The following is a 57,671-nucleotide window of genomic DNA, read 5'->3' on the forward strand; positions in this document are numbered from 1 at the left end:
AGCCCAAATCTGGAAAATACGCTCCATTGTGGGAGCGTGGCTTGCCCGCGATGGCCGAAGGCCTCGATCTCAGCGTTTCACGGCAACAGGCTTGTTCAACTCCGCCCGCTTGCTCAGCAAATCAAACACCGCCGGATACGCCGGCCGCTCGATATACCGCCCGGCACCACGCTCGGCGCGCAAATCACCATCGGCCCACACCACCCGGCCCTGGCTAACGGTGTGGCTCGGTACGCCGCGCACGGTCTTGCCTTCGAAGATGTTGAAGTCCACTTGCTGATGGTGAGTCTGCGCTGAAATCGTCCGCGTACCTTCCGGATCCCACAGCACCAGGTCTGCGTCCGCACCGACGCGAATCGCGCCTTTGCGCGGGTAGAGGTTGAAGATTTTCGCGGTGTTGGTGGAGGTAAGCGCTACGAAGTGCTGCATCGACAAACGCCCAGTGTTCACCCCTTCATCCCAGAGCACTGCCATGCGGTCTTCGATACCGGCCGTGCCATTTGGGATCTTGCTGAAGTCGTCACGGCCAGCCGCTTTTTGTTCGGCACAGAAGCAGCAATGGTCGGTGGCGGTGGTGTGCAGGTTGCCCGATTGCAAGCCGTGCCAAAGCGCCTCTTGATGGCCGCGCGGACGGAAGGGTGGGCTCATCACGTAACCGGCGGCGGTCTGCCAGTCCGGGTGTTGGTAGACGCTGTCGTCCAGCAGTAAATGCCCGGCCAGGACTTCGCCGTAGACTTGTTGGCCCTTACTGCGGGCGTAGGTTATTTCGTCGAGGGCTTCCTTGGTCGAGACGTGCACCAGGTACAGCGGCGTGCCTAACGTTTCGGCGATGCGGATCGCTCGACTGGCCGCTTCACCTTCCACCTGCGAAGGGCGCGATAACGGATGCGCTTCCGGGCCGGTCATGCCCTGGGCCATCAACTTGCGTTGCAGGTGATAGACCAGCTCACCGTTTTCCGCATGCACGGTCGGCACCGCGCCCAACTCCAGGCAGCGCTCGAAACTCGCTACCAGGGTGTCGTCGGCGGCCATGATCGCGTTCTTGTAGGCCATGAAATGCTTGAAGCTGTTGACCCCGTGCTGGCTGACCAGCTCGGCCATTTCCTCGCGCACCTGTTCGCTCCACCAGGTGATCGCGACATGGAAACCGTAATCCGACGCCGACTTCTCGGCCCAACCGCGCCACTGATGAAACGCTTCCATCAAGGATTGCTGCGGGTTGGGAATCACAAAGTCGATGATCGACGTCGTGCCACCGGCAAGTCCCGCCGCGGTGCCGCTGAAGAAGTCTTCGCTGGCCACCGTACCCATGAAGGGCAGTTGCATGTGCGTGTGCGGATCGATGCCGCCGGGCATCAGGTATTGGCCACTGCCGTCGAGCACTTCGGCACCCGCCGGAACATCAAGATTTTCACCGATGGCTTTGATCACGCCGTCGGCGCAATAGACGTCGGCGCGATAACTCTCATCATGGGTAATAACGGTGGCGCCACGGATCAACAGAGACATTCCGAGTTCCTCGCAGGCAATGACCGACTTGTGCCGGTTCTAAATGTTTTATAGGAAGCCTGCGCAAACAGGTGTATTCCTGTCAGCGCTGTCAGGAATAAACGCTAGTCTGAGTTTGAGGATTGAGCAAGAATATTTTTTATATGCTTATAACTGTTATAAGTAATTGATAATTAAAGATTAATTATAAGAATCACCAAAATGGGGAGGCCTCTCACCATTTTGACGCACTTGACAGGTTGTAAAAATAGACGAGATTTCTTATGTGAAATCAGCCGCTTGAGAATGGTCTATGGTTGATGCGCGACATTGAAAAAAAAGTGGTATGCACCAGATTGAGTCCTGACTGTTCGGACAACTTGCCTGGCATTCGGCCTGAGTGAACAGGCAAGTAACCGATGACTCATCGGCTAAATCAATAAAACTGATAAACATCAGTTGGTTATGAAGCGTTTATGGAACTGCCCGATGCGCAAACGGGGTAACCGGCACGTTAATTGATCCCGTCAGCCCCTGATGAGCAACAATAATCAAAAGAACAGTGGAGCGGCCATGCAACAGATCAGATCGCAAGTGACCGAGCGCGACGGCTTGTTTGAGCTCGAAGCCGGCAGTGACGTCCTCGACAGCCCCCGTTACAACCACGACATGGCACCGACCAAGGTGCACGAACGAACCTGGAACAAATGGCACATCACCGCGTTATGGGTGGGCATGGCGATTTGCGTGCCGACCTACACCCTCGGCGGTGTGCTCACTGCGCATTTCGGCCTCAGCGTCGGCGAAGCGCTGCTGGCTATTCTGTTCGCCAACATCATCGTCCTGATCCCCCTGACCCTGAACGCCTTTCCTGGCACCAAGTACGGCATTCCGTTTCCGGTGTTGTTGCGCTCGTCCTTTGGCATCCTCGGTTCGAACATTCCGTGCCTGATCCGGGCGCTGGTGGCGTGTGGCTGGTTCGGCATTCAGACGATGTTCGGCGGGCTGGCCATTCACCTGTTTCTCGGCTCGGTGTTCGACGGTTGGAAATCCCTCGGCGGTACCGGTGAAGTGATCGGCTTCATGGTGTTCTGGGCCTTGAACCTGTGGGTGGTGATTCGCGGCGCGGACTCGATCAAATGGCTGGAAACCCTCTCGGCACCGTTGTTGGTGCTGGTGGGCGTGGGGCTGCTGGTGTGGGCGATGCCGAACGTGTCGATGACCGAGTTGATGGCGATCCCGGCCAAGCGTCCGGAAGGGGCCAGCGTGGCCAGTTACTTTGCCGCCGGGCTGACCGCCATGGTCGGGTTCTGGGCCACCTTGTCCCTGAACATTCCGGATTTCAGCCGCTTTGCGAAAAGCCAGAAGGACCAGATCGTCGGGCAGATTATCGGCTTGCCCCTGACCATGTTTCTGTTCGCCTCCCTCGGCGTGGTGATGACCGCCGCCTCGGTAAAACTGGTGGGCGTCACCGTCTCCGATCCGGTCACCCTGATCGGGCATATCCAGAGCCCGGTCTGGGTGGCACTGGCCATGGCGCTGATCATCATCGCCACGCTGTCGACCAACACCGCGGCCAACATCGTTTCGCCGACCAATGATTTCCAGAACGTTGCACCTAAATTCATCAACCGCACCAAAGCGGTGATGCTCACCGGCCTGGTCGGTTTGGCGCTGATGGCCCATGAGCTGTTGAAGAAGCTCGGTTTGATCGTCTCGGATTTAAGCCTGGAGACGGTGTATTCCAACTGGTTGCTGGGCTATTCGAGCCTGTTGGGCCCGATCGCCGGAATCATGGTGGTGGACTATTTCCTGATCAAGAAACAGCAACTGGACCTGGCTGGCCTCTATCGCGATGACGTTTACCCGGCGTGGAACTGGTTCGGGTTTATCGCGTTTGGCGTGCCAGTGGCGCTGACGCTGCTGTCGCTCGGCAGCGATGCATTCAGCTGGTTCTACGACTATGGCTGGTTCACCGGCTCGGTGCTGGGTGGGCTGATTTATTACGGGTTGTGCTCGATGCGCCCCAGCCCATCAATCGCAAAATCCACGGTTTGATCGTTCCCACGCTCTGCGTGGGAATGCAGCCCGGGACGCTCCGCGTCCCTGAAGCGGACGCAGAGCGTCCATGGATGAATTCCCACGCAGAGCGTGGGAACTATCAGAAGAAAAACTGAGGAGATCATCATGAACGCTGCCGTAGACGTTCTGCAGTCCACCCATCAGCACATCAACCGCGACCGCTTGTGGCAGTCGCTCATGGACCTGGCCAAGCTCGGCGCCACCGTCAAGGGCGGCGTCTGTCGCCTGGCCCTGACCGACCTCGACCGTCAGGCCCGGGACATTTTCGTCAACTGGTGCGAGGACGCCGGTTGCACCGTCAGCATCGACGCCGTTGGCAACATCTTCGCCCGTCGTCCGGGCCGCAACCCGAACCTGCCACCCGTGATGACCGGCAGCCACATCGACACCCAACCCACCGGCGGCAAGTTCGACGGCTGCTTTGGCGTACTGGCCGGGGTCGAAGTGCTGCGCACCCTCAATGACCTGGGCGTGGAAACCGAAGCGCCACTGGAAGTCGTGGTCTGGACCAATGAGGAAGGCTCACGCTTCGCGCCGTGCATGATGGGCTCCGGCGTATTCGCAGAAAAATTCACCCTCGAAGAAACCCTGGCCAAGGTCGATGCCGAGGGCGTCACCGTCGGTGAAGCCTTGAACGCCATTGGCTATGCTGGCGAGCGCAAGGTCAGCGGGCATGCCGTCGGTGCCTATTTCGAGGCCCATATCGAACAAGGCCCGATCCTTGAAGACGAACACAAAACCATCGGCGTGGTGATGGGCGCCCTCGGCCAGAAATGGTTCGACCTGAAACTGCGCGGCGTCGAAGCCCACGCCGGCCCGACGCCGATGCACCTGCGCAAGGACGCCCTGGTCGGCGCCGCGGTGATCGTCGGTGCAGTCAACCGCGCCGCCCTCGGTCATCAACCTCACGCCTGCGGCACTGTCGGCTGCCTGCAAGCCTATCCCGGCTCACGCAACGTCATCCCCGGCGAAGTTCGCATGACCCTGGACTTCCGGCATCTGGAACCGGCGCGACTGGACTCGATGATCGCCGAGGTCCGCGAAGTCATCGAAACCACCTGCGAGGAACACGGCCTGACCTTCGAACTCACACCCACGGCGGACTTCCCGCCGCTGTACTTCGACAAAGGCTGCGTCGAAGCGGTACGCGGCGCCGCCCAAGGGTTGGGCCTGTCACACATGGACATCGTCAGCGGAGCCGGGCACGACGCAATCTTCCTCGCTGAGCTCGGCCCGGCCGGGATGATTTTCGTACCGTGCGAAGGCGGGATCAGCCACAACGAAATCGAAAATGCCGCGCCGGATGACCTGGCGGCCGGGTGTGCGGTGTTGTTGCGGGCGATGCTGGCGGCGTCGGCGGCGATTGCCAGCGGAGCATCGGCAGCCTGAAACGCAAAAATCGTAGCCTTCGGCAATGACTGCGCCGCCGAAGGTTACGACCTCTGGACATTGAACCAGGCGAGGCGATTTATCGACGCGCTTGCAACACGCTGAACATCAACATTCCCGCCAGCATGGCAATCGCAAACACCCACGCCTGCCAATGCCCCGTCGGCAACAGCACCAGTGCCGGCCCGGGGCAGATCCCCGCAATGCCCCAACCGACCCCGAACAGCAAACTACCACCGATCAAGCGCCGATCCAGTTCACGACTGACCGGCAACTGCATCGGCCCTCCCAGCAACGCCTTGGATTGTTTCATGGCCCAATGAAACGGCACCCAGGCCACGGCAATCGCCCCGATCATCACCAGCGCCAGGGAGGGATCCCACAGACCGGTGATATCGAGGAACGCCAGTACTTTGGCCGGATTGGCCATGCCGGCCAACAGCAGGCCGATGCCGAACAAGAGGCCTGCGAGGAAAGCCGTGAGTTTTTTCATGTTCAAAACCCCAGCAGATGGCGCAGCACAAACACGGTCACAAAGCCCGCGAACATGAAGCACAACGTCGCGACGATGGAGCGCGGGGACAACCGCGAGATACCGCACACCCCGTGGCCACTGGTGCAACCGGAGCCATAACGGGTGCCGATCCCGACGCACAACCCGGCGATGATCAGCCCCACGGTGCCGGTCTTGAATTCAATGGCCGGCCATACCTCAAACAGCGCCCACAACAGGGGCGCCGCCAGAAGCCCGAGGATGAATAAGGCTTTTTCGCCCCGTCCCGAATCACCTGGCGATAGGAGACTGCCGAGTAATCCGCTGATCCCGGCGACCCGTCCGTTGGCCACGACCATCACGCTCGCCGCCAAGCCGATCAACGCTCCGCCTGCCAACGCGGACCAGGGCGTGAAATGTAACGTATCCAGGATCATGGAAACTCTCCAGGCAGATAAGGGACAGCATTAAATCAATCGTTTACGCGAGTTTAGGGCAGCCGCAGTGAGAGGGGCGCTACGACCAAAAGATCAAAGTTTTTTGTCGAGGCACTGATTGAGGATGTGCAGTGACTCAGTGCAGCAATGTTGCGCGCCAAAGCGAAGGGACTTGCAATATTGAAGGTATACGGTGAACGCCAACTAATGCCATTGACGCGTTATTTCCTGCCACTGATCGTCTGACAGCCATTTATCTGCCAACGGAAAGAAAATATTTTCCTCCGAGTCCATATGATCGAAGTATTTTTTGATGAAGTCATCGACAGTGTCAGCAATTACTCTCGTTTCCAGAGTTGTGTCCTCCAATGTCTTCAACTGTCCGGCAATGCGCCCAAATGCCTGGTGATCTCGCTCGATATCCTTGACCCGTTGGTGGATCGGTGCCTCAGTCGTTAGCAAGGCCAGCCGAATCAGTTCTTCATTTTCGTGGTGGTGTCGCTCTGCATCACCATGCAAGGCTTCCAGCATCTTGAACAACAGCTTGCAGTCATCAGCAGCATCGGATTCATGCTTCATTTTTCTCAGCAACTCTTTGATCCGAGTGATTTTTATAGCCACCTCATGATGATAGGCCTGAAGTTCTTTCAACAAGACGTTCATATCAAATCCTCGTTACGACACCCAATCATCACAGAGAAATATCTTTAACCAGCAACCTCCAAGGATACCAAGGCTATTAAATCACCATATTTATCAATGATTTAGTAATCGAGCTCGGCAGAACTGTTTACCCTTTTCAGTATAGGCGAGCACAAAGATCTCACCTCCGGAAATTTGCCGTCCTCGTTACAGGGGGCGCGTTCGCAAGTTCCCGCAGGTGAGCCATTTGCACTATCCCACCCCCTCGCGGTCGTAATCTTCACAGGGCGGCGCATGAAGGCGCCGCCGTACGCGTGGAGATCCAATGAGCCAGGACGTCCTGACCACCGAAACCAATCGCCGTCAGTTGCAGCAGATCATCGCCGGCCTGTCCGATGGGGTGATTCTGCTGGAACTCGACCAGACCCTTCTCTGGGCCAATGACGCCGCGTTGGCCATGCACGGCGTCGGGCAACTCAGCGAGCTGGGGGCGAATGCCAACGAGTACGCCAAGCGCTTCGCCTTGCGTTATCGCAATAATCATCCGGTTCAGACCGACAACTATCCGATCAGCCGCGTCGCCCGAGGCGAGTCCTTCAGCGATGTATTGGTTGAAGTGACGCCCGCCGACGACGAAGAGCGCACCTGGGTTCACAGCGTGCGCAGCATGGTGTTGGCCGACAGCGCTGGCAAACCGGAGTCGCTGGTGCTGATCATGAACGATGTCACGGAGTGGGCCAGCGCCGAACAGCGTTTCGAAAAAACCTTCAATGCCAACCCTGCCCCGGCGGTGATCTGTCGCCTCAGCGATTTGCGCTATATCAAAGTCAACCCGGGCTTTCTGGAGATGACCGGCTATACCCGTGATCAGGTGATCGGCCGTTCGACCTATGAACTGGACGTGCTGGAGGGCGCCGAAAACAGAGACCTGGCCAAGCAGCGGTTGCGCGAAGGGGTGACCATTCCTCAAATGCAGGCGCAGCTGCAGTTAGCCGAAGGTGGCAGCAAACAGGTGATCGTCGCCGGCCAGCCCCTTGAGCTGAATGATGAAGCCTGCATGCTGTTTTCCTTCGTCGACATCGAGCCTCGGCATAAGGCCGAAGTCGCCCTGCGCCAGAGCGAGGAACGTTTTGCCAAGGCTTTTCGACTGACCCCAGTGCCGATCCTGGTGTGCAACGCCGTCGATCAGGTGGTGATGGACGTCAATGAAGCCTTCCTCGATACGCTCGCGTACACCAGTGAAGAAGTGCTTGGCAAATCGGTCACGCAGATCGATTTTATCGATGACAAAGGCGCCCGCGCGCAACTGTTTACCGCGCTGGAAAAAAACGGAAGCGTGGATCGTGTCGATGTCCGGGTACGCAAGAAAGGCGCCGGGCTGATCGATTGCGCAGTCTCGGCCGACACCGTGAACATTCAGGACAGGCCCTGCTACCTGCTGGTGTTCATGGACATCACCGAACGTAAACGCACAGAGCTGGAGTTGGTGTCGGCGATCGAAGAGGTCATGAAGGACGCTTCCTGGTTCAGCCGCACGCTCATCGAGAAACTCGCTAACGTAAAAAACGTCAACTCGCCGCTGTTGCCTAGTGTGTCTTTCACCGACCTGACTGCCCGCGAGCGTGATGTGCTCGGCCTGATTTGCGAAGGCCTGGCCGACAAGGAAATCGCCGCACGGCTCAAACTTGCGCCGAACACCGTGCGCAATCATGTCTCGACGGTGTATTCCAAACTCGACGTTCACAGTCGCAGCGAGGCGATTGTCTGGGCTCGCGAACGCGGTTTGTTCTCCAGCGAGTGGCGGCCAAAGGCCCAGCGTTAGGTGCAAATGCACTACTCGAGGGGGTGCAAATTCATGTTCTGGACGGGCGCGGCAGTTCTTAGTCTGTGAGGGTGCGATACCGATCTGCGGGTATCGCCTCCCTATCAAAACAGCGACAGGAACTGCCGGATGATTCATGTGGCGCAATTGCGTATGCAACTGGAGCGGAGCTTTTCCCCGTTGGCCTGTGAGTGCAATGTCACGGGTGATCATTCATTGACGGTGAAGCTCTATCATCCCGTATCGGGTGAGGTGGACCTGGTGGTCAGTGGGTTGAACGTGGCCAACCTCAGAACGCCGGAGGCGGTGGCAGCATTGATCGACGAGCTGCGTTATGAACTTGAGAGCAGCACGTTGCATTGTCGCCAGATGTCCTAGGAACTGTCAGGTTTTGCCGGCGGTCGTATGAGGAATACGAAAGTATTTTTTCTGTGACCGGTCCGCTGATAAGCGGTGAGAATGTTGGGTCGCGGAAGATCTCGATCACTTACCGCGGGTCAATCTATGAAAAGTCTTGGGAAACGCACTTTTACAACACTGTCGTTCGCACTCTGCATGGCGATTCTCGGGGGGTGTGCCAGTCCTCCGCCGCCACCTCCCGCGGCACCGCCTCCACCCCCTGTGCGCACCTGCCAAACCACTGAAGACACTGATGTGCAAGGCGATGTGAGGGCTGAGGGGCAGGTGACCCGGGAAACGACGCTCACTCGTTGCGTCACTCAGTAAGCACGTATTTGCTCACGTTGAACCGCCAGCGGCGCTGTGCCGCTGGCGAGTATTTGCGCGTTTTGCTCAAACTTCCTCGATCCTGACCCAACGCGACTCTTGTGCGGCCAAACGGATCGCTGTCGCCAGGCGTTCGACTTCCCACGCCTGCTCGAAATCCGTTCCACCCTGAGACAAGCCTGCCAGCGCCAACACCAGATCATGGACTTCCAGCGTCTTGAGCTCGTTGTATCCAAGCTGATGCCCTGCCGCCGGACTGAACGCGGCATAACCCGGCAGATTGGGACCTGCCAGCAAGCGCTGGAAACCGTCCTGACCGGCACGGAACAGACGCAGTTCATTCAGGCGTTCCTGATCGAACACCAACGTTCCTCGGGTGCCGCTGATTTCAAAACTCAGATGATTCTTGTAGCCGTGCTTGAGCCAACTGCTGCTGAACGTGCCCCGGGCGCCATTGGCAAACCGCAACAAGGCATGGACCTGATCATCGACGGCGATGCTGCGTTGCTCCGGACTGCCAGCCGTGGCGGGACGTTGCCGGTGTACGGTCTGGGTGTCGGCGCTCACTGCTTCGACATCGCCCACCAGATAACGGGCCATGGCCAGCAAGTGACTGCCCAGATCCGCCAATGCTCCACCGGCATGATTGGCATCGCAACGCCACGACCAGGGGGATGCAGGATCGGCCATGAAATCTTCGCTGAATTCACCCTGGAAACTAATGATCCGACCCAGGTCGCCGTTTTCAATCAGCTCCCGGGCCAGCCCGATCATCGGGTTGTGCTGATAGTTGTAACCCACCCGCGTCACCACGCCCGCCGTTTTGGCCGCCAGGCGCATGGCGTCGGCCTGTTCCAGGTTCACGGCCAACGGCTTCTCGCAATACACCGGTTTGCCGGCGGCGAGGGCGGCCATGGCCATGGGGTAGTGCAGATGATTGGGCGTGGTGATGGCGATCAGATTGACCTTGGGGTCATCGATCAGTTGCTGCCAGTCGCTATGAGCCGTGCCGAAACCCCAGGCATCGGCGCAGTGGCGGGCACGCTGAGGATCGGCGTCGGCCAGGGCGGCGAGTTTGAGTTTGAGGGGCAGTTCGAAAACCGCACTGACGTTGCGAAACGCCAAGGCATGGGCGCGGCCCATGAAACCTGTGCCGATGAGTCCGATACCGAGTTCGTGCATAGCCGGGGTCCTTTTGGATTTTATTTTCAGGAGGGGCTATTTATGGAATAAATATTCCTTATTTGCAAATGGTGGAATTAATATTCTTTCGCGCGATTATTCCCACGTTGTGCGTGGGAATGCCTTAATGGACGTTCTGTGTGCGTTTTGGGACGCGGAGCGTCCCGGGCTGCATTCCCACGCGGAGCGTGGGAACGATCATAAGCGCAAAAAAGAAGGCAGCCCGAAGGCTGCCTTTTGTTCATCCGCTACATCGGATCAGGACAAGAACCCACCATCCACATTCAACGAAACCCCGGTGGTGTAACTCGATGCATCACTGGCCAGATACAACACCGCTCCCGCCATCTCACTCGGATCCGCTACACGCTTGAGCGGAATCTGTTGCAGCGCGGTGTTCAAAATGGCCTCGTTCTTCACCAGTGCCGAAGCAAACTTGGTGTCGGTCAGGCCCGGCAGCAGGGCATTGCAGCGGATGCCGAACTGCGCGCATTCCTTGGCGAACACTTTGGTCATGTTGATGACCGCCGCTTTGGTCACCGAGTAGATGCCCTGGAAGATCCCTGGCGAGATGCCGTTGATCGACGCGACGTTGATGATGCTGCCGCCGCCGTTTTCGCGCATCAGCTTGCCGGCTTCCACCGACATGAAGAAGTAGCCGCGGATGTTCACATCGACGGTTTTCTGGAAAGCGCTGAGGTCGGTGTCCAGTACGTTGCAGAACTGCGGGTTGGTCGCCGCGTTGTTGACCAGGATGTCCAGGCGCCCGAACTGTTCGCGGATGCCGGCGAAGACCTGGCTGATCTGTTCCATTTCACCGATGTGGCACGCCACCGCAGTGGCTTTGCCGCCGGCGGCGATGATCGCGTCGGCTACGTGCTGGCAGCCGTCGAGTTTGCGGCTCGAGACGATGACGTGGGCGCCTTGCTGGGCCAGCAGTTTGGCGATGGCTTCACCGATGCCACGGCTGGCGCCGGATACAAATGCGATTTTGCCGTCGAGGTCGAACAACTGAGTCTTGGACATGGTTTTTCCTTGTTATTGGGGCCAGTGGCGTGATCAGAGGCTGGATTTCGAAATGACTTGCAGGCTCATCTGCTCCAGCAGTTTGTTCATGTGAATGAACTGCGCGAAGCGTTTGTCCTGGGTCTGGCCATGGAAGAAGCGGTAGTAGATCTGCTGCACGATGCCGGCCAGGCGGAACAGGCCGTAGGTGTAGTAGAAGTCGAAGTTGTCGATCTGGATGCCAGCGCGCTCGGCGTAGTAATCGACGAACTCACGGCGGGTCAGCATGCCCGGGGCGTGGCTTGGCTGGCGGCGCATCAATTGCACCGGGGCCGGGTCGTCGGCTTCGATCCAGTAGGCGAGAGTGTTGCCCAGGTCCATCAGCGGATCGCCGAGGGTGGTCAGTTCCCAGTCGAGCACGCCGATGATGTCCATCGGGTTGTTCGGGTCGAGGATCACGTTGTCGAAGCGGTAGTCGTTGTGGACGATACTGGAGGTCGGGTGATCGGCCGGCATCTTGTCGTTGAGCCAGGCTTTGACCGCTTCCCACTTCGGCGCGTCCGGGGTCAGGGCTTTCTCGTAGCGATCGCTCCAGCCTTTGATCTGCCGCGCGACATAACCTTCGGGTTTGCCGAGGTCACCCAAGCCATAGGCGTTGTAATCGACCCGGTGCAGTTCAACGAACTTGTCGATGAAACTCTTGCACAGCGTTTCGGTTTTCGCCGAATCCAGACCCAGTTCCGGCGGCAGTTCGGAGCGCAGGATGATCCCCTTGACCCGTTCCATCACATAGAACTCGGCGCCGATCACCGATTCGTCGGTGCAGTGCACGTAGGCTTTCGGGCAATACGGAAAACCGTCCCGGAGCTGATTGAGGATGCGAAACTCGCGGCCCATGTCGTGGGCGGACTTGGCTTTGTGGCCAAAGGGCGGGCGACGCAGGACGAACTCCTGTTCGGGGTATTCCAGCAAGTAGGTGAGGTTCGACGCACCGCCTGGAAACTGGCTGATCTGCGGCAAACCACTCAGGCCCGGAATGTGGGCCTTGAGGTATGGATCGATCAGGCTGGCATCGAGTTCTTCGCCGGTGCGGATACGGGTGGACTGGTCAGTAAGCGCCATGCTTATCCCTTCTGCTTATTCTGGAGGCCTGAGACTATTGGCTAATCTAATGCGCACACCCGACACCCACAACCACGAACGGCCCTTATAGGTGAGCGTGTTGCCGGACAATCATTGTTTTTGATACATCTGTTTGAATAGTGAATCAGATCATGCTCATCGACGATGGCAGGGCAATCGGGGTCAAAACCGGGTTGCCGGAGAAGAACGCCACCAGATTGCGACCTGCCAGCTCCACGGTGCCTTGAGTGGCTTCCGGGGACAAACCGGCGACATGCGGGGTGAGGATCACATTGGCCAACGCCTTGAAGGCATTGGGGACTTGGGGTTCTGTGTCGAAGACATCCAGCGCAGCGCCGGCAATCCTGCGCTGCTCAAGCGAGCTGATCAGGTCGGCGGTGACGATCACGCTGGCTCGGGCGATGTTGACGATGAACCCCTGGGGGCCCAAAGCGTCGAGTACTTGCCGGTTGATCAGGTGCTTGGTGCCTAGCCCGCCAGGGGTGGCGACGATCAAAAAGTCTGATTCCCGTGCCAGTTCGGTGGGCGTCGAGCGGAAGCTGTACGGCACGTCGCTGCGATGCTGGCGGTTGTGGTAACTGATCGTCATGTCGAAGCCGTGGGCGGCGCGTTTGGCGATGGCCATGCCGACCGCACCGAGCCCCAGGATGCCCAGGTGCTTGCCGGCCAGGGAAGGGCGCATGATTTTCGGCCACTCACCCCGGCGCACGGCGGCATCGCAACGGGGAATGTCACGCACCAGCGACAGCAGCATCGCCATGGCATGGTCGGCGACTGAAGAGGCGTTGACTCCGGCGCCATTGGTGACCGTAATGCCCCGGTTGGCGGCGGCTTGCAGGTCGACATGTTCATAACCGGCACCGATCACGCAGATGATCTTGAGATTGGGCAGGGCGGCGATTTCGTCGGCATACAAGCCCAATGGACCACGGGTCAGCACCGCATCGATCCGGGCGCCATGGCGCGTGATGGCGTCGGCGCGCTCGGCAGGTGTGGGAGCCAGAATCAGGTGAAAACCCTGATGTTCGAGAATCGGCAGGTACTCATTGATGGTTTCAACCAGTACCAGAACGGTTGCGGGCATGCTGGGCTCCTGTGGGCATCGGTAGTTCGGAGGCTCGAACGTCGCTTCGGATGGCTGATGGCGCAACGGTCTGGCATTAACCAAAGATAGCAGGCTTGTGGCCTGCGACCTCAGTGTAGGAGCGTTCCTTGGCGCTCACACATCCACGGTGTTCAATACCTTGGCGAAGGCACCGTTTCGGCATGTTGCGCTCCCTGGCCTGACGAATGAGTTGCTGGATGTTCGCCAGTACCCGTTCACCGTCGTAGGGTTTTTCCGCGCCATGGTACAGACCGACCTGCATATCGATGATCAATAGCGCTGATGAAACGACAAGACCCCGGTCCATTGCTGGCGGGGCCTTGGGTTCACCCGGCGTCGCGGGCGTGTCAACGGCCGTACCCGGGGTGGGAAATATCCGGGCTGCCAGCAATCAGCTGACGTACTGGGCTATTCCATTGCCAAACGACCAGTTCTCTTTCTTTACCTCCACCAGATTGATGAATACATCTTCCAGGCGCACCGCCAGTTCCGCGTTAAGGCTCTCGGCGATGGTTTTGTAGAGGAGTTTTTTCTGCTCGATCGTGCGGCCTTCGCTCAGGGTGATCTGAATCACCACCAGATTGTCGGTTCGATTGATGCCCAGGTAGCCGGGATCAAAGATGAAATGCTGTTCGTCGTGCTCGGCCAGAATCTGGAAGTTATCGTTCTCGGGCACGGCGATGGCGCTGTGCAGGGCGGCGTAGATCAATTGCCCGACACGTTTGGCGTGAGTAGGGTCTTGATGCTTCTTGATGTCGACGCGAACGAGTGGCATGAGAGGGCTCCGCAGGTAAGGGCTGACGGCCAGCAGTCGGAATCGAAATTACAGGACGACAATCCTTTATTGGATAGATTTTTTTAGAACAGCTATTCAATAAAGGGATGCCAAGCATCTGATCCGTTCAACCACTCCTCAGCTAAGTCTTTGCTTCTGCTGATTAATCCCGGACAATCGCGCCCCTGTTTCGGCCAGGGCGCTGCCTGTCGGATTTTTCCGACTCGTCCTGACCGGGTAGCAACTGACCGGAATGCGGAGATCCCACCGGATGAATGATCAGGCCAATAGCGTCGACGAACGCTATGTATCGACGGCACCAGCGACGCTTGAGAGCTGGAATCGCCATGACACCACCTGGATGCTGGGCCTGTTTGGCACAGCCATCGGGGCCGGCACGCTGTTTTTGCCGATCAACGCGGGTCTGGGCGGCTTCTGGCCGTTGCTGGTCCTGGCGGTGTTGGCGTTCCCCATGACGTTTTACGCACACCGTGGCCTGACCCGCTTCGTGTTGTCTGGACGCGAAGGCGCGGACATCACTGAAGTCGTGGAAGAGCACTTCGGGATCAAGGCTGGTGCGCTGATCACCTTGCTGTATTTCTTTGCGATCTTCCCGATCCTGCTGATTTATAGCGTGGCCCTGACCAATACCGTGGGCAGTTTCCTCGAGCATCAATTGCACATCATGCCGCCACCGCGCGCCGTGCTGTCGCTGGTGCTGATCCTCGGCCTGTTGGCGGTGGTGCGTTGCGGCGAGCAGGTGATCGTCAAGGCGATGAGCCTGATGGTTTATCCGTTCATTGTTGCGCTGCTGTTCCTCGCGGTGTTCCTGATTCCACACTGGAACGGCGGCATTCTCGCCACCGCATCGACACTGCCGGAACCCTCGGCACTGTTGCATACGCTGTGGCTGGCGATTCCGGTGATGGTGTTCTCGTTCAACCATTCGCCGATCATCTCGGCGTTCGCGGTGGACCAGAAGCGTCGTTACGGCGATCACGCCGAAGAGCGCAGCTCGCAGATCCTGTCCCGGGCCCACCTCTTGATGGTGGTGATGGTGTTGTTCTTCGTGTTCAGTTGCGTGCTGACCCTGTCGCCGGCGCAACTGGCGGAAGCCAAGGCGCAGAACCTGTCGATCCTGTCGTACCTGGCCAACCACTTCAGCAACCCGACCATCGCCTTCGCGGCGCCGTTGATTGCGTTCGTGGCCATTTCCAAGTCGTTCCTTGGCCACTACATCGGCGCCAGCGAAGGCCTTAAAGGTCTGATCGTGAAGAGTGGCAAGCGCCCGGCACCGAAGACCCTCGATCGCATGACTGCCGCCTTCATGCTGGTGGTCTGCTGGATCGTTGCCACGCTGAACCCGAGCATTCTGGGGATGATCGAAACCCTCGGTGGTCCGATCATCGCCGCGATCCTGTTCCTGATGCCGATGTACGCAATCCGCAAGGTTCCGGCCATGGCGCGTTATCGCGGTCAGGCTTCCAACGTCTTCGTGACGGCGGTGGGCCTGGTGGCGATTTCGGCGTTGATCTATTCGCTGACAGCTTGAATTTGAGCGACCACTGACGTTTCTATGGGGCTGTGAGTCCGCTATCGCGAGCAGGCTCACTCCCACAGGTTCTGCACCCGTTCCTGTGGGAGCGAGCCTGCTCGCGATGGGGGGCGCCTCGTTCTTCAGGTAAGCCAGGCAGTGGGCCCCATATTTCTTCAGGCATAAAAAAACGCCGCTCATCTCACGATGGGCGGCGTTTTTTATTGCGTTGCAGCGTTAGGCTTGAACGACCGGGATGTTGGCGTTCGCAGCAGCTTCACGGAACTCGGCGATCTGGTCGAAGGACAGGTAGCGGTAGACATCGGCCGCCATGCTGTCGATCTTGCCAGCGTATTCCATGTACTCCTCGACGGTCGGCAGGCGACCCAGGATGGAAGCAACAGACGCCAGCTCGGCCGAAGCCAGGTAGACGTTCGCGCCGTCACCCAGACGGTTCGGGAAGTTACGGGTCGACGTCGACACAACAGTGGAGTTCGGTTCTACACGTGCCTGGTTACCCATGCACAGCGAGCAGCCCGGCATTTCCATGCGTGCGCCGGCCTTGCCGTAGATGCCGTAGTAGCCTTCTTCGGTCAGCTGGTGAGCGTCCATTTTGGTCGGCGGCGATAGCCACAGACGGGTTGGCAGCTGGCCTTTGACCTGTTCCAGCAACTTGCCGGCAGCGCGGAAGTGGCCGATGTTGGTCATGCACGAACCGATGAACACTTCGTCGATTTTCTCGCCAGCAACGCTGGACAGCAGACGGGCGTCGTCCGGATCGTTTGGCGCGCAGAGCACAGGCTCCTTGATGTCGGCCAAGTCGATTTCGATGATTTCAGCGTATTCGGCGTCAGCATCGGCAACCATCAACTCAGGGTTGGCGATCCAGGCTTCCATCGCTTGAGCACGACGTTCCAGGGTGCGCGCATCGCCGTAGCCTTCGCCGATCATCCAGCGCAGCAGGGTGACGTTGGAGCTCAGGTACTCGGTGATCGACTCTTTCGACAGCTTGATGGTGCAACCGGCAGCCGAACGTTCGGCCGAGGCGTCGGACAGCTCGAACGCTTGCTCGATGCTCAGGTTGTCCAGGCCTTCGATTTCCAGGATGCGGCCGGAGAAGGCGTTCTTCTTGCCTTTCTTCTCGACGGTCAGCAGGCCAGCCTGAATCGCGAAGTAAGGAATGGCGTGAACCAGGTCACGCAGGGTGACGCCCGGTTGCATTTTGCCTTTGAAGCGCACCAGGATCGATTCCGGCATGTCCAGCGGCATAACGCCAGTGGCTGCGGCAAACGCGACCAGACCGGAACCGGCCGGGAACGAAATGCCCATCGGGAAACGGGTGTGCGAGTCACCACCGGTACCGACGGTGTCCGGCAGCAGCATACGGTTCAGCCAGCTGTGGATGATGCCGTCGCCCGGACGCAGGGAAACGCCGCCGCGGGTCATGATGAAGTCTGGCAGGGTGTGGTGGGTGGTCACGTCGATCGGCTTAGGGTAAGCCGCGGTGTGGCAGAAGGACTGCATCACCAGATCGGTCGAGAAGCCCAGGCACGCCAGGTCTTTCAGTTCGTCACGGGTCATCGGACCGGTGGTGTCCTGGGAGCCGACGGTGGTCATCTTCGGTTCGCAGTAGGTGCCAGGACGAACGCCTTTGCCTTCTGGCAGGCCGCACGCCTTGCCGACCATTTTCTGTGCCAGGGTGAAGCCTTTGCCGGTGTCGACAGGTGCTTCAGGCAGCTTGAACAGGTCGGTAGGGCCCAGGCCCAATTCGGCACGGGCCTTATCGGTCAGGCCGCGACCGATGATCAGCGGAATCCGGCCGCCAGCGCGAACTTCGTCCAACAGCACCGGAGTCTTCATTTCGAAGGTGGTCAGGACTTCGTCAGTGCCGTGCTTGCAGACTTTGCCAGCATGCGGGTACAGGTCGATCACGTCGCCCATGTGCATGTTGGTAACGTCGAATTCGATTGGCAGTGCGCCCGCGTCTTCCATGGTGTTGTAGAAGATCGGAGCGATTTTGCTGCCGAAGCAGAAACCACCGGCACGCTTGTTCGGTACGAAAGGAACGTCGTCGCCGAAGAACCACAGCACCGAGTTGGTGGCGGATTTACGCGAAGAACCGGTACCGACCACGTCACCGACGTAGGCGATCGGGAAGCCGGCGTTGCGCATTTCTTCGATCTGCTTCATCGGACCGGTGACGCCCTGGACGTCAGGCACGATGCCTTCACGGGCCATTTTCAGCATGGCGAGGGCGTGCAGCGGGATGTCCGGGCGGGACCAGGCGTCCGGAGCAGGGGACAGGTCGTCGGTGTTGGTTTCGCCGGTGACCTTGAACACGCGAAGGCTGATCTTGTCGGCCAGGACAGGGCGGTTCTTGAACCACTCGCCGTCAGCCCAGGATTGCAGCACGCCTTTAGCGTGAACGTTGCCGTTCTTGGCTTTTTCAGCGACGTCGTGGAAAGCGTCGAACATCAGCAGGGTGTGCTTGAGTTCTTCGGCAGCGACTGGCGCCAGTTCGGCGTCTTCCAGCAGATTGACCAGCGTCACGATGTTGTAGCCGCCCTGCATGGTGCCGAGCAGTTCAACAGCGCGTTTCTTGTCGATCAGAGGGGATTTTGCTTCGCCTTTGGCGAGGGCAGACAGGAAACCGGCCTTTACATAGGCTGCTTCGTCCACACCTGGCGGAATGCGATTGGTGATCAGGTCAACGAGGAAAGCTTCTTCGCCCGCCGGGGGATTCTTCAGCAGCTCGACCAGGCCTGCAGTTTGTTCGGCGTTTAGCGGCTGGGGAACGATACCCAGTGCTGCACGCTCTTCGATATGTTTGCGGTAGGCTTCAAGCACAGTTATTACCCTCATCAGTGGTCCCAAATGGGTGTCCGGGACGCTCATCCCGAAATTGCCGTACTCATGCGCTGCGTGGCGTTGTGGGCCGCTTAGCCAGAATTACCGACAATTCCTTACAGAAGCTGCTTTCAAAGTTTTACGCCTGCAGAACGGGGAGCTGATGAGGGTTGGCGTTGGGCTTTTCCCCGCTGGAAAAACCCTTCGCCAACACCGCTCTGAAGGAACGACTGTGCTCGTGACGCTTTGAAAACAGCTTCTAACGGACATTGGCGCCTTAAAAGGCTGGCTGATTCTACGGCAAAAAAAATTTAAAGGTAAGTTGGCCCTCGAACTTTGAGGGGTGATGAATGTTAGACAAAGGGCTAACATGCCGACCTGTTCTGCTTTCCCGTGCTCTCCCAACCTATGCCCAATCAGACCATCAAGACCCCCTGCGTCGGCCTCTGCTCCACTGTTTACGGTGATTTGGTGTGCCGAGGCTGCAAGCGTTTCCACCATGAAGTGATCAACTGGAATGGTTACAACGAGGAGGAAAAGCGCGCGGTGTGGCTGCGTCTTGAGCTGCTGCTGTCCCAAGTGATGGCCAGCAAGCTTGAAGTTTTCGATCCCCAGCGCCTGCGTCTGCAGCTGGAGCAGCGCAAGATCCGCTTTGTGCCGCATCAGTCGGAATATTGCTGGGCGTATCAGTTGATCGCCCGGGGCGCGCGGGTCATCAACAACCTGGAAGCCTACGGGATGGTGCTGATGCCGGAGTTTCGCGACTGGAACCTGCCGGAACTGCGGGATGCCATTGATCGGGAATTCTTTTTGCTCTCCGAGGCGCATTACCAGCGCTACATTGCGCCCGGTTTCCTCAAAGACGCGTTCGGCGGCTGAAAAGCATCGCGGGCAAGCCACGCTCCCACAGGGTTTGTGTCGTGCACAATGGTTGTGATCGACACGAACCCTGTGGGAGCGTGGCTTGCCCGCGAAGGCGTCCTTATTGGCGCTGCCTATATCAATGCTGGGTCACGATCTCCTCCAGATGGTCCATGATCGTGTCCGGCTTCAGCACCAGCACATCGCTCTCCACCGCATCGAGCACCACTTCCGCCGTATTGCCGATCAACGCCCCTGACAAACCGGACCGCGCCACGGTACCAATCACCGTCACCGCCGCTTGCAGCTTGTGGACCATGAACGGAATCAACACATCCGCCGGGCCTTCCTCGATATGCAGGTGCTCGTCATCAATATCGAATTCGGCCTGAAACGATTTGCACTGTTCGCGATAGCGCGCCTCGATGGTTTCGCTGAGCTGTAACGTCGGGTCGGCCGCCGACAGCATCGGCGATGGATGGGCGCTGACCACGTGCAAATGGGCCTTGGCCAGGCTGGCGATGTCGTAACCGTGATCGACGATACAAGCGTGCAAGGTGCGGTGTTCGGCATCGGTATTACCGACATCGATTGCCGCCAGAATGACCCCGCCAGTCCAGGGTTTCGAGGTTTTGACCAGCAGCACCGGCGTCGGGCAGTAACGCAGCAGTTTCCAGTCCGCCGGGGTCAGCAGGGCTTTTTTCAGCGGGCTGTCGGGGTAATGTTGTTTGATCACCAGTCCGCAGCCTTCAGCCTGCTGCACATCGACAATGGTTTCGTGCAGGCTTTCGTTCCAGGCCTGCTCGGTGGTGACGCTGTAGCCGTCCTCGATCAGCGCGGCCTTGAGCACGCCCAACATGCCGCTATGGTCATGCTTGCGGTCGCAGACCAGCAGATGCAGATGAGCCTGGGTCACGCCGGCAATCAGCTTGGCCCGTTTGAGCGCCAGGCTTTCCGAGTGTTCAGGTTCGAGGACCACCAGAATGCTGCGAATGGCTTGCATGATCGGGATCTCCATGAAGTAAAAAATACTGCGTTGGACAACTATAGTTGCTGGCTGGCCATTCGGGACTTGATGTATATCAACGGTCGCGACTGGTGGTCTGCTGGCAGGCCGGTATAATCGGCGCCCTTCGATTTTGAACCTCTTGTCCGTGAGCCCCATGATCCTTCCCGAAATTCACGAGTTCCTCGGCTGCCGCACCCCCGATGGCTGGGTTCAGGCCGCGCTGGCTGATCAGGAAACCCTGCTGATCGATCACAAAAACTGTGAGAAAAAGTCGGCAATGCAACTACGAATTGTGGGGCCTGCCCATGCTGCCTGAAATCCATGATTTTCTGGGATGCCGGACCCCTGCAGCTTGGGTAGAAGCTGCCCTGAGCCAGCAAGACATCATGCTTTTGGATCACAAGAATTGTGAATTCAAGGCTGCTAGCACTGCCCTGAGCCTGATCGCGAAGTATCACTCCCACGTCGATTTGATCAACATGATGTCGCGTCTGGCTCGGGAAGAGCTGGTGCATCACGAGCAAGTCATGCGCTTGATGAAAAAGCGCAAGATCGAACTGCGTCAGTTGTCCGCCGGGCGTTACGCTTCGGGCCTACGCAAAGTGGTGCGTAGTCACGAACCGGTGAAACTGGTGGATACGCTGGTGGTCGGCGCGTTCATCGAAGCCCGCAGTTGCGAGCGTTTCGAGGCGCTGGTGCCGCATCTGGACGAAGAGTTGGGCAAGTTTTACTTCGGTCTGTTGAAAAGTGAGGCCCGGCATTTTCAGGGTTATTTGAAGCTGGCTTACCAGTATGGCGACGCCAAAGACATTGCCCAGGTGATCGAGAAGGTCCGCGCCGCCGAGCGGGAGCTGATCGAGTCGCCGGACGTGGAGTTTCGTTTCCACAGCGGCGTGCCTGCAGCGGCGTGACGTGGATTATGACCATTATTTCCCCGCCCAAAAAAAACCGCAGATCAAGGTCTGCGGGGCTTTTTCGTTTTTGGGTTGTACGTAAAATTTACCAGCAAAAATTTTTGGAGCTGGAAAATTTTCAGATCTAAATTTTTTGAACGGGGCATGCCCATGAAAAAGGGACCCATAAGCCCCTTTAGGCCATTCTGACAGCATGTAGTTGGTCCCCCCTCCTTTTTTCAGGACCATCTACTTAATGACTTCATCTCGTCCGCATACAAACCATCTTAGCGGCGACGTTGCGCGTTCAGACGAGATCGACATCCTTTTGTTAGCAGCACCAGGTGGCTAGGTTTTATGGCATCAGTCAGATGACGTCTACAGGAGTCATTAGGCAAGCTGTAGCATCGCTCCGCCTAGGATCACCAGTGATGAATGGCTAAGCTTAGGAACAAACAAAATCAGTCTCTAATCAGCTCACAGAAGCTATCAGTCATTAAGTTCACGCTTGACCGTACTACCAATCTAGCCATATCAGACTCTTTACGTGCATCAGTACTCGCGCTAATGTCGACCCGTGGCAAATCGCCATGATTTTTTTTTGCCTACGTCAGGGATAGTGCTATGCGAAAGTTAACGTAATTTTTTAGCGGTTCAGTTATTTATCGCATTTGCATGATTTTATTGTCGGATTTTGTCATAAGTGGTGTGTTTATGGACGAACTTGATATTGGGCGATTCCTTTCTGTAGATAAATCCGATTTGGATTCATGTCTGGATGTTGTTGAGCATCAAGAACTAATCGGTGGTGTTGTTGCCAGTATGCGCATACACCATATGCGGTTTGATGGTAACGGTCGCCCAGTTGTAAAGGCACTGGCGGAGGCTCTTTATCAATATATAATTGAGTATTGTATATCCTGTAAAAATCGCCCGGAACAACTTAATGCTAGGCAGGCAGCTAAGCTTACGAAAGAGGCTCGAGATTTATTTCGCCATCCTGTGGTCACCATAGATAATCCCGATATAAGTGGTGAAGCAGGAGAGGCATTACTGTTTTTTTTGAGTGAGGCTATTCTCCAGGCTCCACAAGTTGTAGCGAAGATGGAGCTTAAAACAAATCATAAAGACGAAGTTAAAGGTTCTGATGGAATTCACATGAAATGGAACTCAGAGGATGAGGTTGTGGATTTCTATTTTGGTGAATCGAAAATGTACCAAGACGTAGGTCGCGCCATTAGTGCCGCTCTTGATAGTGTGGATGGGTTTCACGAGGGTGAAATGTATAAGCATGAATTCAATATGGTGACAAAGCATTTTAAGTATGCTGATGAAGACGTGCGCGAGGCTGTAAGGGATTTAATAAAATTTGGTGAGCCAGGTCCCGGAGTGAGGATAAATCATGCTTGTCTAATCGGCTATGACTGGTCCGAATATGGAGCGGATCCAACCGCAGATGTGAAAAAGCATGTTGCAGAATTTCGTCTAAGATTGCTCGCTGATAGCGTTAGGTTAGCGAAAATGTTGAATGCTAGATTCTCTAACTTTGAAAAAAAACATCTGCGATTTGAGGTTTTTTTTATACCTTTTCCATCTGTTCAAGAGTTTCGTAACGCCTTCAATGAGGCTTTAAACTAATGGATTTTACTGAGGAAGAATTTCAAGTACCCCTTACTAAGCTTTACCGTAGTAGTGTTTTGAAATTGATTGCAGATCACTATGAAGAAAAGGATGGGTTGTCGGCATTAGAGTGTAATCGATTGGTTGGTCTTGCCTCAGCATTGTCGATATCTGAGGAGAGCGATGATATAAATTTGGCCTACGAAATTGTTACTAGGCTACTGGATGGTTACTCGGATGCCTATTCCAAAGTTAGTGGGGCAGCTGATTTGATTTTTTCTCGCATAGGGAATTTCCCGGGAAGGCACCTCCTACGTGCTCGCTATACTAATGGGCTTAGTCCCGAAATTCCTTTTAGTTTGTCCCTCGAAAGACTTGCTAGAGAAGCAGAGAACTCTGTTGCTGATGAGGTTGTTTTAACAAATTTTCAATATAAGCTTTATTCTTCGTTGAGCGGTGAACGTTCGCTAAGCGTTTCTGCTCCGACTTCTGCTGGAAAGTCTTTTGTTCTTAATATGGATCTAATGAGACGGCTTTCGTCTCGGATTGATCGATGTATAATATATGTTGTTCCAACTAGAGCTCTTATATCGGAAGTGTCATCTAGGGTTAGATCCACCGTTAGGGCTCAAGCTATTGAGAATGTTATTGTGAGGTCTGCTCCATTTCCGTTGGAGGAGCATCTTAGGTCAAATAGTGTGGTGTATGTGCTGACGCAAGAGAGATTATTGAGCTTGCTTAAGCCTGAAAATGATGTTGTCAAGATAGACGCTATATTTGTTGATGAGGCGCATGAAATACATAAGGGTAAGAGGGGAATTGTTCTTCAGAATGCAATCGATCTTACTTTGAAAAGATATCCTGCAGCATCAATTTTCTTTGCGAGCCCGCTTATCCGAAACCCTGGATATTTCCTCAATCTATTTAATAGATTGGATAATGGATATTTCTTCACTGAAAAAATATCACCTGTATCGCAGAATATAATTTTAGTTTCGCAAGTGGGGCAGCGTCCAAAAGTGGCAAGTTTCCAGCTGCTTGCTCGTTTTGGTATTGTGGATGTCGGAAGTTATGAACTTGGTATGAGGTTTCGTCCGCCAATCCTGCAGAGAAGATCTGCATTTGCTAGATTGATAACGAAGCCGGGGGAGTCGACCATTATATTTGCTAATGGTCCCGCGGAGGCGGAGGACCTAGCCAAATCCTTAGCTAAGTCGTTAGGTGAATGCGAGGTTTCAGATGAGGTTAATGATTTTGTATCTTTTATTAAATCGGAAATTCATGAAGAACATCCTCTTGTTGTAACTCTTCCTCGTGGGGTCGCATTTCACTACGGGGATTTGCCATCCATTGTACGATCTGGGGTGGAGGCGTTATTTAAATCGGGAGAAATTAAATACATCTGCAGTACCAGCACTCTTCTACAAGGTGTAAACCTTCCTGCAAAACATATAGTTATTGAAAATCCAAAAAGCGGATCTACCCCCATGCATAGGCCGGATTTTTTGAATCTTGCTGGAAGGGCGGGACGTCTTCTTAAAGAGTTTCACGGTAATGTTTGGTGTCTAACACCCGATTTATGGGAGGAACAATCTTTCTCCGGAGATGGGCTCCAAGAAATTCAATCTTCTATGTCAAAGATGATGGAGGATGGCGGAACTCTGATTCAAGATTTGATGCAAGGAGATGTTGAGGGTGAAAATCGTAAGGAATTGGCCGAGGCAGGCTTAGGTAGACTTTTTCATGAGAGCATGGAAAGCAGTATTGAAGAAGTTTTGAGGAAGTATGAGTCGACACTTAATTCAGAGGAGCTAGCGCAGACTTTAAATATAGTCAGATCACTAGATGTTACCCTTCCTCCTGAGCTTCTTGATACTCATCGGGCCCTGAGGCCTGATCATCTTCAAAAACTTTATGATAGGTTTATGCAAGAAATCGATATAGATGAGTTAGTACTTATTTCGCCATTTGACCGAGGCGGAAAATCTCGCATGGAGAAAGCAGTTGAATTAATTTGCAAGGCGTTTGAGTGGGAGTTGAGTGAGTTACAAATCTTATGGTACTGTGGACTGGCTCACAAATGGGTTACTGGTGTTCCAATCGGGCAGTTGATCCGTGAGCGTATAGTAAGAGCCCGTAAAGAGGATCCCTTTGCAAAGGCTTCTCCAATAATTAGAAGTGTATTGTCGGTTATCGAGAAAAAAATTAGATTCAGTTTGGTTAAATATTTTAGTGCGTATGAAGATGTATTGCGTCAAGCCATGTTTGATAGAGGCTACTTGAGATCTTCAATAAAAATAGCTCCATATCATACCTATATGGAGTTTGGATCTTGCGATAAAGTTAATTTGAGCCTAATGGCGTTGGGTTTTTCGAGGTTTACGGCGCTTCGGCTCAAAAATAAACTAAACTGGGGTGAGTCTTCTGAACCAGAAGATTATCTTGATATTCTCATTCGACAGGATATCGCGAAGCTCGGCCTTCCAAAAATGTGCCAATATGAAGTGGAAGATATTCTAGGTTTAAAATAAGTATAATTTTAGTCGTCTAATTATGCGTGGGGCTTCGAAGGAGGTCTCATGTTAGCTTTTTTGACTATGGGGTAATCATGATGATTGAAACTGCCTGCTATCGTGGGTAACTACAAGTCTGCTTCTGACCGATTCAGCATGCAAAATACTGACTAATTAATTAGCGGTAGCGTATAGTTTCAATTGATCCACCGCTAATTAATCGTGGCCTGCTCAGTTTGTATTTAGGCGTGTAGTCACAAATTTTGATTTCCTACTGCGGCTCTAATTGATGTTTCAAAGTATTGGGTGCCCGTATATCCGAGAATTGCGCCTACCACGAATGCACCGTAAAAATCCTCAAGAGTTACAAAGCCTTTCGATGAATCTTGTCGAGATAAAACAATGGCCAGAATCGTGGCCATCACAATTACGCCCAAAACGCTAACGATAGAGGCTGCGGCCGAAAACTCCGGTGAAAGAATGCCTTTGTTCAATTGCCGTGCAAGCCAACCGAGTATGCCCCCTGATACCGTACCAAGAACAATTGACTTTACAGGCGGTTGAACAGACACCGTTACGGGCACAACTTGGCTGCGGGATTCATCACCAACCCGGAACTTTATGAGCGCATATAACTCGAGTGCTTTTGGCTTGACCAACAACCAGTTGGCTGTCTGTAACTCGAACGAAGCCAAATCCTCCTGATACGGCGGAATTTCCCTCTCTTTACTGATATCGGGACCGGTGTCTGTATTGGGGGTGTCGAACACGACCTCGGCCCCTTCTGCATTATTAATATGTACGTTATCGTTAGGTCCGAATGGAGTTTTCACGGTCAACTTTGATTGCGGCTCCATATTTATGTGGAAATTACGTCCTCTTGGGCCGGGGAATTCAGCGGTAAGTGACCCGAAGCTGATTTCCTTGACTCGGAAATTTAAAAAATTTGTAAGTAAGCGATTAATCAAACCTTGCCCCATATAATCGTCGCGAGACGAGTTCCCCGCTTGTACTGTTTGTGAAGGTAGTAGTGGAGCTGAAGTTGGAGCTTGAATGGACTCAATTACGACCTTTTCCGAGAAAGGATTTCTGATAATTAAGCTCACAGTCGCAATAGTACCAGCCACTATAGGAGGGGCTTTGACCTCGACAGATAATAGTCCCTTAACTTCGATGTTTTCCATTGACAGGCCTTTTTAGCATTTAGCTGCATGAATATTAAGCTGGCCAATTTGTAGAATATTTTTTGCCAGCCTTAAGTAAAGTTATGGGGAAGGTACATAGTTTGCAACGCGTCGTGCTTGGTAGCTTCCGTCAGATGACGCTACTATTTTGCCATCAGCTTGTCTAGTGACCACTTCTCACTGTTCTCCGCCGATTGTTTCTTCGGCGTGAATTGGTAAAACCGGATGCAGGTGGTGGTCAGCACCAACGCGATTAGCTGGTCATTGATAATGCAATTGGGTGATCAAGCGGCACACAATTACTCACAACAAGTATTAAACCGTCCGGGCTTCCGTTATCCCATACAACGGAGCCAGGTACATGTACCTACTATTAAATACCGGTTGTTGGATGAGCCATCGTGAATCCCTACAACCCGGTGCATGGGGTATGCTGCCTAGGCGCTCCGCTTGATCCGGTAAACCGTTGCAACCCCTACATCGGCGAGTTTGGCTATGTCGTCTGCCGACATTGTGGGGTGCTTCGTAATTAACGAGAGTACCTTGGCCCATTTTTCGACATTCTTACCCTTACCCTTTGGCGTCCAACTTGGGTTTGCAATGCGTTTGTTTGCCAAACCCTGCTTGATCCGCTCAACCCGCTTCTCTTGGTCTAACCGTGCCATAGTGGCCATCAGATCGAGCAACATACTATTGATCACTTCCATAATTTGGCCGGTGATACCTTTGTCTTCGATCATCATGTGACTGGTTGGTAGGTCGGCGACTACTAGACGCAGGCCCTTGGCCCTAATGGTAGCTTTCAGTGTGTCCCAGTCAGCTTGGGATAGGCGCGAAAGCCTATCGACTGACTCGCACACGATGCACTGACCTGCCTCCGCCACCTCCAATAAGCGCATCAACTCAGGACGGTTGAGCTTAGTTCCGCTGATGTTCTCAGCATAGATCCCAACGACGTTAAGGCCCTTTTCGGCTGCAAACGTCTCCAATGCTGCCTTCGCGCGGTTAGCATCTTGATCTTTGGTGCTGGCTCGCAGATAGAGGTGAGCTTTCATCGCTGACTATCCTTTACTGTATGAATCGATAGAGTAATGATAATGCTATCATATGTCTATCTTATATATCTATTTGATAGTAGGTGGTAGGCGGCTATCGCACTACCAGAGAAGTAAACTCTTTTGATAGTCATTTGGGCTGCAGAAAAAGAAAATGGAGCTGAAGCCGGATTTAGAAATAGAGCGATCCCAATGGTCTCAGTACCGCCATTAGCGTGCTAGCATCGCTCGCTTCTATTTGGTGAGCTGCTCCAACACTTCTAGGGACGCAAATGGGCTCAGATTTCGATGAGACGGGGTTCAAGAAAGCGCGTGGTTTTCTTATGACCTTTTCCACGCTCGTTTTAGTCCTTTATTACTTCTCGGTAGACCTCAACTCCATCAGTATTTTGGGAAACTCTATCCATCTTGCGCAGAACCGAGAGAAGGCATGGCTGGCGTTAGCAATTGCAAACGCTTACCTGTTTTTTCGGTACATTCAGCAGTTTCCTGATGGGATGTGGCTCCCTGATGACAAAATGCAGGGTGTGTTTCAGGAGGTCTTGGTCTTCCTGTGCGGCAAGGTATACCGCCGCAGGCTGTTGAAGGCTGTAACTGATTTCAGGGGAAGCGATACTGGTAGAGTCGTTGCAATTAATCCATCTGGATATTTGGAAACTCACAACGATGGTGATGCCATATCTGCCGAGAAAGCAGCGCTGTCGAATGTTACGTTTTCTATAACCTACACAATCGATCACAGCACTGATGTACTTGGTAGTGGTTCGGGTGCCCATGAGACGATCACCCCTTATCGCCCGTTGGTATGGTTGAGCAGAATCTTGGCCTTCGTAAAGGGGGCAATGCTGAAACCTTGGTTTCTTGAGTACGTCTTTCCTATCGTGTATGCCGTTATTGTTATGAGCGTTGCCCTGAGCAACTGGTGGCAAATAAATCATGCTTTCCGTCATGCTTTCAGAAGCTCGTTTAATCAGCTTCTTGTGCCACTGTAGTTTCTGCAGTGTTGAGATGGCGGTCGCCCATCGCTTCGAGTCGCTCGCGGTTTTCCTCAAGCCAGGTGGTGTTTGCTACCAATGTGCTCTCAAGAGTGGTGGGCACCCACGCTGCAATTCAGAATTGAGCCGGTAGCAAAACTACTGGCTTTGGCGGCGGTCGAGTCGGGTTGAGAAGCAGGCCATATGCATTGAGCTGTGCAAGATGGTGGGGATTTTGCGTTGACTGTCACCAGGTCGCAGCCCAGCTCACAATCGCATAGCTCACCCTGACGTGTGATCAGCATAGTTACCCGCGCGCGGGTTTCATCGGACTGACATTTGAATTCGGCGGGGGTATAGCACGGAGTCTCAACGCATCTGGTTATCAGAATAGGCTGCAATGCCGGCATCGGGTTAAGCCAGGGTTTCTTCTTCTCGTTTGAAGTAAGCCCGGTCAGCTATTAACGACAGCGTTTTTACGCCATCGCTTCGCGTGACGACTTTGTCATTGAGCTGAGTTGATCGCTTTCAGAACCGACATTAGTCACCTCGTGCACAGTGATCCAATGGTGCTGGGGATTGATCGCTGTCTGGACGTTATAGCCGACGATTTCCGAGCCGCGCGTCATCATGGAGCGGCTGTCTGGATCGGTCAGTAAGACCTGTTTATCCGGCGATTCATTGAGCTGGATTTCGATCGCCTGAAGCTCCTTCATTTGCGTTTTGAGCTTGGCGATTTTCTCTTCCAGCCGCACGGCGCTGGGCTCGGAAGTTGTTGGTTCTTGCCGATCGGCAGCATCGAGTGCCGTCAGGTAACGGTTGATGCTCGATTCAATTTCTTCCATGCGCCGCTTCAGTTTGGCGCTGGTGAAATTGCGGTCGCGATTGTTGACTGCTTTGAATTTTCTGCCATCGATGGCGACCAGATGCTCTCCGAACAGTCCCAATTGCTGAAACAGCACGACGAACTGGAGACAGACACCTCGGATGGCCTTGCTGTTGTCTTTTCGGAAGTTGGCGATGGTCTTGAAATCCAGCATCAAACGCCCGGTCAACCACATCAACTCGACGTTGCGTTGAGCTTCTCGCTCCAAACGCCGGCTCGACTGGATGCGGTTGAGATAGCCGTAGATGTAGATCTTCAGCAGGATCGCGGGGTGGTAAGCCGGCCGGCTTGTATCGGCGGGAATGGCACCTTCAAAACCCAGATTGACCAAGTCGAGTTCGTCGACGAAGACGTCGACTACACGCACCGGATTGGTATCGCTGACGTAGTCGTCGAGGCTCTCGGGAAGTAAGGTGCCTTGGCCTCGATGTTCACCTTGGATAAAGCGCTTCATGGGCGATCCCTGCGATGAAATCCTCAGAAATCATAGCAAGGGTTCGCGGAGGCGTTTTTACACACTCTGGGCTGTTTCCTGCCTGTCGAGAAGAGCAGCAGTTGACCTATATCTGAAATTGCAGACACACTTTCTCCCCCGGCCGTCCCGTCATTGTTTGTTCGCCTCTGAAGCGTCCGCCACCATGTTGGTGTGCGCATCGCGGAGTTTCTATGGCGGCTCGGGCAGTGCTGTTGAAAGCCACAGTGAAATCCATAGATCACGATTATAAATAAAGCGCTGGCTCTGTGTCAGCGCTGAGGTAAAAGGGTCAGGCCAGCGTCCTCGAAGTGTGCGCGATATCATGCAATCGAGTGGTTAAAGCAGCGGTATGCTATAGCTCACGATCAAGCGATTCTGATCCTGGTTTCGGGACGCCTCGCTGTTTGATTTGCCGTTACGCCAGCCAAATCCAAGCCCCTTGAGCGGGCCGGACTGCAACGCGTAGTCGAGACTGACATCCCGCTCCCACTCCTTCTGGTTCGAGCCGGTCGTGGTCTTGATGTTGTCGCCGCTGAGGTACATGGCAGAGGCTTTAAGACCCGGAATGCCGAGGGCTGCGAAGTCATAGGAATATTGACCGAACGCGGTGCGTTCGCCGGCACGAGTGAAGGATTGAATCAGGCGATCGGTGTACAGGTACAGACTGGAGCCACCAGCGCCCTTGTCCGGCAGCGCACCTTGATTGAGCTGAGTGAAGTTACTGCCGCTGGACACGCTTTGGTATCCGGCGGTGACGGCATGGGCACCCAAGGTGTAAATCAGCGCGGCGCTCCAGGTTCGGTTGTCGATTTCGCCATCGCCGTCTCGGGTGTAGCCACTGATTCTGTAACCCGAGGTGCCCGAGCTGTTTTCACCCGATGAGTCGGTCTTGAAGTAGCGCAGGTCGGTTTTCAGGGATTGATTGTCCGAAATCGCCAGTGTGTGGATGAGGCCAAAAAACTGCTGGGTGTAGTAGCTGTCCAGGTTGGCGTAGTAATACTGGGCGGTCAGGTCCTTAGTGACTTTCCAGTCACCGCCAGCAAAGCCGAACGCGTTGCTTTCATGGGTACCGCCGGTGGTGGCCAGCCCGGTTTGGTCGCTGGAGCCTCGGCCTGTCGCATGTTCGATTCGGCCACCCGTGAGGGTCAGACCCTTGAACTCGCCCGAGGTGATTTGCCCGCCTTCGAAGGTCTGTGGCAGCAGGCGACCGTCGTTGGATACCAGGATCGGAAGTTTGGGCATCAGCGTGCCCAGGCGCAGTTCGGTTTTCGAGACTTTGACCTTGCCAGTCAACCCCAGTCGGCTCCACGAGTCGACAGCGCTGTTATCACTACCCGACGGAATCATCGAGCTGCCGACGTGCCGACCTTTGCCGCTGTCCAGGGTGATACCTGTCAGGCCCAATGCATCGATGCCAAAACCAATCGCGCCATCGGTGTAGCCTGACTTGTAGTCCAGCATGAAACCCTGGGCCCACTCTTCGGTTTTCGACGGGGAAGCGGTGCCATCGCGGTTGTCGTTATTGAAGTAGAAATTGCGCATGCCCAATGTTGCGTTGCTGTCGCTCAGAAAGTCAGCGTGCGCTTGGGTGCTTAGTGCAATGGCGCCCAGTGCAAGGGTGACAACGGTGTTCTTGTTGCTCATGTAAAACGCCTCAATTTTTTTGTAGTTGGATTCAGGAGGGTTGGTCCCGCAGTGACAGATGCGCTGTCCGCGGGAGCGTGATACTTGATTTAAATACCCTGCACGGTGGCGCCGATGCAGGGGGCAATTACTGTGTTACAGACGACACTGGTGGGCGATCACGGTGATTTTCATCGGGCGAGTGGTGACTTCGAATTCGAGCATGCGCCCGCTGTACGCTTGAAACCTGCCGCCACTGGCGACGCCGTGTATGTGGATTGAAGACTGACGATTCTTCCATGCGAGCGAGCCGGTGATGCTGACCATTTCGAAGCCATTCAGGGCCTTGGTGTTTATCCATCGATTCAAGCCGGCAGTACACTTTAGCGCGCAATGCGGGGAGACTTGACATTGCGCGCGTACTGAAGCGGGCTTCGAGTTACCCACCCATCATTATTTTCAACACCAGCCTAGGGTCATCGATTAACTAGTCGGGCAGGTATCGCAGTCATAACAAGAATTGCACAGAGAAAAAGAAAACCGCCGAGCATGTACATTCCGGTGTTGGTGGAATGTGTCAGATCTCTCAAGAAACCAATCAGATAAGAACTTACAAACCCAGACAGGTTTCCAAGCGAGTTAATCATCGCAATACCGCCGGCAGCCGCTGTTCCCCCAAGAAACGCTGTGGGGAACGTCCAGAAAAGGGGGGTTATGGTCATGATGCCTGCACAGCCCACGGTCAATGCAATGATGGAGTACACAGGGCTTTGAACAAAGACTGCACTCAATATCAGGCCAACCCCGCCTATGATTGCCGGGATTGCAAAGTGCCAGCGCCGTTCAGCGTGTTTGTCGGAGCTCCGGTTTATGAGACTCATCGCGATAATCGAAACAATGTAGGGAATGGCAGACAACAATCCAATATCCAGCGGCCGTTCAACACCTGTTGCTTTGATCAAGGTCGGCAGCCAGAAACTCACGCCGTAAAGCCCCATCAGCACGCAAAAATAGATCAAAGCCAGAATCCAAACCCTGATGTCGCTCAGTGCCAGTTTGAATGAATGACTGGTTTTTTCGCCGACATCCTCGCGAATATTATCTTGCAGAATTTTCTTTTCTTCGGCGGTTAGCCATTTGGCTTCCGAAATACTGTTATCCAGGAATTTCCAGACGAGCAAACCGACCAAAACAGTGGGCGCGCCCTCCAACAAAAATAACCACTGCCAGCCGGCCCATCCATAAACGCCATTAAAGGTTTGCAGGATCCAGCCAGAAAGAGGGCTACCAATAATGCCGGAGATCGGGATACCCGCCATAAACATGGTGATGGCCCGGCCGCGACGTCGCGCGGGAAACCAGTAAGTTAGATATAAAAGCACGCCGGGAGTAAATCCGGCCTCAGCTACGCCGAGTAAAAAACGCATGACATAAAAGGACGTCGGCGTGGTTACGAACATCATCAACGCGGAGATGATGCCCCACGTGATCATGATTCGGGCAATCCATTTCCGGGCCCCGACGCGATAGAGAATCAAATTACTTGGTACTTCGAAGAAGAAGTAGCCAACGAAAAACATACCGGCGCCGAGACCGTATACAGTTTCGCTGAAATTAAGGTCGGTTGACATTTGCAGTTTGGCGAAGCCGACGTTGACCCTGTCGAGGTAGGCAACTATGAAGCAGAGGAACAGCAATGGCAATATTCGCCAAACGACTTTGCTGTATGCAAGAGCCTCTTTGTCAGGGATCGCGTCGTCGAAAGCTGTGATGTCTTTAGTACTCATAGTGGATCTCTTTTTATTGTAGGTCTGCCGAAAAAGCGCTTGCTAAGTAATCAAACAGGAACAGCGATCCTTGCGACACACTCTCAGGCGGTCGCCAATCAGTACCGACAGGTACTCACAGTGCTGTTGTTAGTTACTTTTTTACTTTTAGAAAAGTCGAACTCTATTCAGTGCAAGCGAAATTATGATCTGCGGTTTACTTCTTTTCTCGTCATCCCACCCGTAATCGATGCTCAGTCCGGGAACGGCACCGATTCGCATTCATTTTCCCCAGCAGACTCACTGCCTTGTCTGGTCGGAAACGCGTAATGGCAGATTGCAGACCGCGAAGCGCGAGCGGCATTCGTGATAGCGCTGCGCGCAACGGACGCAATGCGGGGACATCGTTTTGGCTGGTGGGACTCATGACACGCCTCCAATTATTGTTTTTTCAATCGGTTATGCGATGCGTCAACTGTTTTGCATAAGGCGAGCGCGGGTTTGGCGGCGCCGTTCGGATTCAGCTTATGCGGTGATATGGTTATAGTACAAGCTAATTTTTTAAAAAAATCCGCGTTTCGTCGCACAGGACCCAACGGCTTGGATGAATGCAGAGGAGAGGCGGGCTATCAGAAACCGACACTGCGCTACCTGTAAAAATCCGTTGCCATTCCATTTAGCCTGTACTATAACCATATCACCTCACAGGCATCGATGACGTATGTTCGACAAAATTCCAACCCGCACCCTGAGCCACACCGTGGCTCAGCAGCTGCAGAAAGAAATTGAAAAAGGGAGTTTCGGGATAGGGAGCAAGCTTCCTTCGGAAGCCACGCTTGCGCGTGATTTTGGCGTGAGTCGCACCGTTATTCGAGAAGCTATTTCTCGCTTGAAGAATGAAGGTTCAGTCGAGGCGCGACAGGGTATAGGTTTGTTTGTCACCAAAGTTACTGGGATACGCTCTCTGAAAATCGACTATTTGGAAGCGCTCGAACCAGAGTCAGTTGTTCAGCTTCTGGCACTCAGACGAGCTATTGAGACTGAAGCTGCGTCCGAGGCGGCGCTGCACCGCACGGAAGAACAAATGACAGCCATCGATGCTGCATTGTTGAAAATTGATACAACCGATACTTTGGGCAAAGGTGGCGTGTCGGAAGACATTGAGTTTCACCATGCTATCGCCCATGCCAGTGGCAATCCCTATTTCCTTAAAACCCTCATTTTTTTAAAGCAGTACCTGGAAGCCGGCATGATTGTGGCGCGTAAAAAGAATGCGGTGCGTGAAGAGTTTTCACACCAACTTCACGAAGAACACGCTGCCATTGCCCGCGCCATTCGTGCCCGCGATCCAAAAGCTGCCCGTGCAGCGACGCAAACTCATCTGCAAAACACAGCGTTACGCTTGTCTAAATCCAACTGAACCAGGCTCTTTATAATGAAAAAAACAGTCCTTGCCTTCACCCCTATTTCTGCAGCCATGACTGAGCGACTGCAACAAGACTTTCATGTCATTGCCCCCACTCCTGAGCAGGGTGATCCTACCCAGCATTTTAACGAAGCGTTATCCCATGCTCACGGTTTAATCGGCGTCGACCGCAAGCTCGATAGAGCTCTGCTGGAGAGAGCTGTAAAACTTGAGGTTGTGTCCAGTGTTTCAGTCGGTTACGACAACTACGATTTGTCATATTTAAATGAGCGTGGGGTGATGTTAACCAATACACCAGGCGTTCTGACTGAAACGACTGCGGATCTAGGCTTTGCTCTGGTCATGAGCAGCGCGCGGAGAATTGCTGAGCTGGATAGATGGACAAAGGACGGTCAGTGGCAAACGTCTGTCACCGCAAATGAGTTTGGAAGCGATGTGCATGGTAAAACGCTAGGTATCGTAGGCATGGGCAACATTGGTGCCGCGATTGCTCGTCGAGGGCGTCTGGGTTTTAACATGCCCATCCTCTACAGCGGTAACAGCCGAAAACTGGCGTTGGAAAATGAACTAGGCGCTCAGCAATGCAGCCTCGAGCAGTTGCTGGCGCATGCAGACTTTGTCTGCGTAGTGGTACCGCTGAGTGAAAAAACCCGGCATCTGATCAGTCATGAGCAATTGGCCCTCATGAAGCCCAGCGCATTTCTTATCAACGTTTCTCGTGGCCCTGTGGTCGACGAGGCAGCATTGGTACAGGCGCTGCTCAAAGGTCAGATTCGCGGCGCGGGATTGGACGTTTATGAAACAGAGCCTATGACGCAATCTCCACTTTTCACGATGCGTAATGTTGTTACGCTGCCGCATGTTGGCGCGGCGACGTTCGAATGTCGTAGTGCGATGGCCAACCGTGCGATTGATAATCTACGGGCCGCACTGTTGGGCGAGCGACCACGAGACTTGGTGAACCCGCACGTTTGGAAAGAATGAGGCTATTCGTAAATGCTCTCGGGCGGTACGGATAGCGGCAGCATATGAACACCCTTAAGCAGGCGCGATCCGTCTGCTTTCCCAGGTTATCCGATGGTGGTACTTGTATCTCTCATCCTAGGAGCGCATTCCACTCCAAGACGGTGGACTGCGTTTCAGCAGGAAGTCAACAATAGCGCGTGTTTTTGCAGGTAGAAACGTACGGTTGGGATATAAGAGCCATGCTGCTCCTGCAAAATCGGTAGGCGTGATCGAGCACTCAGGTAACACCTCAACTAGCGCACCAGATTGTAAGGCAGGTGCCGCCAACCAGATAGGCATCAACGCAGGGCCAATACCTGCCAACGTTAATTCACGTTGTGCCAGCCCATTAGAGCAAACCATTGCCGGCGCCACTGGCACTTTGTGTTCTGTACCGTGTCCGTCCTGAACCAGCCACAACGACTGCGGTTGCGGATATCCAAACAACACAAAGCGATGGAGCTTTAGATCCTCGACTGTTGCGATGGTTGAATGCTGTCGCAAATAGTCTGGCGTTGCACACACCTTATAAGTTGCATCAAACCACTTCACTCGAACCATTTCCTGAGCCATCCGGGGACTGACGCGCAGCGCCAAATCGATGCGCTCGGAAATGAGATCCACATTGGCGTCTGTCAGCAGTAATTCCAGGTGGATATCCGGGTAAAGCTTGATGAATTCAGGTATCAGCGGAACCAGGCAAGCTTGTCCGAATGCAACGGATGCCGTCACCTTCAAGGTGCCTCTTGGGTGGTTCTCCATGGACTTAAGTTCATCACTCGCAGCATCCAGTTCTTCTAGCAGATGAGAGACCCTCGCCAGATACACACTGCCGGCATCGGTCAATGCCACCTGGCGGGTGGAACGCTGGAAAAGCCTGACACCCAGCTCACGCTCCATGGATTGCACGATTCGAGACACCGCGGACGGGTCGAGATCGCGCTGCTTGGCCACGCGGGAAAAGCTTCCTTGTTGCGCAACTTCAATCAGAACGCGGAGATGTTCGTGGTTCATGGATGATTATTACTCACAAGTGTCTTGAAGATTGTGGTGTTTATCGCAAAAAACAACACCCTTAGTATGAGGCCTACAGTCACCCCCTACAGGACTACGTCATGAAACCCATCTGGGCTCTTGTTGCACTGGCCATTGGTGCATTCGGAATAGGCACTACTGAATTCGCCCCCATGGGGCTACTCCCTGTCATCGCCAACGGGGTTGACGTTTCGATTCCTACAGCCGGTCTGCTCATCAGTGCTTACGCACTGGGCGTCATGATTGGTGCACCGATTATGACATTGGCGTTCGGGCGGGTCCCTGTTAAGAAAGCCTTGATGCTGTTGATGACGCTCTTTGTCATCGGCAATCTATTGTCCGCAATTGCTCCGGGATATTGGACTCTGTTGGCTGCAAGGCTCGTCACGAGTCTCAATCATGGCGCTTTCTTCGGTTTGGGTTCGGTTCTCGCTGCCAGCCTCGTGCCGAAGGAAAAACAAGCTAGTGCGGTAGCGACCATGTTCATGGGGCTCACGATCGCCAACATCGGAGGGGTCCCTGCTGCCACCTGGATCGGCCAACAAATTGGCTGGCGAATGGCGTTCGCAGGTACCGCGGGGTTGGGGGGGCTGGCAATCATCGCACTGGCAATCACTTTGCCTAAAGGCGAGGTCGGCAAAATGCCGGATTTGCGCCGGGAACTCAAAGTCCTGACACGCCCGACCGTATTGATGGCGATGGCCACCACAGTAATGGGCGCCGGCGCGATGTTCACCCTTTATACCTATGTAGCTCCCGTGCTTGAAAGCCTAACTGGGGCTTCAGCTGCCTTCATTACTCTCGGGCTGGTGTTGATCGGTCTGGGTTTCACGTTCGGTAACGTAATAGGCGGCAAGTTAGCCGATTGGTCGCTGGACGGGAGCACCAAGCTTTTTCTCGGCTTGCTCGCCGTGACAATGGTTTTGTTGCCGTTGTTGTTGAGCAGTCACATCGGCGCTGCCATCGGGTTGCTGGTCTGGGGAGTTGTTTCATTTGCGATTGTGCCTCCAGTACAGATTCGTGTGATGCAAGCCGCTGCTGAGGCACCGGGTCTCGCTGCCTCGGTCAACGTGGGTGCTTTCAACCTCGGAAACGCGTTGGGCGCTGCTGTAGGTGGGGGGGTTATCTCCGCGGGTTGGGGTTATGCGGCCGTTCCCATTGCCGGGGGGCTGCTTGCTGCCGCCGGGTTGTTAATGGTTTTCGCCAATGCCGTTGTCCGTAGACCTGCGCTGGAACAGAGCTGATTTTCAAGCGATTCAATTTTCACTCACCGTAACTTAATGATTCTTCCTTGTTTTTCAATTTTTGGAGCCACACATGATCAAATTTCCGAAACTTATGTTGAGCGCGGTCGCTCTCGCTGTCGCGCTGCCAGTGGCCGCCTCGACATTGCCGGAATCGAAAGTTCGAAACGTAGTTCTCGTGCACAGCGCCTTGGTAGACGGCTCAAGCTGGAAAGGCGTATACGATCAACTGACTAAAGACGGTTATCACGTAAGTATCGTTGCCCATACGCAGAGATCTTTGACAGATGATGTTGCGGCGACCAAGCGTGTATTGGACCAGCAGGACGGCCCGACGGTACTGGTGGGGGCTAGCTACGGTGGTTCAATCATTACTCAGGCAGGTGATCATCCCAACGTGAAGTCCCTGGTCTACGTCGCGGCGATGCAACCGGATGTAGGCGAAAGCCTGATCGATTTATCGAACAAGATTCCACCCGTTTCAAAAAATCTGCTTCCTGACGCCAACGGTTTCCTGTCCTTGGATCCGAAAGTCTTTCATGCCGACTTCGCTGCGGACATTCCGAAAGCTCAAGCGGACTTCCTTTCGATCGGGCAAATGCCACTTGCCGTAGCGGCCGCGAGCGCCAAAACGACAGTTGCAGCTTGGCATGACAAGCCGGCCTATGCCGTACTATCGACTGAGGACCAGTTGATCGACCCCAGTTTGCAGCGTTTTATGTACACCCGTGGTAACGACAAAATTACCGAAATCAAAGCGAGTCATGGCGTGTTTTTAAGCCAACCAGTCCGCGTCGCTAAAGTTATTGAAGAGGCGGCTGGAAAGTAACTTCATGTCGTGCCGGCCCAGAGCATCCAGTCGTGTTCTCGCGAATTGATGTCTCTGGGCTCGGACGCTTAGCCAGTAATTACCGGCAGCAGACAGCAGTGGCGTACTGAGTCAATACAACACACTTGACGCTCGCTGTTTGAGAAAAATTACTCAGCGATTCACCAGCCGAGCCGGTATTAATCCTATGACAAGTGCTGCACACACAAACAGAACGCCGCCCAGCATATACATACCAATGCTGGTGGAGTGTGTCAGATCTTTCAAGAAGCCAATCAAGTAAGAACTCACAAACCCCGACAGATTCCCTAGCGAGTTAATTAGCGCGATGCCTCCTGCAGCAGCTGCTCCACCAATAAATGCCGTTGGAAGGGTCCAGAACAGTGGACATATCGTCAGGATCCCCGCGCAACCCACACTCAGGGCAATGATGGAATACACCGGGTTTTGAGCGAAAACCGCACTGAAAATAAGGCCGAGTCCGCCCAAAACTGCTGGGATTGCAAAGTGCCAGCGCCTTTCCGCGTGCCGGTCCGAGCTACGATTAATTAAGTTCATTGCGATAATGGCAACAATATAGGGAATGGCTGACAACAACCCGATATCCAGCGGCCGTTCAACACCGGTTGCTTTGATCAAGGTTGGGAGCCAGAAGCTGACGCCGTAGAGCCCCATGAGCACGCCGAAATAGATCAAGGCCAAAATCCAGATTTTTGTGTCCCGCAATAGGTGTTTAAATGAGTGACTTGTTTTTTCACCGACGTCCGCACGGATATTGTCTTGCAGAATTTTCTTTTCTTCAGGATCCAGCCATTTGGCATCTGCAATTCCATCATCCAGAAATCTCCAGACCAACAAACCAACGAGAACAGTTGGCGCGCCCTCCAGCAAAAACAACCATTGCCAGCCTGCCCAGCCATTAACACCATTGAACGCCTGCAGAATCCAGCCCGAGAGTGGGCTGCCGATGATGCCGGAAATCGGTATGCCGGTAATAAACATCGCTATGGCCCGGCCGCGACGCCGCGCGGGAAACCAGTAGGTAAGGTACAAAATCACACCTGGAAAAAAACCAGCCTCAGCTACGCCGAGTAAAAAACGCATGACATAAAAGGACGTCGGCGTGGTTACGAACATCATCAACGCGGAGATGATGCCCCACGTGATCATGATTCGGGCAATCCATTTCCGGGCCCCAACTCGATACAGAATCAGATTGCTGGGCACTTCGAAGAAAAAGTAACCGATGAAGAAAATGCCGGCGCCCAGGCCGTACACAGTTTCACTGAAATTAAGGTCGGTTGACATTTGCAATTTTGCAAACCCGACATTGACCCTGTCGAGATAGGCAACTAAGAAACAGAGAAATAGGAGCGGCATAATTCGCCACACCACTTTACTGTAAGCCTGTGCCTCTTTATCAGGAGCTGCATCATCCACAGTTGTAACGCTATTGGTTTTCATAGAAATATCTTTTTATTGTCTCGAGTTCGGAAAACTCACGCAGCGCAATCGAACAGGCTGAGTAATCGATCACGTAGCACTCGCCAGCGATCTCATTATCAACTGAGATCGCGGCTGAGTTCCTTGAGTTATTCAATACGCTAGGGAGTTGTTGGGGATTAATTATTACAAGCGAAAGCGATGTTCTGCGATTTTGTGTTTTTCAATGTAGTCCCAATCGTAATCAACGCCCAATCCCGGACCGGTCGGTACGGAAACGCAACCATCTTTCCCAACGGCATCCATTTGGTCCGTATAACCGCAGCGGTAGACTGGCGGGATCAGGTTGGGCATGCCTGGGCCGACCAGGGCGAGCTCGTAATAAAGTGTATTACGTATTGCTGCAACACAGGCTCGGTGAGCAGGACCACTGGCATGTACCTGTACATCGAGCCCCAGCGCTTCACCCAGATGAGCAATCTTCAGGGTGCCGGTGATACCCATATCGTATTCCGGATCGGTGTGAATCAAGTCTGCTCCGCCAGCGATCATGAAAGTCGCCTTTTGCTCCAGGCCCCGGACATGCTCGCTGACAAGAAGAGGGGTTTTGAGTTTTTCCCGGAGTAAACGCTGTCCGTTTGCAGAGACGCTAGCGTCGCGGTAGGGGTCTTCATACCAAAGCGCATCGATTTCGTCGCAAGCGCGACCAACATATAGCGCGTCAGTCCACGTGTGTAGCGCGCTCGCCGGATCCATCATGATGTCCATGCGATCACCGATGGCTTTTCGTGTCGCGAGAAGTACCTGTGCCTCGCGATGTTTTTCGCCATTGTGCCATCCGTGAATTTTAAAACCACGGAAGCCAAGTTCCGCGCATTCGACTGCGTAGTCGGCGAAGGCCGCAACCGAATCCAGTCCACCTGGCTCGTCTTGTCCGTGATGCGTGCTGGCATAGGTTGGAAGCCGCTGCTTGTACGCACCGATCATGGAACCAATGGACATTTTGTATTTCCGACCGACCAGGTCCCACAGCGCAATATCCAGCGGGCCGTGGCCCATGTGGTCGTAGGCACGCAGGTGACGCTTGAAATCGTCGTAAATGAACTCTCGGTGTTCTGGATCTCGACCGAGCAGATGGGGAGCAAGCATCACGGTCTGCGCGAGTGCGGACTGAGAACCGACCAGATGAGTTACATACCTCCCTTCAAAGCCATCGTCCGTGCGGATAGCAACGGCGTACCGCATGACAGACAGCTTGTTGCCTTTTTCGTAGCGCAGGTTGCCTACACCCATACCCCGAGTACTACTCGTCGAAAGGTTCTCGACCTCGAAGGTAAAGGGGATGACATCGACTTGGGTAATGCGACTCATGACACGCCTCCAATTATTGTTTTTCAAGCTGATGACCGTTCAGGCAGAGACTTCACTCGGGCGTAGGTTGACCGTTGCCTCGACCTGAGGCTGGGGCTAGCTTATGCGGTGATATGGTTATAGTACAAGTTAAGTTTTCAAAATGAGACGCACTGGAGGGTGTTCGTGTTGATCCATAGCCCGCCATATGCGTGGAAGGGGCGTCGCAAAGAAGCTTTGCATTTAAATTTTCTTGTATTATAACCGTATCACCTCAAGGGCCAGGATCAGGTATGTTCGAAAAAATCCCAACGCGCACACTGAGTCAAACTGTCGCTCAGCAACTGCAGAAAGAAATCGAAAAAGGCAGTTTCGAGATGGGCAGCAAGCTTCCTTCAGAAGCGACACTTGCCCAGGATTTCGGGGTCAGCCGTACCGTTGTCCGGGAGGCCATCTCTCGTTTGAAAAATGAGGGCCTAGTCGAAGCGAGGCAGGGGATCGGCGTTTTCGTGACCGGATCTACAGGTATCCGCTCTCTGCGGATCGACTATCTGGAAGCACTAGAACCGGAGTCTGTCGTTCAACTTCTGGCTCTCAGACGCGCCATTGAAGCCGAGGCCGCATCCGAAGCCGCCCTGCATCGCACCGAAGAACAGATGGCAGCGATCGACCTCGCGCTGGAGAAGATAGCGACGGCGAATATTGAGGGCAAAGGTGGCGTGCCGGAAGACATCGAGTTTCACCATGCTATTGCTCACGCCAGTGGCAATCCCTATTTCGTTAAAACGCTTTCTTTTTTAAAGCAGTACCTGGAGGCTGGAATGATCGTTGTGCGCAAGAAGTACTCAGAGCGCGAGGAGTTTTCACGACAGCTTCATGAAGAACACGTAGCCATTGCGAATGCCATTCGAGCACGTGACCCGGCGGCTGCCCGTGCAGCGATTCAGACTCACCTGCGTAACACCCAACTGCGGTTATCTGAAATCAGCTAAACTCGGCGTCGAAAGGACTAGCACTCTTAGATATGGTTCCCTCTCCAGGCAGCATTGCTTCACGCTTACGGCTCAAACAGTTGCGATTGCTGATTGCATTGGATGAACGCGGATCCTTACACAAGGCAGCCGCCCAGATTTCAATTTCCCAGTCGGGCGCTACCAAAGCCCTGCATGAAGTTGAATCATTGTTTGGAATGCCACTGTTCGAACGTCAGCCCAAAGGCTTGGTGGCCAACGAAATGGGTCGCTGCATGATTCGTTACGCGCGATTGATCTACAGCGATGTGGAGCACTTGCATGACGACATGTTGAGCATTATGCAAGGTCACGGTGGACGCCTTTCGGTCGGGGTGATTATGGGGGGAGTGCCATTACTGACGCGGGCGTTGACGGAGTTGCGACTCAAGCAGCCTCAGTTGGCGCTTGAAGTGGTGGAAGACACCAGTGCCAACTTGCTGGGCTTGCTGGAACAGGGGCGGCTGGATCTGGCTATTTGTCGTACAAGCGTGGCTCAACGATCGGACGATTACGACTGCATCACACTTAGCGACGAACCCTTAGCGGTGGTTGCCAGTAAAGATCATCCGTTGGCCCATGCCGAGAACCTGCAGTTTTCGCAATTGGGTTGTTACCGCTGGGTGGTATACCCCAAAGATACGCCGATGCACCAAGCCCTGGAGCGAGAAATGAACGAGGCAGGGCTAGAGGTTTCGCGCTATCCGCTGGAAACCTCTTCCACTTTCGCCACCATCCTGCTGGTGCAGCAGGATCCGGCTTTATTGGCTGTGATTCCAATGGAAGTGGCCAGATTGTGCGAAAAATTCGATCTGCTGGTTAAGTTGCCTGTGGCCTTGCGCGCGTTGATCGAGCCCTATGGAATCATAAGTCGCAAAGGGACTGATCGTTCCCCAGCGGCAATCCTGCTCATCAATGAACTGAAACAGCGAATCATGGGGAAAGGCACCGACCGGATGGAGTGTTCAGAAGTTATCTGATCGGCGAAAAATCCGCTGCGATCAGCAATTTGGATTCCATCTTTTCAAGCATCGGGAATGCTTTCGGTACAAAACCTTCAAGCCAGCTGGGGTCTTGATACAGCGCAGCCCTTTTCCTGATTCGATCATCCAGGCTCTCGTAGGCCCAGAACTGGACAACCTTATTCAGCTCGCCGATTTCGGTATACCACCACCCCACAAGAGTGGCGTAGCGTGATATCACTGGTAGGCCGTTCTCTTCGAAGTGCTTGAGGTACGTCGGCATCTTGCCGATTTGAATGGTGTAAGTACGCATTTCGTAGAACATAGGATTTATCTCAGTCTGAACGAATACAGGTTCCGATCAAGCAGAACCTGACTGACCAGAAAGGCCTCCTTAAATGTGCATTCGAGATACCGATAAATAGAGCCGCAACGGGACCGTAAGTTGCTCCGGCGTTTATTAACTGGCCGTCGTCGGCAAACCAAGGAAAAACTGATTGGTTGGCGAACTGTAATCAACTGTGACGGTTCTCGATAATGACAAAACTTGATCGGCAGATCACTAATTCTCATCCCTTGATTCAGTAGTAAACAGTGGTAACTTAATTGTCCAGTAGTTCTTATTTGTAAGTTGGCAGGGGCAGAATTATGGAATTAGAAATATCGGGGCGCTGGGCGATCGTCTGTGCCGCCAGCAAGGGTTTAGGGTTGGCCTGTGCACGTGCCTTGGCGAAGGAGGGCGTCAATCTGGTGATCAACGCCCGTGGGAATGAGAACTTGCTGGCCGCCGCCGTAGAGTTGCGCAGCTTGGCGCCGAGCATCGAAGTGCGCACAGTAGCGGGCGACGTCAGCGAATTGGCGGTGCGCGAGAAAATGGTAATGGCTTGTCCTCAAGTGGACATCCTAATCAACAACGCGGGTGGTCCGCCCCCGGGCGACTTCCGCGACTGGCAACGCGACGATTGGTTAAAGGCGCTGGATGCTAACATGCTAACGCCCATTGAGCTGATCAAGGCCTGTGTTGATGGCATGGCAGAGCGAGGATTTGGCCGCATCGTCAACATCACCTCTGGAGCGGTAAAGGCGCCAATCGATGTATTGGGTCTTTCCAATGGCGCCCGCAGCGGCTTGACCGGTTTCATCGCGGGGCTCGCGCGTCAGTCGCGGTTAGCCGGGAATAACGTAACGATCAACAATCTGCTGCCTGGTCCATTCGAGACCGAGCGCCTGCACAAAACCCTCACCGCTGCTGCCGAAGCCAATGGCGCAAGCGTGGAGCAGATCAGCAAACAGCGGCGCGAAAACGTTCCGGCCCAGCGGTTCGGCCAGCCTGACGAGTTCGGCGCATATTGTGCTTTTATTTGTAGCGCCCACGCTGGCTTTCTTACCGGGCAAAACCTGTTGCTGGACGGCGGAAGTTTCCCTGGCACGTTCTGATCTGACAAAGTTGTTGGCAGCCGAACATGGAGTGAATAGTCACTTTACGCGGGTCCCAAGAGCGATTAAGAAATAGGAGGGCAATAAAAAAGGTGCGCTTGTGGCGCACCTTTACCGAAATACACTCGGTCAATAATCATTGATGAGAGCCAAATCATCGCTTATGGCAATGAGTTGTAGAGGGTGGCACTTACTTTTACGCCCCAATCGCGCTGAGTCGGGTACTAATAATGCCTCGACCGACACCCGCGGTGAGAGGGTTTAGCCGAAGCAATAACAAATCCAAAACAGCGTTGAAGGGTGGGACTTCGGTTTATCGTTCAAATCTTATCGCGGGTAGAAACGCCGTCCACCAGTCGCATGATATTTAACGGATTCGCGTCTTTTAGTGCATCTGGCAGCAGCGATTCTGGGTAATTTTGCAAACATACAGGCCGCATGAAACGGTCGATGGCAAGAGTGCCCACTGAAGTACCACGTGCATCGGAGGTCGCGGGGTAAGGGCCGCCGTGTACCATTGCATCGCACACTTCAACCCCGGTTGGATAACCGTTGAACAGGATGCGACCTACCTTGTGTTCGAGTAAGGTGGTCAGTTCGCCGAAGTGTTCAAAGTCTTCATTTTCCCCGATTAGCGTTGCGGTGAGTTGCCCGTGCAAGCTGTTGAGGGCAGCTGTCAACTGAGCCTCACTCTCCACTTCGACAACGATCGTGGTCGGACCGAAGACCTCTTCCTGAAGGATTTCATCCTGTTCAAGAAGTAGCTGCACATCTGCAGCAAAGAGCTGCGGTTGTGCCTCGGTACCTTGCTGTGAGTTGCCAGCCAAGTGATTAATGCCAGGGTGGGCGTGTAGTCGCGCAAGTCCCTGCTCATAGCTGCGCAAGGTACCTGCGTTCAGCATGGTCTGTGCAGGTTGATCCGCCAATACAGCGGCCAGGCGCAGCTTGAAGGCGCTGAATTCACTGGATCGAATTCCCAACACGAGACCTGGGCTGGTGCAGAACTGTCCGCAACCCTGAATAACTGAAGCACACAGTTCATTGGCAATACTCGCCGCCCGCACCTTCAACGCGTGGGTCAGGAGGATCACCGGGTTTATGCTGGACATCTCGGCAAACACAGGGATTGGTTGGTCACGCGCGGCGGCCATGTCGCACAACGCGCGTCCTCCCATGAGTGAACCCGTAAAGCCCACTGCCTGGATTGACGCGTGCTTGACCAACGCCTCACCGACACCTGAGCCGTAGATCATGTTGAACACCCCCGCAGGCATGCCGGTCTGCTCGGCGGCCTGGATCACGGCGTTGGCTACATGTTCAGCCGTGGCCATATGGCCGCTGTGAGCCTTGAACACTACCGGGCAACCAGCAGCTAGCGCGGCGGCAGTATCACCACCCGCGGTAGAGAACGCGAGCGGGAAGTTACTGGCACCAAAAACTGCCACAGGGCCCAAACCGATGCGGTACTGACGAAGATCCGGGCGTGGCAATGGTTGACGATCGGGCAGTGCACGGTCAATGCGCGCGCCATAGAAGTCGCCACGGCGAAGCAATTTTGCAAATAGGCGCATTTGGCCACTGGTACGACCGCGCTCACCGAGAATACGTGCGGTTGGCAGTGCCGTTTCCTGACAGACTTGAGCCACAAAATCGTCGCCCAGGGCGTCCAACTGATCGGCAATGGCGTCGAGGAATTCCGCACGACGGGCAGCACTCAGGCTGCGATATACCGGATAGGCTGCCGCCGCCGCTAAAGCAGCACTGTCTATCTCCTCCAGGGTTGCTTGATGAAACGCAAACGGAAGGTCTTTGCCGGTGCGAGCATCGACACTTTTGACAGTACGACTTCCGATTGCGCTGCGCTGACCGCCGATGAAGTTGTAGCCTGTAATTTCTGGCATCGTTGCCTCCAAAGCTGAATAAATAACTCTCCTGCATGGGGCAGGACGAGTTTTAAAAAAATAGACAACCTCTTCGATCTGATGCGAGACGAATTCGTTTGGCTCGGAAGTGTGCTGATATAAGTTGAATTCGCTTTTGACTAAAGCTCAGCATCAAGGAGACGTTGTCACCCGTGCAAATATAGGGATGGCAGGCCCCGTTGCCCAATGAGACCTTTGAATTGGCCAATTACTATTTCTCATCATGGTTTGTTAAAACTGCTAAATCGGAGCATTTCACGAGGGATTTACCAGGAGCAAAATTCGGTAAATCACTACGTTGCCGAGCGAAAGTAAGCAGAATATCGACGAAGGTCCGTGCGGCTTCGCTCAGCACTTCGTCCTTTCGAGTGATGACGCCGTATTCCTGCGGGTCGACCTTGAACGGACTATGGAGGATTTTGAGCAAGCCACTCTGGACCTGTGTCTGAACCATCGATTCGGGCAGCATCGCGAGCATCGGTCCTGATTGGAGTAACTGGAGGAAGGTCTGCATCGAGATGGTTTCGACGGTGTTGACAGGAGAGGGGATGTTGAATGCGCTGAAGGCGATATCCATACATCGACGTATGGGGGTATTGAATGGATACATCACCCACGGCCAGTCACTCAGAGCACAGGTAGCAACTTCGTCGAACGCGCAGAGCGGGTGTTGACTGCTTGCAACGAGACAGAAAGGCTCGGGGGCCAGTGGTTGAAAATCGAAGGGTTGCCGATAACGCTCATCAGTAAAGCGAGCGATTATCAGGTCAAGCTTCTTGTGTTCGAGCATTTCCAATAGCTGATTGCTTGTCTGCTCGCTCACCTCAATCGATAGCATCGGTCGTTGCCGTTTAATCTGCGCTATAGCTTCGGGCAGTACTACGGAGGTGGCGCCGAAAATCGAACCTACCCTGAGGTGGCCGTGGCCTCCCTTGCGCAATTTGTTGATCTGGTCGACGAAAGACTCCGTGTCATACAGGGTCGCGCGTGCAAAGCGCGTCACGTATTCGCCGAGCTCAGTCAGGCCCATGCTGCGAGTTTGGCGCTCAAACAGGGCAAAACCCAGCAGCAGTTCGATATCGCGCAGAGCCTTGCTGATTGCGGGCTGCGACAGGTTCATTAACTCGGCTGTGGCATGCATGTTGCGCGTGCGAGCAAGGGTGTCAATGAGTACCAAGTGCTTCAGTTTCAGCCATTTGCTTACGTTCGCGAATGAAATGTCTTCGTGGTTCATTTTCGATGTCCTTGATGATAAACCTAGGTTATCAATTGCTGAATATATGTCATTGGGAATTATCGAAAGGCTGGAATAGGTTTACTCCTCCACCCAACGTATAACCAGGAGTGACTATTTATGTCCGCCACACCTTTGACTAGCGCGAATACCCTACCCATTGACGGGCTTGAAGGCACATTGATCGGGCGCGCTTGGGTACCCGGTAACGTCTCTGGCCCTTCGCCGGTGGTGCTGCGTGTCGATGGTGTCTTCGACCTGTCAGAACATTTCCCCACCCTGAGTGAGCTACTTGAATTGCCGTCACCTCTGCAGGCAGTTCGGACGTTCAAGGGCCGATATATCAGCAGTGTTGAGGCGCTACTGGCCAACACTGGCACTCATGCCGACGACAAATTGCCGTCCTTGCTGCCTCCTGCCGACCTCCAGGTGATCAAGGCAGCCGGGGTAACCTTCGCCGCCAGCATGATCGAGCGCGTGATCGAAGAGCAGGCGGGTGGTGACGCAGATAAAGCCGAAGGTGTGCGTGGCCTTGTTATGGCCGCTATTGGCGATAACCTGCGCGCGATTAAGCCAGGCTCCGAACAAGCCGAGCGGTTAAAAGTGCTGTTGATCGAACAGGGGCTATGGTCGCAATACTTGGAAGTGGGTATCGGACCCGATGCCGAGATATTTACTAAGGCGCCGGTACTGGCGTCCGTTGGGACTGGAAGCGAGATAGGCGTTCACCCGAAGTCGAAGTGGAATAACCCCGAACCCGAAATCGTTCTGGCGGTGAATAGCCGTGGTGAGATCCTAGGTGCGACCTTAGGTAATGATGTGAACCTGCGTGACTTCGAAGGCCGGAGTGCGTTGCTGCTCAGCAAGGCAAAGGACAACAACGCTTCTTGCGCCTTCGGTCCGTTCATTCGCCTGTTCGATGAAGGTTTTACGCTGGACGATGTGCGTAACTGTATCGTTGAATTACAAGTCGAGGGCTCAGACGGCTTTCGTCTGGAGGGCAGCAGTTCGATGGCCCAGATCAGCCGCGATCCGATAGATTTGGTTGCCCAGACCTTGTGCCAGGAACATCAATACCCTGACGGATTCATGTTGTTTCTCGGCACCTTGTTCGCACCTACCCAGGACCGTGATTTACCGGGCAGCGGTTTCACACACAAACAAGGGGATCAGGTCCGCATTGCGAGTCCGTTTTTGGGAGCGCTGCACAATCAGGTGACTTATAGCGACCAGGCACTGCCATGGACATTTGGACTACGAGCACTAATGAGCAACCTGGCGGCAAGGGGGCTACTTTCAGTTTGATGATCAACGCTCTTTAACCATGCGGTAATCGATGAATTGGCGCCAATCGGGATCCTGCACGCCGTCATAAACTTTGGCAACCCTGTCTGGGCCCAAAAAGGGGCAGATGGCATGCCGCGAGATGTGTCTGTTGCGCTCGCAAAGCGTTGACTGAAGAACTGTAGCGCCGTCAGCGTGAAAGTCGCGCTTGCCGCTGATCAACATTTGTAAAACGCGCGCAAGCGCTCACAGATATCGAGGTAGAGAAATGGCCAAGGCCGCGGATGTCGTTGTGCAATGCCTGGAAAACGAAGGTGTCGAGTACGTGTTCGGTATTCCTGGTGAAGAAAACCTGGATCTGCTGGAGTCGTTGCGCCGCTCCAATATCAAGCTGGTATTGACTCGCCATGAGCAGTCCGCAGGTTTTATGGCGGCTACCTATGGCCGCCTGACGGGGAAGACAGGCGTCAGCCTATCAACCCTGGGGCCTGGGGCAACCAACCTGGTCACGGCGGGTGCGTACGCGTATCTGGGCGGCATGCCAATGCTGATGATCACCGGCCAGAAACCGATCAAGAAGTCCAAGCAGGGTCGTTTCCAGATTCTCGATGTGGTTGGCATGATGCAGCCGCTGACCAAGTACACCCACCAGCTTGCTTCCGCCGACAACATTCCCTCGCGTGTGCGTGAGGCTTTCCGTCTGGCCGAAGAAGAAAAGCCTGGCGCAGTGCATCTGGAACTACCGGAAGACATCGCCGCGGAACAGACGGACAGCACGCCTATCACTCCAAGTCTGCACCGTCGTCCGCTGGCTGAGCACAAGGCGATCGACGCCGCGGTAGAGAAGCTGCAGGCCGCTCGCAACCCAATTCTTGTAATTGGCGCCGGTGCCAACCGCAAGATGACTGCAAAGGTACTTAAGCAACTGATCGACAATACCGGTATTCCTTTTGTCACAACGCAAATGGGTAAAGGTGTTGTGGACGAGCGTCACCCACGCTTTCTCGGGAACGCCGCTCTTTCGTCTGGGGACTACGTACATCGAGCCGTTGAGGCCGCAGATCTAATAGTTAATATCGGCCACGATGTCATCGAAAAACCGCCGTTCTTCATGGTCCGTGGCGGTACCGAAGTGATCCACATCAACTTTCGTTCTGCTGAGGTCGACCCCGTCTATTTCCCCCAGATCGAAGTGGTGGGCGACATTGCCAATGCTGTCTGGCAAATCGGCGAAGCGCTGCAGCCGCAATCACATTGGGACTTCAGCCGCCTGTTGGCCATCCGTGAAGCCAATGAAGCGCAGATTATCGAAGGTGAGGACGATAACCGCTTCCCGATTTACCCGCAGCGTTTCGTCGCTGACGTGCGTCGTGCCTTGCCGTCCGAAGGCATCGTGGCTTTGGACAACGGCATTTATAAGATCTGGTTCGCACGCAATTATAAGGCCCACAAGCCCAATACCGTGCTTTTGGATAACGCCTTGGCGACCATGGGCGCTGGACTGCCATCGGCCATGGCTGCGCATTTAGTCTACCCGGACCGTCCGGTGGTCGCGGTTTGCGGCGACGGTGGTTTCATGATGAATAGCCAGGAACTAGAAACAGCGGTACGACTAAAAATGAACCTGACGGTCGTCATCTTGCGCGACGACGGCTACGGCATGATCCGTTGGAAACAGTCGAACATGGGCTTCACCGATTTCGGCTTGGACTACGGTAATCCGGACTTCGTCATGTATGCGCAAAGCTATGGTGCCAAGGGACATCGGGTGGAAAGCGCCGAAGGTTTTCTGCCACTTTTGGAGCGCTGCATCAGCGAGCCGGGTGTACACGTGATCGATTGCCCAGTGGACTATTCGGAGAATGATTTCATTCTCAATAGCGAGCTCAAGAGAAGAAGTGCTCTAGTCTGATCTCTCGCTCATTTGTCTCAATAGCGGCATTGCGGTGCCGCCTGTCTTTCTGTACTGAAATCGGAGTTCATCATGCAACTCAAAGACACCCAGTTGTTCCGCCAACAAGCCTTTATCGATGGCACTTGGATTGATGCGGACAATGGTCAGACGATCAACGTCACCAACCCGGCAACGGGCGAAATTCTGGGCACCGTGCCGAAAATGGGCGCTGCCGAAACCCGCCGTGCAATCGAAGCCGCTGACAAAGCGCTACCGGCCTGGCGTGCACTGACCGCCAAGGACCGTGCGAACAAGCTGCGTCGCTGGTTCGAACTGATCATCGAGAACCAGGACGACCTGGCTCGCCTGATGACCCTCGAACAAGGCAAGCCATTGGCCGAAGCCAAGGGCGAAATCGTTTACGCCGCTTCCTTTATCGAGTGGTTCGCTGAAGAAGCCAAGCGCGTCTACGGTGATGTGATTCCGGGTCACCAGCCAGACAAGCGCCTGATCGTGATCAAGCAGCCAATCGGTGTGACCGCTGCAATCACCCCTTGGAACTTCCCGGCCGCGATGATCACCCGCAAAGCCGGCCCGGCCCTGGCCGCCGGTTGCACCATGGTGCTCAAGCCTGCTTCGCAAACTCCGTTTTCCGCATTCGCTTTGGCTGAACTGGCCCAGCGTGCCGGCATTCCAGCCGGTGTGTTCAGTGTGGTGTCCGGCAGCGCCGGCGACATCGGCAGTGAGCTGACCAGTAACCCGATCGTGCGCAAACTCTCCTTCACCGGCTCGACCGAAATCGGTCGCCAGCTGATGGCTGAATGCGCCAAGGACATCAAGAAAGTCTCCCTGGAACTGGGCGGCAACGCGCCGTTCATCGTGTTCGACGACGCGGACCTGGATAAGGCCGTCGAAGGCGCGATCATTTCCAAGTACCGCAACAACGGCCAGACCTGCGTCTGCGCCAACCGTCTGTACATTCAGGATTCGGTCTACGACGCGTTCGCCGAGAAGCTGAAAGTGGCCGTGGCCAAACTCAAGATCGGCAACGGTCTGGACGATGGCACCACCACTGGCCCGCTGATCGATGAAAAAGCCGTGGCCAAGGTTCAGGAGCACATCGCTGATGCCGTGTCCAAAGGCGCCACCGTTCTGGCGGGTGGCAAGGTCATGGAAGGCAACTTCTTCGAGCCGACCATTCTGACCAACGTGCCGAATAATGCTGCGGTGGCCAAGGAAGAAACCTTCGGTCCATTGGCGCCGCTGTTCCGTTTCAAAGACGAAGCCGACGTGATCGCGATGTCGAACGACACCGAGTTTGGTCTGGCGTCGTACTTCTATGCACGTGACTTGGGTCGTGTGTTCCGTGTGGCGGAAGCCCTGGAATATGGCATGGTCGGCGTCAACACCGGGTTGATCTCCAACGAAGTCGCGCCGTTTGGCGGCATCAAGGCGTCGGGCCTGGGCCGTGAAGGCTCCAAGTACGGCATCGAAGATTACCTGGAAATCAAATACCTCTGTCTGAGTGTGTAAGGCTGCAGCATCAAATGAAGGGGGGGCATTAAGTATGCTTCTGCGATTTTTGGCGGGCCATTAATGGACGTTCTTCTGTTGGGGTTAGACCCCGGCGGTATTTACCAGCTACCGCTTTTGGCCCAGAGTGTGTAAAAACACCCGCAGTACAAGGGCTGACGATGCCAGACGTCCTGGATCTGGAACAGGTTGAAATGATACCGATGCTCACTGCCTTTGACGGCTTTGGCGAACGCACAGTACGTCCCCAGCATTTGTCTGATCAACGTGGCGCGAATCGCTACTCAAACAAATAGTGTGTGCTTACCCCAGTTCATCGAGTACCACTAGGTCTGTCTGTTGCAGCCCTGGAGCGATTCTGACAGACCTAGTGGTGCTCGATGATCTGGGGTATTTATCTTTCAACCAGAGCGGTGGTGCCCTGTTATTTCATCTGCTGTCCAAGCTGTACGAGCACACCTGCGTCGTCATCACCACAAACCTTAGATTCTCGGAATGACCGAGCGTGTTTGGCGACGCCAAGATGACCACTGCATTGCTGGATCGGCTCACGCACCACTACCACATCGCCGAAACGGGCAATGAGTTCTACCGCTCGCAACACAGCAGTTTGATTGCACAGTTAAAGATCAAATCACGTGAACGTAAGCGCAAGGACGATGATGGTAAAGAGGATGATGAGCCGTTTTGAACTACACCAGGAAAAACCTGCCGTATTGCATGCGGTGGGGCTTAGTGCGACTGTCACCGGGACACTGCTGCTAAGCTTATCCTGAATTGTTGATGCAAAAATCAGCAATCCGGCCAGGGTGAATTTTCAATCGGCAGGGTGGCTCAGTTCTCAATCAGCGCCAACATTATAGGAGTTTCCTTGTAGCATGAGTTGGTAGGGGGAGCGCTCAAGCTGCGTCACTATGTCTTCGCGTTTTTGGTGCTCGTCAATCAACGCCGAAACAGCGCCAAGGCGGCTGGAACGGATTTGTTTGAAGGCAGGTTGTACCATTAAAAGCGTTATAATAAACGGATAGGATTCTAGCTGTTAATTTAGAAACGCACGAGCACTGCGAGTGCGCCCGTAGGGCGAGTGTAAACCATATGAGTCGACAGGTTTTTAGAAGTCCCATCCTAGTACGGTTTTTATTAGAGACATTCGAAGGTCGAAGCCGAAGGCTGAGAATTTATGGTTCTAGTAATTTCGAAGTCTAGATGTATTATACGGTTTAAATTGTGTTGTTAAAGCGCTTCGCGCCATCACGCCCTACGGGCATTCTGATTCCCTCTGTGATTAGAATGGTGTTCTGGTTCTAGGATGAGCTTGAATGGTTTGAAAGCAATCATATCTCTAAGGATTATTCTTAGGAATATGATCGGTTTTCCAATGTAGATTGACAGCCCCGTCTCGACGGGGCCATGTCTGTTTAGGCGACGAACTGTTCGAGACCTTCAGCAGATTTCGGATTCACTCCTTGAAAGATAGCCCTGGTCCACCGAGATGCAGTGGCCTCGGAGACTTCCCAAAGCTCAATCAAGGCTTTGTTAACGGCCGGGCGCCGCATTCCTTTTTCGAAGGAGCTTTTGATGAAATCAGATGCTTTGTCTTTTTCATCTAGTGTGACAGCGCACCGATTGTCCTGTTGTTTAGGGGGTGTCATCGCTAAGCTTGTATCAATAATTGCATTGGTCATGTGCGTACTTTTTAGATACTCGGCCACCTGTAGGTCCTGCACGTACAGGAAAACAGGTTTCTTGTTTTCTCTATCTCGAACTGCTGTTCTAGTGACAGCTTGAAGGCTGGCATCTAATTTGTTCGTCACAACCCATGCATTGATCAAGTCGTTGTGGCTGATCCCGTATTTGTCAGAAAGAATCTGCAAGCTCTTTTGATCATTAGGTGAAGGGCGACCGCTGAATAGCAGGCTCGCTGCGGTTTTACCCTTGTAAATATTCAAGCCACGGCAGTCAATAGGGCTGTAGTCGATACCATTTTTCTTATTGGGGATATCGTAGTGAGGGCCAAAGTCGGTCCAGTTGTTGGCGATCACCAGGAAATCCTCTTCTGGTGTGTGATTGATTGCGTTCGCTAATACTTTGTCGATTACTTGGCCATTGTAATTGGCAAAGTGAAGCCAATAGCTGTCTCCGCATTCACCTTTCAAAGCTTGGGTCTTTGACCACATTCCATTCATCATAGGAAAAATAGTAATGTTACAGCTGTACTCAAAAGGTGCAGGAGTGAACGGCGATATTTTGTACTGAAACCCAAATCTCTTGGAGAATAAGTCAAAGAGGCCGCCTTCAATCGTTGCCGACAGGATATGCGTTTCTTTGGCGTGTCTGATATGTGAGAAAATATTACTTTCAATCATGGTGTGAAAGTGAAAGACCACCTTGCCTTTTTTAAGCCCTTCTTCAATGTATATAATTTGTTTGCTCAGCAAGGCTTCAAACAACTTGTACTCAAGCCCGGAGAGGGTAGACGCTTTGCTTTGGTCCTTTTTAGACGCTTTGTAAGTGCTAATTCGCTGCTTCATCTCCGTAATCATGCCAGGTTTGATAGTCAAAAAATTATCGTTGATATCAGTCATGCGAAAGACTTGCTGAGCTTCAAGATCTCCCAGAGTATCGTGGTGAAGTGTCAGCGGGGTGGGAGTCTCATCAATCACCAAAGTCCAGCCATGAAGAAGCTCAGGGTTGGTCAGTTTCAACCCCTCATGTGTTACAAGGATCAAGTTTTCATTTCCGTTTCGTAGAGTTCCTTCTATGGATTTGGATACGGACTTGTTGTGGACTTCATCGCTGTTGATGACTTTTGGATTCAAATTGAAATCCTTCATGCGAGAAAGAATTTCTCCGTTCAGTCGGCGAGTCGGGAGCGCAATAATTACTCTCTCACCTTGTTTGATGTAATTAGGAAGTTTTTCGATCATTGCTTGTGTTTTGCCGGCGCCAGGAGCAGCGAGGGCGGTATGAATAATTGTTGCGATCACTAAGGTTTACCTTTCATAGGCATAGTAAATGCCAGTTAATAGAAGTTGTTGTTTTTAATTTTTACCCGCTTTTGATGTGCTTTCCAGGATGCCTTTGATAATCACGTAACAACATGGAAATAGTATAAATATTACAAACATAAAAAAGGCACCTAAGGGCGAAGATGTACGGCCTGGTAGGTATGTTGTAATAATATCAAAAGAGGTGTCTAAATCGCGGGTATCAGCGTGCTGATACAATAAATATATACTTTTTTTAAAGCTTCGAAGTAGAATCAAGAGAGATATTTTCAAGCTCAAAAATGATGCAAATCATTTTTACATTAATATTATTGCTTGGTCGCTTTAATGTGCTGGTGGAGCAAGATTTAAAGTAAAAATTGAAGATGGCTTTCAATATCTAGCGGATTACTCCATCCCGCAGTAAATGGTTAAGATCAAGGCGTCATTAATTCATCCATGAGGCTGAAGTCCTCGAGTCGAATATCTTTATTCGAGATGGAGTCAAATTGATGTCCGCTACGTTGTGCCTGTAGCATTTGTAGAAATTTTGCTGTGCGCTCTCTCGTCAGGCTTCCTTCTCTATTGGCTAAGAGGTGCATTTTATCCAATGTTTGAATTTTGTACACTTGTGCTTTTCTATCATAACCAATGTAAGTGCAATTGCTAAGTTCGTTGCCAGTAGTATTGGCTAGGATGTTCCCATTGGCATAACATTTGATTTGATAATGTACAGATTGAAGCAGTGCGTTTAGGCGCATTGGGTCTTCTTCGATCAATTCATACTGGTAATCCCACGCATCCTCGTAGCTAGTTGTGTTCATTGTATCGTCTTCGGTAAAATAAAGTTTTTCGTCTTCCAATTTCCTTCTTTCGAAAATCAGGAGGTTTATTTGATTGTCGAACTCCGGTACTGGCCCGTATTTTTCTATAGAATTTATCAGATTTTGCAGTTTTTTAGCGATCTCGTTCAATTGGCCGTCAATAATGATGTTTTTTTTCTTGGCCTTTGATAGTTCGATATTTTGTAAAGCGTTTTCCATTGAAAGTGTCGCAGTGTCGTAGCAGATATGTAGCAACACCGGTGCAGGAAAAGATTTGCCGTTTTCGCATCTCTCAATGCCATGTATGCTACGAGCAGAGCAGTGCATGCTGTTCGGACTATATTTATTAACTTTCACTTGGAAGTTAGACCCACAGTTTCCGCATCTCACAAGCCCGGCTAGAAAATGTTTGCTGGGTGCCGAAGCTGGTACATAAGCCTCCTCAAATCTCTTTTGGACTTGGTAAAATAAATCTTGGCTGACAATGGGCGGGTAAATTAAGTGTTCGCGCCAGAAGCCGATTGCAGTTTTATTTGTAAGCCACTTTCTCACGCTTGCTGGATGACTTTCTTCAAACGCCGGATGTTTAGCTTTCAATCTCCTTAGAATTCTGCGTTCCCCAAGATCTGATAATGCATCTTCAAAGGCAGTTTTCATTGCTTCTGCAATGTCATCCTTTAGTGTTCCATCAGAATTTAGCCAAATTGGCGTTCTTCTTTTTGG

45 protein-coding genes and 4 pseudogenes (1 of these 49 running past the window's edge) are annotated in these 57,671 nt (G+C 53.5%); 22 read left to right on the forward strand and 27 right to left on the reverse strand.

Annotated elements, in window-relative coordinates; translation table 11 throughout:
• Positions 1-69: 69 nt before the first annotated feature.
• Positions 70-1,509, reverse strand: a complete 1,440-nt coding sequence (hydA, locus tag ACQ4OB_RS18435) for a dihydropyrimidinase (protein ID WP_430956178.1) — start codon at positions 1,507-1,509, stop codon at positions 70-72.
• A 552-nt stretch (positions 1,510-2,061) separates the two neighbouring features.
• On the opposite strand from hydA, the gene ACQ4OB_RS18440 reads away from it, so the two are divergent.
• Positions 2,062-3,546 carry an NCS1 family nucleobase:cation symporter-1 gene (locus ACQ4OB_RS18440; protein ID WP_074876210.1) on the forward strand — a complete coding sequence of 495 codons (1,485 nt, stop codon included), beginning with the start codon at positions 2,062-2,064 and terminating at the stop codon, positions 3,544-3,546.
• Positions 3,547-3,675: 129 nt separating this feature from the next.
• On the forward strand, positions 3,676-4,959 hold the full coding sequence (locus tag ACQ4OB_RS18445; protein ID WP_430956179.1) for a Zn-dependent hydrolase: 1,284 nt from the start codon (positions 3,676-3,678) through the stop codon (positions 4,957-4,959).
• A gap of 79 nt (positions 4,960-5,038) precedes the next feature.
• On the opposite strand, the gene ACQ4OB_RS18450 is transcribed toward ACQ4OB_RS18445, so the two are convergent.
• From ACQ4OB_RS18450 to ACQ4OB_RS18460, 3 genes are all read right to left on the reverse strand, one after another.
• Positions 5,039-5,452, reverse strand: a complete 414-nt coding sequence (locus ACQ4OB_RS18450; protein ID WP_076031283.1) for a DUF6691 family protein — start codon at positions 5,450-5,452, stop codon at positions 5,039-5,041.
• Between the two features lie 2 nt (positions 5,453-5,454).
• Positions 5,455-5,889: a YeeE/YedE family protein gene (locus tag ACQ4OB_RS18455; protein WP_074876218.1), complete on the reverse strand. Its 435-nt coding sequence runs from the start codon at positions 5,887-5,889 to the stop codon at positions 5,455-5,457.
• Between the two features lie 204 nt (positions 5,890-6,093).
• Complete coding sequence (locus ACQ4OB_RS18460) at positions 6,094-6,552, reverse strand: hemerythrin domain-containing protein (protein ID WP_430956180.1); 459 nt, start codon at positions 6,550-6,552, stop codon at positions 6,094-6,096.
• 304 nt (positions 6,553-6,856) lie between these two features.
• On the opposite strand from ACQ4OB_RS18460, the gene ACQ4OB_RS18465 reads away from it, so the two are divergent.
• Entirely contained in the window at positions 6,857-8,353 is a 1,497-nt protein-coding gene (locus ACQ4OB_RS18465; protein WP_430956181.1) for a PAS domain S-box protein, read from the forward strand.
• A 129-nt stretch (positions 8,354-8,482) separates the two neighbouring features.
• Entirely contained in the window at positions 8,483-8,731 is a 249-nt protein-coding gene (locus ACQ4OB_RS18470) for a DUF1652 domain-containing protein (protein ID WP_074876224.1), read from the forward strand.
• A 414-nt stretch (positions 8,732-9,145) separates the two neighbouring features.
• Here ACQ4OB_RS18470 and ACQ4OB_RS18475 read toward each other — a convergent pair whose 3' ends face one another.
• The 6 genes and pseudogenes from ACQ4OB_RS18475 to ACQ4OB_RS18500 all read right to left on the reverse strand — a co-directional run bounded on the left by ACQ4OB_RS18475 (position 9,146) and on the right by ACQ4OB_RS18500 (position 14,289).
• Positions 9,146-10,261: a Gfo/Idh/MocA family protein gene (locus ACQ4OB_RS18475; protein WP_430956182.1), complete on the reverse strand. Its 1,116-nt coding sequence runs from the start codon at positions 10,259-10,261 to the stop codon at positions 9,146-9,148.
• Positions 10,262-10,519: 258 nt separating this feature from the next.
• A complete protein-coding gene (locus ACQ4OB_RS18480; protein ID WP_008149805.1) occupies positions 10,520-11,287 on the reverse strand; it encodes an SDR family oxidoreductase in 768 nt (255 codons plus the stop codon).
• A 33-nt stretch (positions 11,288-11,320) separates the two neighbouring features.
• Positions 11,321-12,388, reverse strand: a complete 1,068-nt coding sequence (locus tag ACQ4OB_RS18485; RefSeq protein WP_076031277.1) for a phosphotransferase family protein — start codon at positions 12,386-12,388, stop codon at positions 11,321-11,323.
• Between the two features lie 145 nt (positions 12,389-12,533).
• On the reverse strand, positions 12,534-13,493 hold the full coding sequence (locus tag ACQ4OB_RS18490; protein ID WP_074876229.1) for a 2-hydroxyacid dehydrogenase: 960 nt from the start codon (positions 13,491-13,493) through the stop codon (positions 12,534-12,536).
• A gap of 163 nt (positions 13,494-13,656) precedes the next feature.
• Positions 13,657-13,821: pseudogene (locus ACQ4OB_RS18495) on the reverse strand (isochorismatase family protein); the annotation flags it as partial.
• Between the two features lie 84 nt (positions 13,822-13,905).
• Positions 13,906-14,289 (reverse strand): tautomerase family protein, encoded by a 384-nt coding sequence (locus ACQ4OB_RS18500; protein WP_102616369.1) that lies wholly within the window; start codon positions 14,287-14,289, stop codon positions 13,906-13,908.
• Positions 14,290-14,560: 271 nt separating this feature from the next.
• Here ACQ4OB_RS18500 and ACQ4OB_RS18505 point away from each other — a divergent pair, with 271 nt between their 5' ends.
• Positions 14,561-15,841: a serine/threonine transporter gene (locus ACQ4OB_RS18505; RefSeq protein WP_074876234.1), complete on the forward strand. Its 1,281-nt coding sequence runs from the start codon at positions 14,561-14,563 to the stop codon at positions 15,839-15,841.
• Positions 15,842-16,060: 219 nt separating this feature from the next.
• On the opposite strand, the gene acnB is transcribed toward ACQ4OB_RS18505, so the two are convergent.
• Entirely contained in the window at positions 16,061-18,670 is a 2,610-nt protein-coding gene (acnB, locus tag ACQ4OB_RS18510) for a bifunctional aconitate hydratase 2/2-methylisocitrate dehydratase (protein WP_076031272.1), read from the reverse strand.
• Between the two features lie 408 nt (positions 18,671-19,078).
• On the opposite strand from acnB, the gene ACQ4OB_RS18515 reads away from it, so the two are divergent.
• Positions 19,079-19,549 carry a DUF1289 domain-containing protein gene (locus ACQ4OB_RS18515; protein WP_008149863.1) on the forward strand — a complete coding sequence of 157 codons (471 nt, stop codon included), beginning with the start codon at positions 19,079-19,081 and terminating at the stop codon, positions 19,547-19,549.
• Positions 19,550-19,670: 121 nt separating this feature from the next.
• On the opposite strand, the gene ACQ4OB_RS18520 is transcribed toward ACQ4OB_RS18515, so the two are convergent.
• Positions 19,671-20,534, reverse strand: a complete 864-nt coding sequence (locus ACQ4OB_RS18520; RefSeq protein ID WP_074876238.1) for a universal stress protein — start codon at positions 20,532-20,534, stop codon at positions 19,671-19,673.
• A gap of 160 nt (positions 20,535-20,694) precedes the next feature.
• Here ACQ4OB_RS18520 and miaE point away from each other — a divergent pair, with 160 nt between their 5' ends.
• The 4 genes from miaE to ACQ4OB_RS18540 all read left to right on the forward strand — a co-directional run bounded on the left by miaE (position 20,695) and on the right by ACQ4OB_RS18540 (position 25,584).
• On the forward strand, positions 20,695-20,856 hold the full coding sequence (gene miaE, locus ACQ4OB_RS18525) for a tRNA isopentenyl-2-thiomethyl-A-37 hydroxylase MiaE (protein WP_430956183.1): 162 nt from the start codon (positions 20,695-20,697) through the stop codon (positions 20,854-20,856).
• The gene (locus tag ACQ4OB_RS18530) at positions 20,846-21,451 is read left to right on the forward strand and encodes a tRNA-(ms[2]io[6]A)-hydroxylase (protein ID WP_430956184.1); all 606 of its coding nucleotides are present in this window, start codon (positions 20,846-20,848) and stop codon (positions 21,449-21,451) included. Before miaE ends, ACQ4OB_RS18530 begins: the two co-directional genes overlap by 11 nt.
• 696 nt (positions 21,452-22,147) lie before the next feature.
• Entirely contained in the window at positions 22,148-23,071 is a 924-nt protein-coding gene (locus ACQ4OB_RS18535) for a HamA C-terminal domain-containing protein (protein ID WP_430956185.1), read from the forward strand.
• Complete coding sequence (locus ACQ4OB_RS18540; protein ID WP_430956186.1) at positions 23,071-25,584, forward strand: DEAD/DEAH box helicase; 2,514 nt, start codon at positions 23,071-23,073, stop codon at positions 25,582-25,584. Before ACQ4OB_RS18535 ends, ACQ4OB_RS18540 begins: the two co-directional genes overlap by 1 nt.
• A gap of 236 nt (positions 25,585-25,820) precedes the next feature.
• Here the strand turns inward: ACQ4OB_RS18540 and ACQ4OB_RS18545 are convergent, their stop codons facing one another.
• Both ACQ4OB_RS18545 and ACQ4OB_RS18550 read right to left on the reverse strand, forming a co-directional pair.
• A complete protein-coding gene (locus ACQ4OB_RS18545; RefSeq protein WP_430956187.1) occupies positions 25,821-26,750 on the reverse strand; it encodes a hypothetical protein in 930 nt (309 codons plus the stop codon).
• 437 nt (positions 26,751-27,187) lie between these two features.
• Positions 27,188-27,805, reverse strand: coding sequence for a recombinase family protein (locus ACQ4OB_RS18550; protein WP_430956188.1), 618 nt, complete (start codon positions 27,803-27,805; stop codon positions 27,188-27,190).
• 272 nt (positions 27,806-28,077) lie between these two features.
• Between ACQ4OB_RS18550 and ACQ4OB_RS18555 the strand changes: the two genes are divergently transcribed.
• On the forward strand, positions 28,078-28,797 hold the full coding sequence (locus ACQ4OB_RS18555; protein ID WP_430956189.1) for a hypothetical protein: 720 nt from the start codon (positions 28,078-28,080) through the stop codon (positions 28,795-28,797).
• Here ACQ4OB_RS18555 and ACQ4OB_RS18560 read toward each other — a convergent pair.
• The 5 genes and pseudogenes from ACQ4OB_RS18560 to ACQ4OB_RS18580 all read right to left on the reverse strand — a co-directional run bounded on the left by ACQ4OB_RS18560 (position 28,772) and on the right by ACQ4OB_RS18580 (position 33,550).
• Positions 28,772-29,084, reverse strand: a pseudogene (locus ACQ4OB_RS18560) (metalloregulator ArsR/SmtB family transcription factor). The gene ACQ4OB_RS18555 and the pseudogene ACQ4OB_RS18560 sit on opposite strands and share 26 nt — an antisense overlap.
• 124 nt (positions 29,085-29,208) lie before the next feature.
• A pseudogene (locus tag ACQ4OB_RS18565) lies at positions 29,209-30,119 on the reverse strand (transposase); the annotation flags it as partial.
• 357 nt (positions 30,120-30,476) lie between these two features.
• Entirely contained in the window at positions 30,477-31,784 is a 1,308-nt protein-coding gene (locus tag ACQ4OB_RS18570) for an OprD family porin (RefSeq protein ID WP_430956190.1), read from the reverse strand.
• A gap of 135 nt (positions 31,785-31,919) precedes the next feature.
• The gene (locus tag ACQ4OB_RS18575) at positions 31,920-32,132 is read right to left on the reverse strand and encodes a PCC domain-containing protein (RefSeq protein ID WP_430956191.1); all 213 of its coding nucleotides are present in this window, start codon (positions 32,130-32,132) and stop codon (positions 31,920-31,922) included.
• Between the two features lie 107 nt (positions 32,133-32,239).
• Entirely contained in the window at positions 32,240-33,550 is a 1,311-nt protein-coding gene (locus ACQ4OB_RS18580; protein ID WP_430956192.1) for an MFS transporter, read from the reverse strand.
• A gap of 700 nt (positions 33,551-34,250) precedes the next feature.
• Between ACQ4OB_RS18580 and ACQ4OB_RS18585 the strand changes: the two genes are divergently transcribed.
• Both ACQ4OB_RS18585 and ACQ4OB_RS18590 read left to right on the forward strand, forming a co-directional pair.
• Positions 34,251-34,949 carry a FadR/GntR family transcriptional regulator gene (locus ACQ4OB_RS18585; RefSeq protein ID WP_430956193.1) on the forward strand — a complete coding sequence of 233 codons (699 nt, stop codon included), beginning with the start codon at positions 34,251-34,253 and terminating at the stop codon, positions 34,947-34,949.
• A 15-nt stretch (positions 34,950-34,964) separates the two neighbouring features.
• Positions 34,965-35,939, forward strand: a complete 975-nt coding sequence (locus ACQ4OB_RS18590; RefSeq protein ID WP_430956194.1) for a 2-hydroxyacid dehydrogenase — start codon at positions 34,965-34,967, stop codon at positions 35,937-35,939.
• Positions 35,940-36,056: 117 nt separating this feature from the next.
• Here ACQ4OB_RS18590 and ACQ4OB_RS18595 read toward each other — a convergent pair whose 3' ends face one another.
• On the reverse strand, positions 36,057-36,974 hold the full coding sequence (locus ACQ4OB_RS18595) for a LysR substrate-binding domain-containing protein (RefSeq protein ID WP_430956195.1): 918 nt from the start codon (positions 36,972-36,974) through the stop codon (positions 36,057-36,059).
• Between the two features lie 101 nt (positions 36,975-37,075).
• Here ACQ4OB_RS18595 and ACQ4OB_RS18600 point away from each other — a divergent pair, with 101 nt between their 5' ends.
• Both ACQ4OB_RS18600 and ACQ4OB_RS18605 read left to right on the forward strand, forming a co-directional pair.
• Complete coding sequence (locus tag ACQ4OB_RS18600; protein ID WP_430956196.1) at positions 37,076-38,239, forward strand: MFS transporter; 1,164 nt, start codon at positions 37,076-37,078, stop codon at positions 38,237-38,239.
• A gap of 73 nt (positions 38,240-38,312) precedes the next feature.
• Entirely contained in the window at positions 38,313-39,068 is a 756-nt protein-coding gene (locus ACQ4OB_RS18605) for an alpha/beta fold hydrolase (RefSeq protein WP_430956197.1), read from the forward strand.
• Positions 39,069-39,221: 153 nt separating this feature from the next.
• Here the strand turns inward: ACQ4OB_RS18605 and ACQ4OB_RS18610 are convergent, their stop codons facing one another.
• Positions 39,222-40,532, reverse strand: coding sequence for an MFS transporter (locus tag ACQ4OB_RS18610; RefSeq protein ID WP_430956198.1), 1,311 nt, complete (start codon positions 40,530-40,532; stop codon positions 39,222-39,224).
• Positions 40,533-40,697: 165 nt separating this feature from the next.
• Entirely contained in the window at positions 40,698-41,882 is a 1,185-nt protein-coding gene (locus ACQ4OB_RS18615) for an enolase C-terminal domain-like protein (RefSeq protein WP_430956199.1), read from the reverse strand.
• 272 nt (positions 41,883-42,154) lie between these two features.
• Here ACQ4OB_RS18615 and ACQ4OB_RS18620 point away from each other — a divergent pair, with 272 nt between their 5' ends.
• Both ACQ4OB_RS18620 and ACQ4OB_RS18625 read left to right on the forward strand, forming a co-directional pair.
• Positions 42,155-42,853 (forward strand): FadR/GntR family transcriptional regulator, encoded by a 699-nt coding sequence (locus ACQ4OB_RS18620; RefSeq protein WP_430956200.1) that lies wholly within the window; start codon positions 42,155-42,157, stop codon positions 42,851-42,853.
• A gap of 32 nt (positions 42,854-42,885) precedes the next feature.
• Positions 42,886-43,851 carry a LysR family transcriptional regulator gene (locus ACQ4OB_RS18625; RefSeq protein ID WP_430956201.1) on the forward strand — a complete coding sequence of 322 codons (966 nt, stop codon included), beginning with the start codon at positions 42,886-42,888 and terminating at the stop codon, positions 43,849-43,851.
• On the opposite strand, the gene ACQ4OB_RS18630 is transcribed toward ACQ4OB_RS18625, so the two are convergent.
• The gene (locus ACQ4OB_RS18630) at positions 43,844-44,158 is read right to left on the reverse strand and encodes an NIPSNAP family protein (protein ID WP_430956202.1); all 315 of its coding nucleotides are present in this window, start codon (positions 44,156-44,158) and stop codon (positions 43,844-43,846) included. The two genes, ACQ4OB_RS18625 and ACQ4OB_RS18630, sit on opposite strands and share 8 nt — an antisense overlap.
• Before the next feature lie 323 nt (positions 44,159-44,481).
• On the opposite strand from ACQ4OB_RS18630, the gene ACQ4OB_RS18635 reads away from it, so the two are divergent.
• A complete protein-coding gene (locus ACQ4OB_RS18635; RefSeq protein WP_430956203.1) occupies positions 44,482-45,270 on the forward strand; it encodes an SDR family oxidoreductase in 789 nt (262 codons plus the stop codon).
• A gap of 320 nt (positions 45,271-45,590) precedes the next feature.
• Here the strand turns inward: ACQ4OB_RS18635 and ACQ4OB_RS18640 are convergent, their stop codons facing one another.
• Both ACQ4OB_RS18640 and ACQ4OB_RS18645 read right to left on the reverse strand, forming a co-directional pair.
• The gene (locus ACQ4OB_RS18640; RefSeq protein WP_430956204.1) at positions 45,591-47,171 is read right to left on the reverse strand and encodes an aldehyde dehydrogenase (NADP(+)); all 1,581 of its coding nucleotides are present in this window, start codon (positions 47,169-47,171) and stop codon (positions 45,591-45,593) included.
• A 232-nt stretch (positions 47,172-47,403) separates the two neighbouring features.
• Positions 47,404-48,426, reverse strand: coding sequence for a LysR family transcriptional regulator (locus ACQ4OB_RS18645; RefSeq protein WP_430956205.1), 1,023 nt, complete (start codon positions 48,424-48,426; stop codon positions 47,404-47,406).
• A 120-nt stretch (positions 48,427-48,546) separates the two neighbouring features.
• Between ACQ4OB_RS18645 and ACQ4OB_RS18650 the strand changes: the two genes are divergently transcribed.
• The 4 genes and pseudogenes from ACQ4OB_RS18650 to ACQ4OB_RS18665 form a co-directional block, all read left to right on the forward strand.
• Positions 48,547-49,731: a fumarylacetoacetate hydrolase family protein gene (locus tag ACQ4OB_RS18650; RefSeq protein WP_430956206.1), complete on the forward strand. Its 1,185-nt coding sequence runs from the start codon at positions 48,547-48,549 to the stop codon at positions 49,729-49,731.
• 247 nt (positions 49,732-49,978) lie between these two features.
• Positions 49,979-51,622 (forward strand): acetolactate synthase large subunit, encoded by a 1,644-nt coding sequence (locus ACQ4OB_RS18655; RefSeq protein WP_430956207.1) that lies wholly within the window; start codon positions 49,979-49,981, stop codon positions 51,620-51,622.
• A 72-nt stretch (positions 51,623-51,694) separates the two neighbouring features.
• The gene (gene gabD, locus ACQ4OB_RS18660; protein WP_430956208.1) at positions 51,695-53,137 is read left to right on the forward strand and encodes an NADP-dependent succinate-semialdehyde dehydrogenase; all 1,443 of its coding nucleotides are present in this window, start codon (positions 51,695-51,697) and stop codon (positions 53,135-53,137) included.
• Positions 53,138-53,498: 361 nt separating this feature from the next.
• A pseudogene (locus ACQ4OB_RS18665) lies at positions 53,499-53,828 on the forward strand (ATP-binding protein); the annotation flags it as partial.
• A 727-nt stretch (positions 53,829-54,555) separates the two neighbouring features.
• On the opposite strand, the gene ACQ4OB_RS18670 reads toward ACQ4OB_RS18665, so the two are convergent.
• Together ACQ4OB_RS18670 and ACQ4OB_RS18675 are read right to left on the reverse strand one after the other, a co-directional pair.
• On the reverse strand, positions 54,556-56,124 hold the full coding sequence (locus tag ACQ4OB_RS18670) for a DEAD/DEAH box helicase (protein WP_430956209.1): 1,569 nt from the start codon (positions 56,122-56,124) through the stop codon (positions 54,556-54,558).
• Positions 56,125-56,561: 437 nt separating this feature from the next.
• Positions 56,562-57,671 carry the 3' portion of a recombinase family protein gene (locus tag ACQ4OB_RS18675; protein WP_430956210.1) on the reverse strand. The gene runs 495 nt beyond the window's last position, so the window shows 1,110 of its 1,605 coding nt (coding positions 496-1,605); its start codon lies off the right edge, out of view; its stop codon occupies positions 56,562-56,564.

Source organism: Pseudomonas sp. ES4 (assembly GCF_050586665.1).
GTDB classification, from domain to species: domain Bacteria; phylum Pseudomonadota; class Gammaproteobacteria; order Pseudomonadales; family Pseudomonadaceae; genus Aquipseudomonas; species Aquipseudomonas frederiksbergensis.

Excerpts from the sequence above, each read along its gene's own strand:
- hydA (WP_430956178.1), bottom strand. The coding sequence starts at position 1,509 with ATGTCTCTGTTGATCCGTGGCGCCACCGTTATTACCCATGATGAGAGT.
- ACQ4OB_RS18440 (WP_074876210.1), top strand. The coding sequence starts at position 2,062 with ATGCAACAGATCAGATCGCAAGTGACCGAGCGCGACGGCTTGTTTGAG.
- ACQ4OB_RS18445 (WP_430956179.1), top strand. The coding sequence starts at position 3,676 with ATGAACGCTGCCGTAGACGTTCTGCAGTCCACCCATCAGCACATCAAC.
- ACQ4OB_RS18450 (WP_076031283.1), bottom strand. The coding sequence starts at position 5,452 with ATGAAAAAACTCACGGCTTTCCTCGCAGGCCTCTTGTTCGGCATCGGC.
- ACQ4OB_RS18455 (WP_074876218.1), bottom strand. The coding sequence starts at position 5,889 with ATGATCCTGGATACGTTACATTTCACGCCCTGGTCCGCGTTGGCAGGC.
- ACQ4OB_RS18460 (WP_430956180.1), bottom strand. The coding sequence starts at position 6,552 with ATGAACGTCTTGTTGAAAGAACTTCAGGCCTATCATCATGAGGTGGCT.
- ACQ4OB_RS18465 (WP_430956181.1), top strand. The coding sequence starts at position 6,857 with ATGAGCCAGGACGTCCTGACCACCGAAACCAATCGCCGTCAGTTGCAG.
- ACQ4OB_RS18470 (WP_074876224.1), top strand. The coding sequence starts at position 8,483 with ATGATTCATGTGGCGCAATTGCGTATGCAACTGGAGCGGAGCTTTTCC.
- ACQ4OB_RS18475 (WP_430956182.1), bottom strand. The coding sequence starts at position 10,261 with ATGCACGAACTCGGTATCGGACTCATCGGCACAGGTTTCATGGGCCGC.
- ACQ4OB_RS18480 (WP_008149805.1), bottom strand. The coding sequence starts at position 11,287 with ATGTCCAAGACTCAGTTGTTCGACCTCGACGGCAAAATCGCATTTGTA.
- ACQ4OB_RS18485 (WP_076031277.1), bottom strand. The coding sequence starts at position 12,388 with ATGGCGCTTACTGACCAGTCCACCCGTATCCGCACCGGCGAAGAACTC.
- ACQ4OB_RS18490 (WP_074876229.1), bottom strand. The coding sequence starts at position 13,493 with ATGCCCGCAACCGTTCTGGTACTGGTTGAAACCATCAATGAGTACCTG.
- ACQ4OB_RS18500 (WP_102616369.1), bottom strand. The coding sequence starts at position 14,289 with ATGCCACTCGTTCGCGTCGACATCAAGAAGCATCAAGACCCTACTCAC.
- ACQ4OB_RS18505 (WP_074876234.1), top strand. The coding sequence starts at position 14,561 with ATGAATGATCAGGCCAATAGCGTCGACGAACGCTATGTATCGACGGCA.
- ACQ4OB_RS18515 (WP_008149863.1), top strand. The coding sequence starts at position 19,079 with ATGCCCAATCAGACCATCAAGACCCCCTGCGTCGGCCTCTGCTCCACT.
- ACQ4OB_RS18520 (WP_074876238.1), bottom strand. The coding sequence starts at position 20,534 with ATGCAAGCCATTCGCAGCATTCTGGTGGTCCTCGAACCTGAACACTCG.
- miaE (WP_430956183.1), top strand. The coding sequence starts at position 20,695 with ATGATCCTTCCCGAAATTCACGAGTTCCTCGGCTGCCGCACCCCCGAT.
- ACQ4OB_RS18530 (WP_430956184.1), top strand. The coding sequence starts at position 20,846 with ATGCTGCCTGAAATCCATGATTTTCTGGGATGCCGGACCCCTGCAGCT.
- ACQ4OB_RS18535 (WP_430956185.1), top strand. The coding sequence starts at position 22,148 with ATGGACGAACTTGATATTGGGCGATTCCTTTCTGTAGATAAATCCGAT.
- ACQ4OB_RS18540 (WP_430956186.1), top strand. The coding sequence starts at position 23,071 with ATGGATTTTACTGAGGAAGAATTTCAAGTACCCCTTACTAAGCTTTAC.
- ACQ4OB_RS18545 (WP_430956187.1), bottom strand. The coding sequence starts at position 26,750 with ATGGAAAACATCGAAGTTAAGGGACTATTATCTGTCGAGGTCAAAGCC.
- ACQ4OB_RS18550 (WP_430956188.1), bottom strand. The coding sequence starts at position 27,805 with ATGAAAGCTCACCTCTATCTGCGAGCCAGCACCAAAGATCAAGATGCT.
- ACQ4OB_RS18555 (WP_430956189.1), top strand. The coding sequence starts at position 28,078 with ATGGGCTCAGATTTCGATGAGACGGGGTTCAAGAAAGCGCGTGGTTTT.
- ACQ4OB_RS18570 (WP_430956190.1), bottom strand. The coding sequence starts at position 31,784 with ATGAGCAACAAGAACACCGTTGTCACCCTTGCACTGGGCGCCATTGCA.
- ACQ4OB_RS18580 (WP_430956192.1), bottom strand. The coding sequence starts at position 33,550 with ATGAGTACTAAAGACATCACAGCTTTCGACGACGCGATCCCTGACAAA.
- ACQ4OB_RS18585 (WP_430956193.1), top strand. The coding sequence starts at position 34,251 with ATGTTCGACAAAATTCCAACCCGCACCCTGAGCCACACCGTGGCTCAG.
- ACQ4OB_RS18590 (WP_430956194.1), top strand. The coding sequence starts at position 34,965 with ATGAAAAAAACAGTCCTTGCCTTCACCCCTATTTCTGCAGCCATGACT.
- ACQ4OB_RS18595 (WP_430956195.1), bottom strand. The coding sequence starts at position 36,974 with ATGAACCACGAACATCTCCGCGTTCTGATTGAAGTTGCGCAACAAGGA.
- ACQ4OB_RS18600 (WP_430956196.1), top strand. The coding sequence starts at position 37,076 with ATGAAACCCATCTGGGCTCTTGTTGCACTGGCCATTGGTGCATTCGGA.
- ACQ4OB_RS18605 (WP_430956197.1), top strand. The coding sequence starts at position 38,313 with ATGATCAAATTTCCGAAACTTATGTTGAGCGCGGTCGCTCTCGCTGTC.
- ACQ4OB_RS18610 (WP_430956198.1), bottom strand. The coding sequence starts at position 40,532 with ATGAAAACCAATAGCGTTACAACTGTGGATGATGCAGCTCCTGATAAA.
- ACQ4OB_RS18615 (WP_430956199.1), bottom strand. The coding sequence starts at position 41,882 with ATGAGTCGCATTACCCAAGTCGATGTCATCCCCTTTACCTTCGAGGTC.
- ACQ4OB_RS18620 (WP_430956200.1), top strand. The coding sequence starts at position 42,155 with ATGTTCGAAAAAATCCCAACGCGCACACTGAGTCAAACTGTCGCTCAG.
- ACQ4OB_RS18625 (WP_430956201.1), top strand. The coding sequence starts at position 42,886 with ATGGTTCCCTCTCCAGGCAGCATTGCTTCACGCTTACGGCTCAAACAG.
- ACQ4OB_RS18630 (WP_430956202.1), bottom strand. The coding sequence starts at position 44,158 with ATGTTCTACGAAATGCGTACTTACACCATTCAAATCGGCAAGATGCCG.
- ACQ4OB_RS18635 (WP_430956203.1), top strand. The coding sequence starts at position 44,482 with ATGGAATTAGAAATATCGGGGCGCTGGGCGATCGTCTGTGCCGCCAGC.
- ACQ4OB_RS18640 (WP_430956204.1), bottom strand. The coding sequence starts at position 47,171 with ATGCCAGAAATTACAGGCTACAACTTCATCGGCGGTCAGCGCAGCGCA.
- ACQ4OB_RS18645 (WP_430956205.1), bottom strand. The coding sequence starts at position 48,426 with ATGAACCACGAAGACATTTCATTCGCGAACGTAAGCAAATGGCTGAAA.
- ACQ4OB_RS18650 (WP_430956206.1), top strand. The coding sequence starts at position 48,547 with ATGTCCGCCACACCTTTGACTAGCGCGAATACCCTACCCATTGACGGG.
- ACQ4OB_RS18655 (WP_430956207.1), top strand. The coding sequence starts at position 49,979 with ATGGCCAAGGCCGCGGATGTCGTTGTGCAATGCCTGGAAAACGAAGGT.
- gabD (WP_430956208.1), top strand. The coding sequence starts at position 51,695 with ATGCAACTCAAAGACACCCAGTTGTTCCGCCAACAAGCCTTTATCGAT.